A 57,671-nucleotide genomic window follows, 5' to 3' on the forward strand; every position below is an offset into this window, starting at 1 on the left:
CAATTATTGGTGTGAAAGAATGGGCAGAAAAAAATCCTGATATTGTTTCTAATATTTTGAAATCGGCCCTTACAGCTTCAAACCAAATGAAAAATTATGAAGACTGGAAAGTGAGAGCTTCTCAGGCAGTTGCAGATACTTACAAATTAGAAACTGCAGATTATTGGTATAAAATGTTTAAAGGCCAGCAAGGAACAAAAGGCGGATTGACTTATAATATGGGAGGTTCAAAAGTATTTAATTATGCTGATGCAATGCAATATTATGGTTTGTCTGATGGTGTAAACAGATATAAATCTGTGTACAATCAAGTTGCCGGATATTTAACAGAATTGAATCCTTTTGGATTTAACGAAAATGTTGGAGCGGTTGTTCCTTATGAACAAGCGGTAAACTTATTCTTCCTGAAAAACATTAATGACATTGAGTCAACATCTGCAGATAAAGCAGATTATAGTAATCAAGCAACAGAAGTTGTGGCTTCTGGAGAATGGAAAATTAATTTCAATACCGGAAGTGCAGAAATTTCTAACAGTTCAAGCAAAGAAGTAGAAAAAATCTACAACCTTCTTGTTCAGGCAGAAAACACAAAATTAACGGTTGTGGGACACACCGATAATATCGGAAATCCAGATTCTAATTTAGCTTTATCAAAAAGCAGAGCAGAAGCGGTTGTAAATTATTTGAAACAAAAAGGAATTCCTGCAAACCGTTTTCAAATGGTTGACGGAAAAGGACAAAATGATCCGATCGGTGATAATAATACTGCTGCAGGAAAAGCGCTTAACAGACGTGTAGTTATTACTTTCTTAAAATAATAATTTAATATAAAAGGCTGTCTTACGGGACAGCCTTTACTATAAATATGATAAAATTTTTAACGCCCTTTGAAAAAATATCAAAGACCAATAAAACCCTAATTTTAACAGGGTGGCTAGTACTTTTGATAATTATTTGGTTTGCCGCCACTTCTGGCGAAAAACATTTGTTTCCTTCTCCAGCTCAGGTTTTAACGGGTTTTCAGGAATTATATAGAGAAGGATTGGTAGAACATATTTTCAATTCTTTAAAATTGTGTTTTATCTCTATTTTTTTAGCAACATTCATTTCATTAATATTAGCTTATTCATGGCCTATTCCGTTATTAAAATCAATTTCAGAATTTGTTACTAAATTTCGTTTTTTACCTTTTACCGGACTTTCGTTTTATATCACAATGGTGATTCACGAAGCTCGAATGATGCAGGTTTGGATTTTAGTAATTTTCCTGACTACGTTTTTAACAACCTCATTAATTGCTGTAATCAAAGATATTCCACAAGAAGAATTTGATCACGCCAAAATGCTAAAATGTACAAGATGGGAAGTGCTTTGGCAGGTTATTATTTTAGGACGAATAGATTATGTAATAGATGTAATCAGACAAAATCTTGCCATTACCTGGATGATGCTTGTTACGGTAGAATCTATAGTTGTAGCTTCTGGAGGTTTAGGATTTTTAATCAAAAACTCTGATAAATTCATGAATACCGGACGTATTATTGCGCTTCAAATCATCATATTATTAATAGGACTTGGTTTAGACGCAGGAATCAATTACTTAAGAAAAGCCATATTTAGATATTCAAAAATATAATCATGACACACGAATTTAAAGAAACGCTTTTATACGTAGAAAATCTTAGCGTGGCGTATGATGATACCGTTATCATTAAAGATATTAATGTAATAGAAAAAGATGTTATACGTCCGAATGTAGAATGTACAGGTCAGGTTATTGCTTTTTTAGGAAGATCGGGCAGAGGAAAATCTACGTTTTTTAAGGCATTGACAGGATTAGTTCCTTCAAACACGGGAAAAGTATTAATTAGAGATTTTGAAAACAGCGAACCCAATGCAGCCAAACCAGTTAAGGAAGGCGATATAGGTTTAGTAGATCAGAAATACACTTTATTTAGACATAAAACCGTTACCGAAGCTTTAAAATTTTCGTTGAGAAAAACCAAGCTTTCAGAATCTGAAAAAGAAACTAAAATAAAACAATACCTAAAAGAATGGGGTTTAGAGAATTGTAAAGACAAATATCCTAACGAACTTTCTGGCGGACAAAGACAAAGAACCGCGATTATTGAACAGTTGTTTTCGTCTGACCAGTTTATTGTTTTAGATGAACCATTCTCAGGATTAGACGTTGGAAACATTCAGGAAGTAAAAAAAGCATTTGATTTACTGGGAAAATCTTCGGAAGTAAATACCGTTATTTTCTCCACTCACGATATTGAATTGGCGTTGGAATTAGCCCAAACCATTTACGTTATCGGTTACCCGACAATCGACGGAAAATTACAAAGCTACGGAACCATCGTTGCCAAATACGATTTAAGAGAAATGGGATTGGCGTGGAAAGATTATTGCGGAGAACACTTAGAATTATCAAAAGAAATTATACATCAGATGATGATTTCTTAAACAATTTATATGTCAAAAAAGAATCCAATATCGATTTTAGAAGAATCATTTCTGTCTCTAAAAAAATATTTAGAAACAGATAAAAATCAAAATGAAGCCGTTTTTACGGCTTCGTTTATTAATGATTTAAACAGAGAAACCCTTAGTATTCTTGAAATCTGTAATGTGTTAAATCAAGATTCAGATTTTATTCAGAAAATAAACAATCGCGTTTCTCCTTCTTCGGGATTATTGCTAAAAGCAGAACATTTTTTTCTTTCGGATATTATCGAAATTTTCGAGAAACTCCCCGAAACTAAAAACGAAAAAGCACAATTTGTTCTCGCCTATTATTACGACGCTTTGCGAAATAAACATTTTGCAGACGCCAATTCTGTGAGTGAATTAAATCAGCTGGTTTTTTCGAATGATTTTAAAAATCTGTTGGTAAAAATTAAACAGGAAAATAAAATAACATTTGCAAACGAACAGCAAAATCAATATTTACTGCCAGAGATTTTATCTGAAACCAAGCATGCAAAACTAGAAGAAATTACAACTAAATATCAAAATTTTATTCAATTTGCTTTTAATAAAAAGTTTGAAAGCAATGTTGCTCTGAATGATTTTTTGGGTTTGAAAAAATCAAAAAGTACAGACAAAAACACAGCAGATTTACCAGAAGAAGATACGCTGGAAAAAGTGCTGGAAGAACTAAATCTTTTAATAGGTTTAAAAGAAGTAAAACAAGATGTTGCCGAACTAATTAATTTATTAGAAATACAAAAAAAGAGATCGAAACAAGGATTAAAAAATGTTGAGATCACTTTGCATACCGTTTTTCTAGGCCCTCCGGGAACAGGAAAAACATCGGTCGCAAGATTGCTGAGCCGAATTTTTAAGCATTTAGGATTTTTATCCAAAGGCCAAATGTTTGAAACCGACAGAGAAGGTTTAGTTGCGGGTTACGTCGGGCAAACAGCGACAAAAGTAAATAGTGCTGTAGAATCTAGTCTTGGCGGGGTTTTGTTTATTGATGAAGCTTACGCATTAACACAAAATCTTACCGGAAACGATTATGGGACAGAAGCCGTAAACACCTTAATAAAAAGAATGGAAGATCACCGCGATGATCTTGCCGTTGTTGTTGCCGGCTATACAGAACCGATGCAGATTTTTATAGAATCTAATCCGGGATTAAGATCTCGTTTTAATAGATTCTTTCATTTTAAACATTTTACTCCCGACGAATTATTTCAAATTTTTGAATCGTTTTGTAAAAAATCAGATTTTATAGTTTCAGAAGAAGCAAAAGAAAAGCTTACAGATACTTTTGAATTATTGTTTTCTGAGAAAGACGAAAGTTTTGGAAACGCCAGAGTTGTGAGAAATTTATTTGAGAAATGTGTTCAAAATCAGGCAAACAGAATTGTAAAACTCAAAAAACTAAATCAAAAAATCCTAAAAACATTTACCGAAGAAGATATTCCGGAACCGAAAGAAACGCAGAAAAATGTAAAATTTAGTGTCGCCGAAGAGAAATAATATTTTTTGCTCAGTTAAAAGGCATACTTTTCATCGGAATTCTTAATTGTTTTTTTGATTAATTTTGAACTCTATTTAAAGATGCTATGAAATTTACAATCAAAGAACTTACCACTATCAAAGAAATGCTTGCCCAGATTGAAACGATTCGATTTCTTTATCTAAACATTTCCGAAGAAAAATATGAAGCGTATCTTTCTCAAATGGTTCCTCATAATTATACACAGATCGGAGTGTTTGATGAACAACAATGTTTAGGAATTACCGGTTGCTGGTCTGCAACTAAATTATGGACAGGTAAATATCTTGAAATTGATAATTTTGTGGTACATCCAGATTATCGCTCAAAAGGTATTGGAAAGTTATTAACTGATTATATAGAACAAAAAGCAAATTCTTTAGAATGCAGCAGTATTGTTCTGGATGCTTTTACAGGAAATTTTGGTGCGCATCGATTTTACTACAATCAGGGCTATGCTCCAAAAGGATTTCATTTCGTGAAAATCTTAGACGAAAAAAAAATGACCGTATAAAACAGGCATAACTTTTCTTTATTGCACCAACAAAAGCATCATTAAACAAAAGAAATGGTTATTTTTGTCTTACAAACATTATTAGAATTGTATTTTGGGATTATATAAAAGTCTATTCAAGCAAACGGCAATTTACGGACTGGCGACAGTTTTACCGCGAATGCTGAGTTTTTTATTAGTGAGATTATATACAGGAATTTTACCTACAGCAGAGTATGGTGAAGTTTCAATTGTATTGTCCTGGATGGTTTTCTTTAATGTTGTCCTTTCGTACGGAATGGAAACTGCATTTTTTAGATTTTACAGCGCCGAAGAAGATAAGAAAAATGTAATTGCAACTTCTACAATTTCAATATTTTGGACTTCAATTATTTTTCTTTTTGTTGCTTTAATTTTTAGAAATACTCTTGCTAATTTAGCAGAAGTAGATGTTCAGTATGTAACTTATACGGTTTGGATTTTAGTTTTGGACGCATTGGTTTTGATTCCGTTTTCTAAATTAAGAGCTAATCAGAGGCCGATGGTTTACGCAGCAATTAAAATCGGAAATGTGGTTATAAATCTTTTGCTGAATATTTTCTTTTTGATGTATTTGCCAAAATTAGCCGCTTCAAACCCCAATTCTGTCTGGGATAATTTATATGTCGAAAACTTTCAGATAGCTTATATTTTCATAGCAAATCTTTTGGCAAGTTTGGCAACTTTTATTGTACTCTCTCCCAATTATCTTTCGCTTGGACGAAAATTTGATCCCGTACTCTGGAGAAAAATGATGAAATATGGATTGCCTATTTTAGTTGCAGGTCTGGCTTTTGCGGTTAACGAACATTTCGATAAAATTCTTCTGGGCTATTTATTACCAGAAAATTTAGCAAAATCTGAAGTAGGGGCTTATTCTGCCTGTTATAAACTTGGATTATTTATGGTGCTTTTTGCAACCGCGTTCAGGCTAGGAATTGAACCTTTCTTTTTTAGTCACGCCAAAAACGAAAATGCTCCTCAGACTTATGCCGTGATTACCAAATACTTTGTAATTCTTGGTTCCTTAATTTTACTGGGAGTTATTGTTTTTGCAGATGTCTTAAAATATTTATTATTAGACAATAAGTCGTATTGGGAAGCCATGAAGGTTGTACCCCTTATTATTCTGGCAAATTTCTTTTTGGGTATTTATAATAACCTCTCGGTTTGGTACAAACTTACCGACAGAACCCAAATTGGCGCCTATATTTCTATTGTAGGAGCCATTGTAACTTTAGTTTTAAATTATTTTTTAATTCCGAAATATAGTTATTACGGTTCGGCAATTGCAACAATTTCAGCCTACGGAAGTATGATGCTGATTTCTTATATTTTAGGAAATAAATATTATCCAATTCCTTATGATATGAACAAAATTGGAGCTTATCTTGGAGTTTCAATTCTGTTTTCTGTAATCTCATTTTACGGATTCAGGGAAAATTATCTAGTTGGAATTCCTTTATTATTAGCTTTTATGTACATGGTTTATCATTATGAAAAAGCTACGATTAAAGGAATAATGAAAAGAAAATAAGTGCTTTACAAATTTATACTTACAAATGAAAATTCAAATTATCAATAAATCGCAACACGATTTACCCAATTACGAAACTATCGCATCTGCAGGAATGGATTTGCGTGCCAATATTACAGAGCCAATTACGTTAAAACCTTTAGAAAGAACAATTGTAAAAACAGGACTTTTTATAGAATTACCAATTGGTTACGAAGCTCAGGTAAGACCAAGAAGTGGTCTGGCAGCTAAAAAGGGCGTTACGGTTTTAAATTCACCAGGTACTATTGATGCCGATTACAGAGGTGAAATTGGTGTAATTTTAGTAAATTTATCTAATGATGAATTTATAATCGAAAATGGTGAAAGAATCGCGCAGTTAATTATCGCCAGACACGAAAGAGCAGAATGGATCGAAGTGGAGACACTTTCTGAAACATCAAGAGGCGAAGGAGGCTTTGGAAGCACCGGAGTAAAATAAATTCGGGAGAATTCATACATAGTTAAAAAAAGAAAGACCAAACCCAATGAAGATTTTCTAAATCTTCCAATAAAATTAAATAAGATGAAGATAATAGTGCCCATGGCAGGCCGCGGATCAAGACTTAGACCACATACATTAACCGTTCCTAAACCATTAATTCCCGTTGCCGGAAAATCTATAGTACACCGCTTAGTTGAAGATATTGCAAAAATATTAAAAGAACCAATAGAAGAAGTAGCTTTTATTTTAGGAGACGAAGCTTTTTTTGGAGATGATGTGGTAAAAAGTTTAGAAGAATTGGCAAAAGGACTTGGGGCAAAAGCGTCAATTTATCGTCAGGATCAGCCTTTGGGAACCGGGCACGCGATAATGTGTGCAAAAGAATCTCTTTCAGGGCCAGCTGTAATTGCTTATGCAGATACTTTAATTAGAGCCGATTTTGAATTGGATCCTTCAGCAGATGCTGTGATTTGGGTAAAACAAGTTGATCAGCCGGAAGCTTTTGGTGTTGTGAAACTAAATCAGAACAATGAAATTATCGAATTGGTTGAAAAACCAAAAGAGTTTGTAAGTGATTTAGCCGTTATCGGGATTTACTATTTCAAAGAAGTTGGCGTTTTAAGAAATGAACTTCAAAGTGTATTGGATAATAATATTCAGAACGGCGGTGAATATCAGATCAATGACGGAATTAAAGCTATGATGGCAAACGGAAAAGTTTTTAAAACCGGAAGTGTAGACGAATGGATGGATTGCGGAAATAAAGATGTTACCGTTGAAACCAATACAAGAATGTTAGGCTTTTTGCATAATGACGGCGAACATTTGGTAGATTATGATGTAACGCTGGAAAATGCAACCATTATTCCGCCATGTTATATTGGAGAAAATGTTGTGATCAAAAATGCAACAGTAGGCCCAAATGTTTCTTTAGGAAAAGGATGTTATGTAACAGACAGTACAATCAAAAATAGTTTGGTACAGACGTATTCTCAAATTAAAAATGCTAACTTAGATAACGCAATGATAGGAAATCATGTTAGTTATGATGGTAAGTTTACCAGTATCAGCATTGGTGATTATGCAGTTTTAGAATAAAAACTAAAAAAGTTTCGTTTTTGTTTAGAGGGATTAAAACAATGAAAAAGAAAGTCTTAACTATATTATTTTTCGCTTTGTTTGGAAGTACGTTTTCGGTTTTTGCACAGACAGAACCCGAAGATATTGCTATGGCGACAGATGAATATCAGGACTCTTTTTATGAATCATTAAAACAAAAAGGAATTGAAAATTACGATAAAGCCATTGTATCACTGGAAAAATGCATTAAGCTGAAACCCAATGATGCAGTTGCTTATTTCGAATTAGGAAAAAATTACCTGTCGCTGAAAGAATATCAAAACGCACAAAATGCTTTCGAAAAAGCCACACAATTGGATCCTAAAAATAAATGGTTTTGGCTGGGGATTTATGATGTAAGTTACGAAACCAAAAATTATCCGCTGGCAATAGAGACTATTCAAAAAATTATTGTTTTTGACGAAGAGTACAAAGACGATTTGATTTCATTATACATGATTACCAATCAATACGATAAAGCATTGACGGCGATTAATGAAATGAATGATAAGTTCGGAAAATCTTCTGATCGTGAAATTTATAAAGCTCAGATATTATCACAGGGAAAATATCAAAATGCAGAAATAGATAATCTTGTTCAGCAGATTAAAAAAGATCCAAAAGAAGAATCCAATTATCTGAATCTTATTCTTTTATATTCAAAAAACAATGAAAATGAAAAATCGCTGGAAGTAGCCAAACAATTAGCGAAGGAAATTCCAAATTCAGAATGGGCTCAGGTAAGTTTATTCAAAACCTATTTGGATGCCAATCAGGCCGATAAAGCCATAAAATCGATGAATGTAATTTTGGCCAGTTCCAAAATTGATTCAAAAATAAAACACCGAACTTTAAATGAGTTCTTAATCTTTGTGAATAAAAATCCCCAATATTCAACAGATTTAGAAAAAGCAATTTCTTATTTTGATAATGATCCAAATGTTGATGTTGCAAAAGAAATTGGAAAATTTTATCACAGTAAAGGACAATTTGAAAACGCAATTAAGTATTACGAAAAAGATTTAAAGGCAAATTCAGAAACAGAACGTGAAACGAATTTATTGTTATTGGATGCTTATTCAAAGGCCAATCAGTTTGAACCATTGACCAAAAGAGCGATGACAATGATCGAGGTATATCCGAGTCAGCCACAGTTTTATTATTATGCCGGTTTAGGAAACAATCAGTTAAAGCAATTTAAAAATGCAAAAACCGTTTTAGAAATGGGGCTTGATTATGTAGTTGATGACGCTAAACTTGAAGCAGATTTTAATATTCAGTTAGGAGAAGCATTTAATGGATTAGGAGACGCCAGAAAAAAAGAGGAATACTTTTTGAAGGCAAATGAATTATTGAAAAAGAAAAAATAAAAGAGAATCAGATGAAAAAATATATAGCAATACTTATTCTGTCCCTTGCAGTGATTTCATGTAAATCAAAGGCAGTGGCAGTGCAGGGAAATACAAGCCAGAACGTTACGACAAAAGAGGATAAAAAAGTAATAGAAAAACATTACGATAATAAATTAGACTTTTCGACTCTTTACATAAAAGCGAGTGCAAAATATGTAGACGAAAAACAAAGCCAGAATGTTACTGCAGAAATTAGAATTGAAAAAGACAAACAAATTTTAATAAGCGTTCGTTTCTTAGGGATCACAATGGCAAAAGCTTTAATAACTCCTTCTGCTGTAAGTTACTACGAAAAAATAAACAGCACATATTACGAAGGTGATTTTACCAGTCTGAGTAAATGGCTGGGAACAGATTTAGATTATTCTAAAGTTCAAAATTTATTGATTGGTGAAGCTTTTGATGATTTACGAAAAGGAAAATATACACAGACAATTGTAGATAACCTTTTTAGACTTGACGAACAAAAAGAAGCTAATTTGAAAAAAACTTTTTTCCTGGATGGAGAAAAATATCTTATTCAGAAAGAAGAGATTTCGCAGCCATCAGAAAACAGAACTTTACAAATTGCCTATTCAGACAGTAAAGTTTTTAATCAGGGAACCATTCCGACAAGTATCGAAATCAATGCCGTACAGCCAAAAGGAAAAACAAGTATTAGTCTGAATTACAATACTATTACCTTTAACGAAGAACTTTCTTTTCCGTACAGCGTTCCAAGCGGATATAAACGAGTTTTAATTAAGTAAATTTGCAAAAAGAAAACATAAACATGCCAAAATTTCTCCTAAGCCTAATTTTAATGTGTGCGACTACTTTTGTATTTGCACAAGATTCACAGCAAGAAAAACTGGAGCAGCGTAAAGCTCAGATTCAGCAGGAAATTAGAGACAATGAAAAAATGCTTCAGTCTGTTCGTAAAAAGGAAAAATCTGCTGTAAATGAATATTTGATTCAGGCGAACAAAATCAAATTGAAAGAGAAATTAATTAATACTACGGCAAAACAGGAAAAGCTGATTAGTAACGATATGTATATCAATCAGGTTAAGGTTAATAAACTTAAAAAAGAGCTTGAAATTTTAAAAGCAGATTATGCTGTAATGATTTTAAAATCCTACAAAAGCCGATCTCAGCAAAGTCGAGCTATGTTTATTTTATCTTCTGATAGTTTTTTACAAGCATATAAAAGAGCACAATATTTAAAACAATATACGAATTTCAGAAAAAATCAAGGTTTAGAAATTCAGTCTAAAACAGCTCAATTAGTAGATTTTAATGCAAAGTTGGATGGTCAGCGACAAGTAAAAAAGAAGATTATAGCCGAAAATCAAAAAGAAAAAGTTACGCTTGAAGTTGAGAAAAAAGAACAACAAAAATTAGTTAATTCCCTCAAAAAGGATAAAAGTAAAATTGCGGCTGATATTAAATCAAAGCAAAAAGAGTCAAAAGTAATTGATGGAAAAATTAAAGATCTTATTCGAGAACAAATCAGGAAAGCAAATGAAGAGAGACGAAGAAAAATAGAGGAAGAAAGAAGAAGAATAATAGAAGAGAACAAGAAAAAGGGTATTGAGACTAAAGATAGTGATCTACCAGATACGCCACCTCCTGCCTCTTCAGACAAAATTACACTAACACCAGAAGGTAAAATTTTAGCTGCCGATTTTAAAGCGAACAGAGGAAAGTTACCTTGGCCGGTTGAAAAAGGATTTATATCTCTGGGTTATGGAGATAACCCTCACCCCTTGCACCCGTCCATTACGGTACACAATTCAGGAGTTGAGATTACTACAGAAAATGGTGCAACAGCTCGTGCAGTTTTTGAGGGAACGGTTTCCAAAGTTATTGCATTATCTCCGGTAAACAGAGCAGTCTTTATTCAGCATGGGGATTATTTTACCGTATACCAAAATCTTAGTTCTGTATCGGTTGAACAAGGCGATAAAGTAAAAGTTAAACAAAGTCTTGGAAAAGTGAGAACAAGCGGTGATACAGGAAGAACAATTATTAAATTCCTGATTCTTCAAAATACAACATATAACAATCCGGAAGGATGGCTGCAAAACAGATAATTTAAAGGGAGCAATTTTTGCTCCCTTTTTTTTGGAAATCAATAACGTTTTTTGCAAAATTAAATCTGACAAATAAAAATTACTTCTTTCCTGAAACTGAAAGTATACAGATTAAATTTAAAAAGTAGTATTTTTGCACTATGGAAACAAATAGACAGAAAAAAATTGGCGGAGTAATTCAGAAAGATCTGGTTGATATTTTGCAGGGTGAAGTGAGAAAAAATGGAATTACCAACTTGGTAATTTCAGTATCCAAAGTTAGCGTAACAACAGATTTATCTGTAGCCACAGTGTATTTAAGTATTTTTCCTCAGGAAAAAGCACAAGAAACTTTAGAAGGAATTAAATCTAATTCAACATTAATAAAACATGATTTATCGCAGCGCGTTCGTTTGCAATTGCGCCGTGTTCCAAATTTAGTTTTCTTTATAGATGATTCGTTGGATTATATTGAGAAAATAGACAACGCATTATCAAACAGAGAAAATCCAATCGAAAATCGTGATCTTTTAGAAAAAAGAAGAAAGTCATAAATTGAATTTCCCATTATACATAGCCAAACGTTATATTTTTAGCAGAAGTAAAAACAATGCTATTAATATTATCAACCGCATTGCCAGCATGGGAATCATTGTTGGTACAATGGCTTTGTTTGTGGTTTTATCTGTTTTCAGCGGGCTGAAAGTCTTCAGTCTTTCGTTTACAAATGAAATTGATCCGGATTTAAAATTGACAACCACATACGGCAAGTCATTTTTACTTACTCCTGATCACGAATCTCAACTAAAAAAAATCGATGGCGTCGCTTCTTACACCAAAATTATAGAAGAACGCGTTTTGTTTTTGTTTAAAGACAAACAGCAGGTAACTTATTTGAAGGGTGTTGACAGTATATATCCTGTTGTAAATGATATTAAGAAGAAGCTATTCAACGGCCAGTGGCTTAAGCCCGATAGTTATCAGGTAGTTATTGGTTACGGATTATCTCAAAATTTCTCAATGGGAATTCTTGATTTCGAAAATCCACTTCAGATTTTTGCGCCCAAACCAGGAAAAGGAGCAATCGAAAATCCCGAAGAAGCTTTTAATAAAACAGATGTTTTACCAGTAGGAATTTATTCAATCAGCGAAGATTTAGACTCCAAATATGTATTTGCAGATTTAGGTTTGGTACAGGAATTATTAGTGTATAAACCCAATCAGATTTCTGGAATCGAATTTAAATTAAAAGAAAATGCTGATGAGAATGCTGTTAAAAAACAGCTTAATGCTATTTTCAAAAATACGGTTACATTAAAAAACAGGGCACAATTGAATGAGTCTTTATACAAAATGCTCAATACCGAAAATATAGCCGTGTATTTGATTTTTACTTTAGTCATTATTGTAGCGCTTTTTAATTTAATTGGCGCATTGATTATGATGATTTTAGAGAAAAAAGGAAATCTTAAAACCCTCTTCAACTTAGGAACAGATATTGGCCATCTTCGCAAAATATTTCTTCTTCAGGGAACATTACTTAGTCTTTTCGGCGGTGTCACCGGACTTGTTTTGGGAATAATCCTTGTGCTTTTACAGCAGCAGTTTGAACTTATTATGATCACGCCAACTTTGGCATATCCTGTTGTTTTTACAATAGAAAATGTATTAATTGTAATGGCGACAATTATCTCTCTTGGATTTATTGCGTCCTTAATTGCAAGTAGTCGGGTAACTAAAAAATTACTGGATTAATTTCTTGTTAAAAAAAATTATTATATTTACCGCCTTATAAATCTATAGTCTATGATTGTTTCTGCCTAATCCTATTTTATTTTTTTAGAATAATTAGGATACTTTACGTTTACTTTTTTTTTAGTTCAGGTTAAAATATCTGGACCAATTTTTTTATTTATCCTAATATATCATGACAGAAACAACTATAAAAGACAATTTATTTTCGAAAATTTATACTACACTAAAACAAGCTTTAAAAGGGGATGAATCTTTTGATTATACCTCAGGAAGCATAAAACGAGCCGTAATTTTATTGGCCATTCCGATGGTTTTAGAAATGATGATGGAATCGGTTTTTGCTTTAGTCGATCTATATTTCGTCGGACATTTGGAGCACAGCAGTTTTGCAATTCAGACAGTAGGCTTAACCGAATCAGTTTTAACGGTAATTTATTCGCTCGCCATCGGAATGAGTATGGCGGCCACAGCAGTTGTTGCACGGCGAATAGGCGAAAAAGATCCGGTCGCTGCTGCAAAAGCCGGGATGCAGGCTATCATTATAGCAATAGCAGTAAATAGTGTAATGAGCATTTTAGGAATTTTCTATGCTAAAGATATTTTAATCCTGATGGGTTCTTCTGTAGAATCTGCCGAACACGGTTACCGATTTACGCAAATAATGATTGGAAGCAGCCTTTGTATTATGCTTTTATTTCTGATTAACGGAATTTTTCGTGGTGCCGGAAATGCCGCTATTGCCATGAAAAGTCTTTGGATTGCTAATATGTGCAATATTATTTTGTGTCCGGTTTTAATAAATGGTTTAGGACCGATTCCTGCTTTTGGATTAGTAGGTGCCGCTTTGGCTACAACGATTGGAAGGACCATTGGAGTTTTGTATCAGGTTTATCACCTGTTTTTTGGAAACGGAATTCTCAAAATCAATATTGCTTATTTTGCTCCTGATTTTAAACAAATTCGTGCTTTAATAAAAATTGCAGCTCCCGGAATTTTGCAATTTGTAATTGCTTCCTGTAGTTGGATATTCTTAGCGCAATTGGTAGCTACAACCGGTGGAGATCATGGTTCTGCAGGCTATCAGACTGCTTTGAGAATTATGATGTTTTTCATTCTTCCGGCCTGGGGTTTAAGTAATGCAGCCGCAACTTTGGTCGGTCAGAATTTAGGAGCGAAACAAATCGAACGTGCCGAGAAGTCTGTTTATACAACTGCACGTTACAATGTTATTTTTATGGCTTCAATTATGATTATTACGCTGGTTTTTGGCCAATATATTATTTCATTTTTTACCAATGATGAACAAGTAAAAACCATTGCGATTGAAGCATTACAAATTATGAGTATAGGCTTTATTTTCTACGGAATCGGAATGGTTTTAATCAATACCTTCAATGGTGCTGGTGATACCTGGACACCAACCGGAATAAATTTCTTCGGTTTTTGGTTGTTCCAGATTCCGCTGGCGTATGTTTTGGCCAAACATTTTAATATGGGTCCTACCGGAGTTTTTATTGCTATTCCGGTTGCGGAAACTGCCATTACTCTGGCTGGAATCTTTTTTTATAAAAGAGGGAAGTGGAAGAGAGTACAAGTTTAATATAAAAAAAAGACCTTCAATTTTGAAGGTCTTTTTTGTTGTTATAAATGTCTGATTTAAACAAATTCATATCCGGCGTAAACTTCTTCAATCTCCTTCATAATGGCAAAAAGATTTTCAGGCTCATCCGTTGTAACTAATTTTTGTTTGAATTCTTTAAATGAATGAATTCCTTTGAAATAATTGGTATAATGTCGACGCATCTCGACAATTCCAAGGCGTTCTCCTTTCCAGTCCATCGACCATTGCAAATGATTTCGTGCAGCTTCAACACGATCAATAACTGTTGGAGCAGGTAAATGTTCACCTGTTTTAAAAAAATGTTTGATTTCATTAAAAATCCACGGATAACCAATGGCAGCACGGCCAATCATAATTCCGTCAATTCCGTATTCATTTTTATATTTTAAAGCTTTTTCAGGATTATCAATATCTCCATTTCCAAAAATTGGCATTGTAATTCTCGGATTATTTTTTACGCGTGCAATATGCGACCAGTCAGAATGACCTTTATACATTTGAGCACGGGTTCTTGCGTGAATTGTTAAAGCCTGAACACCAATATCCTGAAGTCTTTCGGCCACTTCATCAATATTTATAGAATTTTCGTCCCAACCTAAACGTGTTTTTACTGTTACAGGAAGATCGGTGCTTCTGATAACCGCCTTAGTTAAACGAACCATCAAATCCACATCTTTCAAAACTCCGGCTCCGGCTCCTTTGCAAACCACTTTTTTTACCGGACAGCCAAAGTTAATATCAACTAAATCTGGTTTTACAGTAGAAACAATTTTTGAGGAAAGTGCCATTGCCTCCTCGTCACCACCAAAAATCTGAATTCCAACAGGGCGTTCGTAATCAAAAATATCCAGTTTCATTCGGCTTTTTATGGCATCGCGAATTAGTCCTTCTGAAGAAATAAACTCAGAGTACATCATGTCGGCTCCGTGCGTTTTGCATAACCTGCGAAACGGCGGATCACTTACATCTTCCATCGGAGCCAGTAATAAAGGAAATTCGGGAAGTTCTATATTGCCAATCTTAACCATATTGTATATTTTTTGCAAAATTACAACATTTAGTTCAATTTGTACCAAATTGAGGTTTAAAGGTTCAGAGTGGCAAAGGTTCAAAGGTTTTTTATCAGACAATTAGGAATACTTTGTTCCTTTGTTCCTTTGAACCTTTGTCCCCATACTAAGACCGATAGTCAAAAAACCGAATTGGTTTTCGACTCATCGGATTAAAAACCAAAGGATTCAGAATTTCTTTTGAAGCAAATTCTATTTTTGGAGTAACTCTCAATTTGGCCCTGAAATGGTCTTTTATTTCCTGAAGAAATTCCGGTGTCTGGTTTTTTGCCGCAATTTTAATCAGGATTTCATCGGTACCTAAATCGTTTGTCGAAATCTCAATCAAATGATTTTCGATAGTATCAAAACTACTCAAAACATCATTCATCGCCGGAGGATAAAGCGTTGTTCCTTTGTATTTGATCATTTGTTTTTTACGGCCAACAACCGGACCCACGCGAAAAGTATTTCGTCCACAGGCACAAGGTTCATCATGGAGCTGTACCATATCGCCCGTTTTAAAACGTAACAAAGGCATCGCTTCAATGCCCAAAGTTGTAAAAGTCAATTCGCCGGTTTCCCCATTTTTCACAGGTATGTTGTTTTCATCCAGGACTTCGACAATAATCAATTCAGGATGATGGTGCCCGCCTTTTCCGTGCTGACATTCTGTAAAAGCAGTGCTCATTTCTGTAGAAGCGTAAGTCGAAAACAACTTAATATTCCACTTATCTGTAATTTTTTTCGATAAAATATTCATCGAAAAATCTTGTTCCCTTAATGATTCTCCGATGCAAATTGCTCCTTTAATACTCGAATTATTATAATCGATTCCGTGAACTTCGGCATATTCTATTAATTTTAAAAGGAAGGAAGGAACCGTAATTAAATACGACGGGTTGTATTTTAAAATAGAATCCCATTGCATTTCGGGAATTCCGGCGCCCACGCGAATAACACCAACTTTCAATTTTCTTAAACCTAAAAAGTAAGCCAGACCTGCCATAAATTTTCGGTCAATTGTGGTCATTAACTGTACCACATCGCCTTCTGCAATTCCGGCACAGGCAAAAGAAATGGCTTCATTATACGCCAGTCGGTCCAGATCAGAATCGGTTAAACCAAACGTTACCGGATCGCCCAAAGTTCCGGATGTCGAGGCATAATCGATAATTTTATGCTGCGGAACACACAAAAAATCATCATTGTACTGCTGTAAATCTTCTTTTGTGGTAACAGGCAAATGTTGTAAATCTGCAAGCGTTTTTATTTTTGAAATATCGATATTTTGTCCCGCAAAAAGTCTTTTATAAAAAGGAGAATTTTTACCAATGTATTCTAAAAGTTCACTTAGCTTCTGCTCTTGAAAAATTTTAATTTGTTCTAAAGATTCTTTTTCTATATCTGGAATCATTGTAATTTTCTTTTGACTTTTTTTAAATATTTTTCAATTGATGCTTTTTCAGGAGCGGTGGTAATCTCTTTGGTTAATGCTTTTTCGAAATTCGCTTTCGCGGAAGCATACTCTTTCTGCTGATAAAAGTACAATCCTGTTTTGTAATACACAACCCAATAATTGGGGTTTAGTGATTCATAATAGTGCAGATAATCGTTTGAGAGAATTTCTTTTTTTTCTAAAGCAAGGTCAATTTTATGATTTTCAATTTTAAATTTCTGAAAATCCGAAAAGGATTTTGAATTTAAAAAATCATCTTTAGCAATATTTAATTCTTCAATCTCAAAGGATTTTGGTTGATTATCAGGTCTTTCCTTAAAAACAGTTTTCAAATCGTAACATACAAATTCACCCAGCTGATACGGATTTGCCGAAACCCAGGCCAGTTTTTCTTTGGGTTTAAAAATAATTCCATGATGTGCTAAAAGCTGATTCAGTGCTTTTTCATTTCCTAAACCTAAAGCAATATTTTGCAGACCTTCCTTATTTCTTAAAATTTCAGATGCAATTTTTGGATTCATTTTAGGATTTTGATTCAAAAGTTCCTGCATTCTCTCCAAACGATATTCAGAATGGCTGTTGGCAATTTGTTCCTTATTTCTTTTATCATTTTGAAAAGCTTCGCCCTGAAAATGATTTGAACAAATTAATTCATTGCTGTTTGCCACTTCAAATACATCCATTTTTTCCGGAGAAACTTCAATTAAAACGGCTTTATTGTCATTTGCACTTCCTACCATAATCGACTCAGAAACAAATACTTTCCTTTTTTTTGCAATTGCAACAGCTTCTTCAATAGTGTTGGCATGTTGTAAAATCTCGCGTGTTAAAATCGAAATCGGAGTTTTCGCGCTAAGCGGAATTTTGGATTTCGATGCATTAATCGTAACCGTTAATCCTTCAAGGTTCATTCCCGAAACAGCGCCGATCATTCCGGGCCAGGTCACCATCATAAAAGGATTTCCATTTTCCGGTTTTATAAAGGCAACGATTTTATTTTCCGCGAAAGCATCATTTACATAAAAATCAAAATTACGTGCCAGAATTAAACTTCCATCTTCTGATTTGTCGTTCCACGCTGCAAAAGAAGAGCAGCCAACCAATGCCAGATCCTGCAAAGCGTGTCCGATATCATGTGCGCCATGCAGATACAGACTGCGTTGGTATTGTGTTGCGATATTGTCAAATTCATGTGAGGTATATCGTGAAACTCCATAAATTTCGCTTTGATATTCGTTTGGAACATTCAGATACAATTTACGATTGTACCAATTTAAAAAATGGCGCAGTAATTTTTGTTGAAATTTAGACGGAACAATATCGGTTATTTTAGAGAAAAAAATGCGTTGCTGCTTTTGCAAAAGAGAATCGGTTAAAGCTCCGGTTGCAAGACCAATTTGCAAAGGATCACCCTGCACATAGAGTTCCCAAAGACCTTGTTTATTTTTTAAAAATGAATTTTTTCCAGAAATAAAACTACTGTCCGAGAGTTTCTTAACCACTGGTTTTTCAGCATTAAAATTGGTGAGATCAGGAATATGATGTTTTGATTTTGAAGTGCCGCAAGAACTCAGTAACAGAAGAAAACCGATGCAGAAGATATATAAAATTCGGATTTTCATGATTGCTTATTCAGAGGCTTTTTTAATTTTTTCCAGCAAGTATTCTTTTCCTACAATTTCAGAACAGGTTAAGACCGCTCCAATTGTAACTCCCAGAACACCATGCATACTAATACTTTGGCCTGTAAGATAAAGATTTTCTAACTTAGTTTTAGTCGGAATTAAAGTTTTCATCGGATTATTGGAATCTTTAACATAACCGTACATATTTCCGCTGTCGCCGCCAATGTAATCGCGATACGAAAGTGGAGTAGAAGTGTGAACCGATTTTATGCAGTCTTTAATTCCGGGAAATTTTTTTTCGATCTCTTCTAAAAAGATTTTGGCTTTTTTAGTCTTAAAATCCTCATAGCTTTCCCCTCTGTCATTTTCGTCAAAAGTAGTGTTATAAGTATCTTTCCAGGATTTGACATCTTCATATTTCATGTACGTTAAAAACGTCATTCCGTCTGCCCATTCCTCCTCCTTTTTTGACGGACTCATAGAGGCCATAAAAGTTTTCGGCCATGAGTTTTCGTCATAATCATAAGCGCTCCAAACATCGTTACTGCTTTTAAAATGGTAGTAATTATGATTGATGTATTTAAAGGATTTGGGTTTGAAAACAATATAAAGACTAAAAGCAGAAAGTACACCTTCTAAATTTTGAATCCTGTTGAAAAATGGTTTTCTGAAGTTTTCCTGTCCGGCTATTTTCAAAGTTGTTTTGGGTTCAATATTCGAAACAAAGAGCTTTCCAGAAACTTCGGTTCTGTCTTTCATTCGCGCAAGATTCACTTTATGATTTTCTACTTCAAGCTTAACGACTTCTTTGTGTTTGAAAAATTCTCCGCCGTATTTTTTGAGTTGTTTTAAAAGTTGCTTTGTAATCTGACTTCCGCCATTTACGCAACGCCAGGAACTTTCTATATAAGAGTTGACAATTAAGGCATGAACGTAAAATGGCGATTTATCTGCGATGCCGGCATAAAGAAAATTAGAGCCAGCCAAAACGCTTTTCAGTTTTTCATTTTGCGTAAAAGCATCTATTGTTTCTTTCGCGTTAAGCGTTAAAATCTCATCATCGTATTTTCCCTGGGATTCTAAATTGTAAAGTGGAAAATTTTGACACACTTCCTGAATTTTTTTACAATACTTTTCGAGATTTTCTTTCTCCCCCGGAAAATAGGGAATCAGTTGTTTTACAAAATTTTCAAAACCCTGCGCATGCGGATATTCTGTTTGATCGTCTTCAAAAGAAATAATATCAAAACCATTTTCATCTAATTTTCTCAGCTTTAAATGATCCATTATTCCAATATAATTGAAATATTTGTGCAGATTCTGGCCTTCACCTAAACCTCCGATGTAATGAATTCCGGTATCAAAAATAGTTTTATCGCGAACAAAAGTCTGCAGATTCCCGCCGTACTGATTGTTTTTTTCGAGTACACAAACGCTGTAGCCTTCTTTTGCCAGAATCACGGCAGAAACTAATCCACCTAAGCCGCTGCCAATAATGACTACATCATACTCTTTTTTCATTACTTTTTCTTTAAAATGATTAACGAATTTTCTTCAGAAATAATTTCAAAATTCAAATTAGCGAAATAATTTATTAAATTAGAAGAATTTACTAAAATGACAGAAGAAACGTTTGCAACTATTCTTTCAATTTCATCTTTAAAACTTTCATCAGAAATTATCAGCATATCATAATGCTGCTGTAATGCAGATTCTATTTGGCTCAGATAAACAATTTTTCTCTTTTTTAGAAAATAATTTGTTTTGGCAATAGATAATTTTTCTTTATCATTTATAAAAGAAAATATTTTTCGCTGCGGCTCCTGCAGAGCCAGAAGAACATCCAGCTGTCCGTAATCATTTCCAAAATGCAATATTTTAGCTTTTGGATCAATGCATTTATTTAGATTATAATAGGTTTCGAGATTTTGTCTCAAATCTTTTTTCACACTGTTTCCGACTTCAATTTCTTTGTAATCGTAACTGGAAATTACCATGTTTTTAAAATAATCCGGACCTTCAAGTTCCTGACGGGTTTTGCGATATTCATTTTTAAACCATGCACTAATTTGTTTGGTTCTTTCGGTGTAATTATTTCCATAGGAAAGATCATTTACCGTAATTCTTTTTAAGATTGAAACTGTAAGCGAGCTGTGATGAATGACGAAATCGCCTTTCGGAATTGCTTCAGAAGCACCATGAATTATCACAGGAATTATATCGAGATTAAATTCTTCGGCAAGGAAAAAAGCACCTTTATGAAATCTTTTTACCACATTATTTTCTGAGCGGGTTCCTTCCGGAAAAACCATTAAAGAATAACCCTCATCGACTTTTTTGCGCAAATGCTCAACACCACCTTCAATACCTTCAGAAACAGGGTAAAATCCTGCCTTTCTAACAATTCCGCCAAAAATAGGAGAATTATAAACCCAGTCGCTTACCAGAAAAATAATTTTTGGACTCAGCATTCCGATGACCAGAATATCGATAAACGAAGAATGATTTGCAATGATGACAGCAGGTTTTTTGAAATCCTCATTAAAATTATTAATGATTTTTTTTCTAATAAACGGATTGGTGTACAATACCGATTTCATTAGTTTTGAAACCACATATCTGAAACCTTTCATTTTTGTTTTTCCGTCAAGCGGAATAATGGGCATAATCGTAAAACTGAAAATTGACATTACAATTCCGCTCAAACCGTAATAGAAAAACGAAATGACGCCATGAATAAAAGTTCGCAATTGAAAAGGCGGATTTCCTTTTTTTGATCTGTTGGAGATAAATATCTTAAATAGACTTGGATAAAATATAAAGGTAATAATGAGCGCTGCAAAAACTCCAATTAAAGAAACCGACGAAATGGAAGTAAGGGCGGGATGTTGCGCAAAAATCATGGCGCCGATTCCGAGAATTGTCGTGATTACCGCCAAAATTATGGAGGTTCTGTAAATGGCAATTTCATTTTTTCCGTCGGTATATTCTTTTTGGAGTGCGCTGGTCATGAAAATACTAAAATCGACACCGTGACCAAAAATCAACGTGCAGACAATCATGCTGAAAATATTCATCTGAATACCAAAAATGCCCATGATTCCTGCGGTTACAATTCCCGTAAGGGCAATTGGAATGCAGCTTACAATTACCAATTCGATTCTGCGGAAAAAGAAAAACAAAATTAAAATCACCGCTACGAAAGAATAATTAACAAGAGAATTAAAATCGGTTTTCAGGGTACTGAAAAACGTCTCGTTCATTTGCTGACGATCGATTGCAATGATGTTTTCTTTTGCGGAAGCTGATTTTACAAAAGCATCGCGCTGTTGCGGAGCCACCTTTACTAAAGTGGAAATCGTATAAAAACCATTTTTTTCGGTTACAAATTCCTGTAATTGTAAAGCCTGAATCTTTAAATAGTCTTGTGCCGAAATGGGTTTAAAATCAAAATCTAAATGTTCAAAAAAGGCCTGGTAAGTTGTAGGTTTAAATCCAAGTTTTTCTCCTTCAGAAATTAACTGAGATTGCAAAAGCTGTTTTTTTTGCGGAGTCCAGAAGGAATTCCATTTTTCTATTTTTTGCTGCTGCTGTTTTTGCGAAAGCATAATGCCGCCAACAGAACTGAAATTCAGGATTTTGTTTTGTTGTTTTGCTGCAGATAAATCTGAGAAAAGCTGGCTGTTGTGCTGCAAAACTTCTTCCATACTTTTTCCGTAAGAAGCCACATAAATAGTTTTGGACGTTAAACTGGTACTTTCTTCCAGTTGTTTTTCGGCGGCTTTTATTTCTTTTGGAACAAAATTTAATTGAGATAAATCATTATTAAATCCAACGTCATTATAAGTAAAGCAACAAATAATAGTTATAATGACGCAAAAAGCAATTAAGAATTTATTATTGTGAAAAGAAAAATGCGCCATTTTATCGATTACATTTTTCTTATGTTCCGCGGGATTTTCTTTTGGTTGGTATAAATGAGGAATAATTAAGAGCGAGAAAATCGCCGATGCCATAACGATAACGGCGGCAAAAATTCCGAGGTCATTAAGCGCATCAGATTTTACAAAAAGCAGACATAAAAACGCAACTGCCGTTGTAGAACTGCTCATAATTACGGGCATTGTAATGTCTTTGTATAATGTTTTTACATCGCTGTTGTGCTTGTAATGCGTTAATATATGAATGGAATAATCGATTGTGATTCCCAGTAAAATAGATCCAATTCCGAGTGAAATTGCCGAGATCTGTTCTCTCACAAAATATAAAAATGCCACGGCAAATAATCCTCCAAAAACGGTTGGAAGAAAAATAATAAGCGGAATTAATACTTTTCTGTAAAATAAAATCAGAATCAACATCAGCGTAAACATCGCTATGGAGGTCGTCAGAATAATATCGCTTTTAATCTGATTGGCATTTGCAACAGCAATTAATGCCGAACCAAAATAACTAACAGAGGTTTTTCCTTTAAATTTCTGATTTAAATTTTCCTGAATTGATTTTAGTTTTTCTGCAAAAAGGGTATTTTTTTCTGTTTCACTTGACGGAATATTTGATGTAATAAAAAGCAGCAATTTCTTTTTGTCTTTGGTCATTACGAAACCATTATCGAGGATAAAATCGTCACCAATATTTAATTGCTGTAATTTTTTTAAGGCAATAAACGAAATCCCAAACGGATCCTGAAGTATAAAATCTTTAGTTACAAATCCGGAAGGGGAAATTATCGATTTGTAATTGCCCTGCACGGTCGCTTCAATACTGTCTTTTTGAATTTTCTGCTGTATGTTTTGATAATCTTTATCAGTAAGAAAAAGCGGCAGATTATGGTAGACAAAATCAATGGTTTGCTGAATATTTTCTTCATCGATTTTTCCCTGGATTCCTGTTATATAAGGTTTGCAGGATTGTGAAACGCTGTCTGAAAATACGGTTGCCATTGCTTTTAAATCTTCGGCAGAACCATTTTTTTCCAGTTTGAAAATTACGGTTGTTTTGTCGGCAAAATTCAGTTGCTTTAGCACTTTTGCCGTCACATCGGTTTTATCGTTGGTTGGAATAAGTTTGGTAATGTCTTCTTCAAATTTTAATCTTGAAGCAAAAAAGCCAAACACCAAAAGCATCAGTACAGCCAAAAGAACCGATAGAGATTTTCTTCGATTTACAAACAAATGAATGGCGTAGAAATATTGATGCATAATTTTCGATTAAATTTTTTCAGCCACAAATTCACGAATTTATTTTTAATTAAATATTATTAATTCGTGAATTCGTGGCGAATCGACACAGAATTTTATTCTTTACGTATTTTGGAAAAAGCCGTTAAAAGCAAATAACTTACGAAGCCGACAACTAATGCAGAAACGGTTGCTAAAATAAGACTTCCAACGATATATTGGGCGGCATTTTTCTGAATATCATCAAATGTCATGGAACTGTCTAAAATTAACGGGGCATCAGAAGAAACAAAATAACTTCCCATTTTTAAAGAACCATAAATTATAAACGGAATAAAAGGAGGAAAACTAACATTTGAAGACAGGTAAGCAATAACTTTATTCAGCCTGAACAAAGCAGCAAATGCAAAAAGTAAGATGGTTTGAAATCCCCAAAATGGCGACATACCGATAAAAATTCCCAAAGCAATAGCAGCCGACTTTTTGAAATTAGAATCTTTGCTTTCTAAAATATCTTCAAGAAAGAATTTTTTAAAACCTTTTTTTTTTGCTCTTCTAAAAAAATCCCGGGGCTTTATATACAATAAAGCATTGGTAACCAAAACGGTATTTAAAATACTAATTCGGGTAAAATCCTGAAAAGGACGAAAATGAGAAACACGTTCGGCGGGATCATATAAAACCTGAACGGGAACATTTTTAACAACAATGCCTTTCCAGGCAGAACGCACGATTACTTCGATTTCAAATTCAAATTTGTTAGTAAAGAAAACCTTCGGAATTAATCGCAAAGGATATAATCTGAAACCGGATTGTGTATCGTCCAGTTTAATTCCGGTCTCGAATTTAAACCAGAAATTGGAAAATTTGTTCCCGAAACTGCTTTTTCTCGGAACATTTTCCTGAGTCATGTTACGGCTTCCAATTAAAAGAGAATGTGGTTCCTTGTAGATTTCTTCCAAAAAAACTAAAATATCCTCGGCAAAATGCTGACCGTCAGAATCTATTGTAATGGCGTATTCAAAGTTTTTTTCAATTGCTTTTCTAAAACCATTTCGCAGCGCTCTTCCTTTTCCTCTGTTTTTAGGATGATGGATCTGAGTAAGCTGCGAATATTGTTTTAAAATATCGGTGGTTTCATCTGTAGAACCGTCGTTGACAATAATAATGTCTGATGTGTAATTTAAAATAGAATCCAGCACTCTTTTCAAAGTTTTCTGGTTATTGTAGGTTGGAACAATAACGCAAAACGAAATTGAAGTAAGTAATTCTTCCTTTGATAAAGTAGGTTTCATTATAATTTTTCTTCGGCTTATTTTACAAACTGTTTCTCTTTTTCGGAGAAACTTTTAGATTGTAAAACAAAGTCTTTTAGATAATCTTTCAAAGCACCACTTTGCGCTTTGTAATAAGCGGTAATAAATTTTTTATCTTCTTTAATATTTTTTTTATAACCTGTTATACCTGGTACATCTTCCTGAATACTTAGTCTGATCATTCGCATTTCAATATTGCCCGGATCACTTTTTATCGTTGCTTCCAGAAGTTTTGCACCTTCTTTAAAACGTTCGATCTTCTGGCCTATTTTCTTTTCAAATTTGGAATCTACTAAAATGGAGGCTGCTTTATAAGCCACCAGAATTTTTTCTTCATTGTTGCCAATTCCGGCCAGTTTGTCTGTAAATTCTTTTGCGTTTGTTTCTGATTTCGCAACATCAGGATACATTTTTCGGATAGTGGCCAGATCTGGATTTCCGATAAAATTTATCCATAAAAGTAAGGATACGAGTAATTTCATAATGATAATTTTTTATACACATTGCTTAATTTCAAAGCTGTGGTTTCGTTAAAATAGGTGGTGTTTTTCACCTTTACCAAACCGTCTTCTGTGGTTGTAATGTCAAGTTCTAAAAGAAGTTCCGGATTAACTTCGGGGTTAATTAATGCCATGAATTTTACATTAGACAAAGTCTCAATCATTAATGAACTTTCGGTAATAGATTCTGTCAGTTCTTTAATAATCTGTATCATGCAAACGCCCGGCATAATCGGATTTCCAGGAAAATGTCCATTAAAAACCTCATGATCGGCATTAACTAATATACGAATTTTATATTTAGAATCCTCCGTTTTATCGTTGGAAAGTACTTTGTAAAAGTCTTTTAGAAGCATATTTTTAATTTTTTATTTCACATCAAAAGAATATGAAACACCTATTTGAAAATTAATATTGGTATTATAATCACCAAATAAATAGTGATCATTAGAATCGTTATGATAGTAATCGCTGTCGAGAATATCTAAAAAACCTTTTTTAAATCGGGCTTCAAAAGCAAGGCCGGAAGGCATTCGGTAACTCATACCCACATTAAACGCAAAGTCATTATTGGTCTTTCTGATTACTAAATTATCCTGTAAAGCCACATCTAAACTTGGTCCGAATAAAACCTGAAATCCCTGGCCAAATGTAAATTTGCTCATCATAGAAAGAGATAAATAATTCAGTTTTAAATCCTGATAAACAACATTGTTCGTTTCTGTAACCGGATCGTAATAATTTCGGGCCACATTATTAGATCCTTGTTTTACGTACGTAATTTCAGGCTGAAGTGCATAGCGTCTGGTTAAATTAATCTCGCCAAAACCACCAATATAAAATTCAGGTCTGTAATCGGCATGCATTTCTGAAATAGTAGATAATGACAAACCGCCTCTTAAACCCGGTTTAAAATTTACCTGTGCCTGAAGATTTGCAAGCGTAAAAAAGCAAACCAAAAAGAATGCTGATTTTGAACGCATTATTTTACGTTAAAAGTGTAACTGATTCCGATTTGAAAAACCTGATTTAAGATTACATCATCGTAATAATAATCATTGTCATAACCGTCGTATCCGTAAATGTCAACCAATCCTTGTTTGATTCTGGCTTCAAAAGTCAAACCGTTTGGTAAAGTATAACCAACACCTCCAACTATTGCTAAGTCAAATCCTTCAGGATCAGAATTAATGTAGTTATCGCCCACTTTTACATCCAGAGAAGGTCCTGCCAAAACATGAAATCCTTTACCCTGAAAATTAAATTTAGCGACTGCTCCAAACGTTAAATAGTTTAATTCATAATCTATGCGACGGGAACTGCCATTGTCAAAATATTCTCTTCCTTCGTCACCTTGTCTGGAATACGTTACCTCTGGCTGTAATGAGAAAAATTTGTTGAATTTAATATCAACCAATCCTCCAACATAAAAGTCGGTTTTACTGCTATTATCTTCAATATTAGTTAAAGTCGAAACGTTTAAACCGCCTCTAAGTCCGGGACTAACTCGTACCTGAGCCTGTGTGTTGATTGCGGCAAATAAAACAAATGCAATTAAGGTTAGTTTTTTCATCTTTGATTAGTTTAATTTATTTTTGGTTTAATTTTATTCTGATTTAAAGTAATTCAGCTCAATTTTTAACTTGATGTTTTGATGGACAATCTGAATCTTCTCGGCAAAAATATTATTTTCTGAGTTGAAAAACAGCGTAAATTTTTCTTTTGTTTTGGATGAATGAACGATCTTCTCTAATTTCTGATCTTTTTTAGAAATGAAAATATAATTATCACGTTTGCCGTCTTTCGATTTATAAATTTCTGAAGCTTCATTTTCATATTGTCCCTGAATCTGATATTCCTTTTTCAAAAGCAGTCTGAAATCTTCTTTTAAAGTATTAATCAATATTTTTCGGTCTAATTCTGAAACAATAGAATTGACTTTAAAATCGTTTTCAGAGATTTCGAAATCCATTAATTTGTTACCAAATTCGGTTGTAAAAACAATTCGGTGTTTGGTGTCGCTTATTTTTTTGGCAATAAAAATTCCCGATAATTCATTACCATAAACGCTAATATTGGTCTTATAAACGTAATCTGTTTTTGAATCTGAAAAATACGGAACCGTATAAGACGTTTTGTCTAATTTTTTAGGCGTATAATTTTTAGTGACCGGTCCGCAGGAAATTACGAACAAAGCCACAAAACAATTAATTAGTAAAAACTGAATCGTCGATTTTTGCATTGATCACTTTGTTTTTAAGTACAATTCGGGTAAAATCTTCAGAAGACTCCAAAAGTTTTACCTGAACCACAGTTGCTTCTTCCTTGTCAAAAGTCAGTTCAATTTGTTTGATGTATTTTTTGAGAGCAGCATCTTTAGGAACAAATTTTGCCAGATTCTGACCTTTTAATTTGAAATACGAAATTGTAAATTCTTTGTCATCAAACATATTTCCGCTTACGCTTCCTACGATTAATTTATTAATTCTTGCAAAGATTTTGCTGTTTCCAATATCAACGGCACTTTTCTTTCCTTCGTCGTTAATCAGGATTTTTCCATTTTTAAATGTAATGCTGTAATTGTATGGTTTTTTATATTGCCACTGCAAAAGTGCCGGTTCTTTAAAAATCATTTTTCCTGATGTCTCTATATCTTTCGACAAAAAATCTAAATGTTTATACTGAACAAAATCTGTACTCAGGGTTTTGATTTTTTTGGCCACCACATTTACATCTTCTTTAAAAGCTGCGATTTCTACAGCAGACATTTTTTGTTCCTGAGCGAATAAACTGCCTGAGATAAATAAAATTAAGAGTGCTATTTTAGTTTTCATTTTTTTAGAATTATGCTTTAAAATGTTTTGCCACAGATTATTTTATTCAATAAAGTATATAAAAAATCCAATTTTATCCGCGTTTTCGCGAAACCGAATCCGTATCAACTTTCATAAGCTTTAAGATTCAAAAGTTCTTCGATCGAAACGACCTGATATTTATTTTGCTGTAAAAATTGCAAAAACTGTTCCAGGACCAAAACAGAGTGAGATCCTGTATCGTGCAAAAGTACAATTCCGCCGGGAGAAACACGATTTAGAATGCGATTCAAAATTAATTCCTGATTTTTTGTTCCGCCGTCAAGCGAACGAATATTCCAGCCGATCACTTTATGTCCGGTTTTTTCTAAAGCCCGTCTTATCGAAGGCGTTGTAACTCCGTAAGGTGGACGGAAAAAGTTTATTTTTTTGAAAGTAAGTTTTTCCAGAAGAGCATCTGTTTGCTGAATTTCTGCTGTTATTTTTCCGGCATTATAAAAATCAAAAAATTTAGAATGAGAGTAGGAATGGTTTCCAACCAAATGACCATCTTCGATAACTTTTTGAATAATTTCAGGGTGCTTTTCAATATTTTTTCCAATACAGAAAAAAGTTGCTTTTGCATTGTATTTTTTCAGAAGTTCCAAAATTTCCAGGGTAAATGGAGTTGGACCATCATCAAAAGTAAGAGCAATTTTTTTTTCTGTTTCTAAAGGATTATGACAGAAAGCTTTTACGTGATAATTGGAAGAAATCCTTGCAGAACCAAAAGCATTTATTCCGATCCAGATTAAAACAATTCCGATAAACCATACGATATTAATTGCTGTATAAAAGTTTAGAAGAAACATTACAAGCAACAATACGATAAAGAAAATCGAAATGTTTTTGTGCGTTATCATTTTGAAAGTAACGTAAAACTATGATTTTTTCCGTTTAACTGATTGTATAGTAGAATCGTATGATAAGCTGGTTTTGTAACCGAATTTATTTTTACAATTTCAGGAATATCTTGTGTCTTTAAAATTTTAGCCGCCATCCAAAGCGCAAATGCCGATGCAGTATCATATTCGCCCGAAAGGTGTTTGTAATATAATTGCGGAGTTTCTGCGAAAGCATTTTCACCTAAAACCCTGTAATAATTCTCGAAAGAAATATTTCCGTCATAACCCAAAACAATAGCATCAACATCTGAAATGGATAAATGATTGGTTTTTAAAAATGAAATTACAGCATTCTGGACTTCATTTTCATACAGTGTATTTACTATTTCAACATCCAAAAGCTGAGCGTAAGTGGTATCTTTTTTTTCATTTTCTAAAACAAAAAAACTGGCACCTTCTCCGTAAACAGCACCGCTTGTACCAGAAGTTAAGACATCATAGGGAGCAGCATTATCTTTTTTAATTCGTCCGTTTAGTTTGAAAAGGGCAGTGGTATATTCTCCGTTTTCATCCACGCCGCCCACTAAAATAGAATTGGCTTCGTCTTCTTCAATTTGCATTTTAGCATCAATCAAAGCCGATTCAAAAGAAACTGCGCCATTCACGTAAGTAAAATTGTACCCTTTACATTGCTGTAAAAGAGCAATCTGCGCGCCAACCGTATTGTGAGTCGATTGTATAAAAGAAGTCGGAGTTAAAAATTCTTCGTTATTATCTAAAATGCTTTTCAGGAATTTTTCAGAATCTTCAATGCATCCTAAACCGGTTCCGGTTATAATGGCATCAACGTTTTCTACATTGGCATCTTTCATCGCCAAGGCTGAAGCTACAATTCCGTTTTTTACACCTTTTGCCATTCTTCGGCTTGCGGCAGGGGAAATATATTCTTTATACGCCGGCGGAATGATTGCCAGCACATTTTCGTCATGATTGACAATGGCTTCTTCCAAAAAAACGGTATCAAATGTTTTTTGAGTCGAAATACAGCCTACTCCATTTATATATGTTTTTTTTGCCATTAGCTTTTTGAAAATATAAGGGTTGAACAATTTCCTCCAAATCCAAAAGAGTTAGAGAGCACATGTTCGATGGTTTTATTTTTTAAGGCAGTCTGCGGTTTCAAATCAAATTCTTCCATCGGAACTTCAAAATTCAGATTTGGATAAACCACATTATTCTGAATCGCCAAAACGCTGTAAACGGCTTCAATTGCAGCTGCTGCCGCTAAAGTATGGCCTGTAAAAGGTTTTGTCGAACTAAAATCAGGAACTTTTTCGTCTCCGTAAATTCGCTTTATAGCACGACCTTCAGACAAATCATTATTGGGAGTTGCTGTGCCGTGTACATTGATATAGTCAATATCCGAAGGATTCAAACCAGAAACTTCAAATGCTTTTTTCATTGCCAGATAAGCGCCGTCACCATTTTCTGAGGAAGCGGTCTGGTGAAAAGCGTCATTGGCATTTCCGTAACCGGAAACTCTCGCCAGCACTTTTTTATTTTGTTTTGCTACAATTTCATCTGATTCTAAAACCAGATAGGCAGCTGCTTCTCCAAGATTTAAACCTTTTCTTTCGTTGTCAAACGGTTTGTTATAATCGTCGGATAAAATCATTAAAGTTTTAAATCCGTTGATGGTGAATTTGGCCAATGCATCAGCTCCGCCCACAATTACACGATCCAGTTTTCCGGTTTTAATTAATCTTGCACCAAGCATAATTGAGTTTGCCGCAGATGAACAAGCCGTACTAATGGTAGTTACCAATCCTTTGAGACCTAATTCTTCGGCAATTTTATCAGCAACATCGCCACCGTCATGACAGGTAATGTATTTTACCAATTCCGGTTTTTCGAAATAATCGTAATAATGTTTTTCAGTCATGTCCATTCCGCCCACACTTGTAGCTGAAATCAATCCGGTTCTGAATTCATTAATGGCAGAAATACCGGCATTTTCAACAGCTTGTTTTGCTGCCAAAGTACCAATCATTGCTGTTCTGGAGAAATTATTGGTTTCGTCCAGATGCAATTCTGCTATAAGTTCCTCATTTGTTTTTTTTATTTCGCCCACTTTAATCGCATTTGCATGAATGGTCGAAATATTTTGAATTTGAGCAACGCCGATTTTATTTTCGATTAACGAGATATAGTTTTCCTCAACCGTATTTCCGATTGCAGAAACAATTCCCATTCCCGTTATGGCAACACCTTTTGTCATTTTAGATTTCTGATTTTAGATTAAACTTTGCGTCTTCGCGTCTTTGCGAGCAAATTTCACAGTTAAGAAAAAAAACTTGTGATTTAATCTCGCAAAGTCGCTGAGTCGCCAAGTTTTCTAAACCTTTTTTAGTTTAGCAATTCTTTGACAAAGCTTAAGTAAATTACTTAGTTCTGTTAGCATCAATATACGCCGCCATAGTTTCGATTGACTGAAAAATAGACTTTCCTTCTTTCGGGTCAACTAATTTAATTCCGTAGTCTTTATCTAAAATTACGATTAATTCTAAAGCATCAATCGAGTCTAAACCTAAACCGTCTCCAAACAAAGCATCGTTGTCTGCGATATCTTCTACAGCAATATCTTCCAGGTTAAGAGTCGTTATAATTTTATTTTTTAATTCTAATTTTAATGCTTCCATGCTTATTTTTTATATAATGTATTGATAGTTTCGTTTTTAAATTTCGAATTTTCTTCGGTTCCGATGATGCAAAGAAAAGCTTTATAATTGTCATTAAAAAGTTCTGTCCAGCCGCACAAAACTTTTTCTGCTTTATTTGTGTTTAACAATATTCTCGAATAGTTAAACATAAATTCGGTATTGAAAGCATCAAATATAAAGAAAGTATTCTCACTTTTCAGCTGATGACGGATACTTATTTCACCCAGGCAGATATTTGGCAGTGTATAGACAAAAACCGCCGGACTCGGAAAATAGTTTTCTTTATCAGAAATAGATTCCTGATGTTTTACATCCGTATCTAAACTCGAAGATTTATTGGCCAAAACCAAAGCGATGTTGTTTTCTGAATTTTCCTTCACAATCGGATTCAAAAGCAGTTCTGCACCCAAAAAAGCCAGTTTGCTCAAAGGATCCATTTTGAAAAATTTAGGATACTGAATTTCAAAATGACGCAAAGCTTGTTTGGAGAAATCACCAAAATCGGTTGGTTCAATTTTGAATACAGATTCGCCGTTGAAAACAATTTCGTTGTTTTCGATTTGGATATAGGATTGTATGTAGGTTTTTTGAGTCATTTTTTCTTTCCTAATTTTTTCACTTCTTTATCAAAATCAGAAATTATTTTTTGAGTTTTATTAAACTCATCATATTCATTTATAGCTTTTTTATCTGCCTGAAGTTTTGAAATTTTGCCTTTTCCTTCTAAAATTTTATATTCGTTAAAAGAAAGAAATTTATTAACACTTGTTGCTAGTTGTTCCATCGTGAAAGTATTTTCTCTTTCAATTAAACTTTCGATGTAGTCAAAATACCCTGTAACAGTTCTTTCTAATTGAGTAATTTCTTTTTCATGTAAATAATTTTTAGCAACAATTACATCAGATTTTATAATTCTTCCGTCGGGAGCGTTTTTCCAAGAAGTCAATCCCATATTGTCTTTTGCTTTATCAGCATTATTGAAAATTATTTCTGCGGCAGTATTTCCTGTTATAGCAAAATGAAATTTATTTTGAACTAGAGCATAAAAGTTCTTCGTTATCTCTGAATTTTTATCATAATCAATACTGCATTCAGCGAAAATATCGCTTACCTGCTGATAGATTCTGCGCTCGCTTGCACGAATAGAGCGAACTCTGCGTAATAACTCTTTGAAATAATCTTTACCAAAAGCAGTTTGTCCCTGTTTCAGACGCTCATCATCTAAAACAAATCCTTTAATAATAAATTCTTTTAAGGTTTGAGTTGCCCAAATTCTAAATTGAGTTGCTTTTGTAGAATTTACACGATAACCAACCGAAATTATGGCATCGAGATTATAAAATTTTTGATTTCTGGAAACCTGTCGAGTACCTTCGAATTGAACTTGTAAGATTTCCTTACAAGTTGAATTTTCTTGCAATTCTTCAGACTCAAAAATATTTTTTAAATGTAATGTAATATTTTGTGGTGTTGTGTCAAACAGCTCACTCATAGCTTTTTGTGTAAGCCATAAGTTTTCATCCTTTACAATAACATCAACCCTAACTTTGCCATTAGGATTATCATAAATAAGAAATTTAGTTTCGTTATTTTCCATCTTTTTACCTCACTTTCTCAAAAACCACAGCCGTATTACAACCTCCAAAACCGGAAGCTGTTTTCAAAAAGAAATCAATATTGGCTTCTTTGTTTTTCTCAATTACATTAATATTTTCGCTGACACCGATTTCATCAAAACCTTTCGATTCAAAAAGTGTATTGCTGTTTACAGATTCAATTGCAATTACCGTTTCCAATAATCCCGAAGCGCCAAGTGTATGACCGTAAAAACCTTTTAAACTATTTAGCGGAACTTTTTGAAGATCTAATCTTCCAAAGGCAATCGCTTCCATTTCGTCATTAAACGGAGTTGCAGTTCCGTGTGCGGAAATATAGTCGATTTTTTGAGCTTCAATCTGGGCTTCTTTTAAGGCATTTTGAATACTTAAAAACAACCCTTCACCAGTTCTTGAAGGACCAGAAATATGATTGGCATCGTTGATCGAACTGTCTCCAAGTACTTTTATTTTTGCGTTTTTGGCTTCCGCCGAAAGTAAAACAGCTGCCGTTGCTTCGCCCAAACTTACTCCGGTTCTGTTTTTAGAATACGGTTTACATGGCAAATCGCTCATCGCCTGAAAAGCATTAAAACCAGACAAAACAAATTCTGATACTTCGTCGCCGGCGACCACAAAAACATGATCATACAATTCAGACTGAATCATTCTTTTGGCAACTGAAACGGCTAAAATTCCCGAAACGCAGGCATTTGAAACCACAATTGGATGGGTTTGAAATTCGAAGAAATTAGCAACGTTTTTTGCTAAAACATCTAAATGAGCATTGTTAAAACTTTCTTCTGAATCGTCTTTTAAAGCCGTAACATTTCCTTTTGTAGTAGAGAGTATAAATCCGGTTTTTGAGTTTAAGGCAACTCCTGAATTTTTGACAATCGGCTCCAGAGCTAAAATCATCATTTTTTCTAAACGGGAATATTTGGTTTCAGAACTAATTTCCGCGAAAGCGTTATTTATTTTTTCATCATTTATAATCGAAGAATAAAATGCATTCGGCATTAAAGAAATATCATTGTGAAGCTGAATTCCCGAGTCGCCGCGAAGAATTGCTTCGATGTTGGCTGCTACATCAAAACCTAATGGCGTGATACAATTTGTTTCTGTTATGTATATTTCTCTTAACATCTATGATTTTATTCTGATTTTTCTATTCCCACTAAATTGATGAATTTAAAGTGTTTTAGTTGTATTCTTTAACATCATCTATCAGAAAAGATTTTCCTGACTTTATGACTTTAATATCTCTTTTGTAATCTGCCTTAGCGTCGGTATCACTTATTACAACTTCAAAAATATAACTATCCTTGTTTTCTGATAATAAATTACATTTCGTAACCTCAATTTTTCCCCAATCCTGTGCTGATATTAAAAAACCACCTATACCGGCATATTTTGTGTCATATTTATTCTTCCACTTATTTTCAAATTCTTCCTGTGTCATTGAAATATCGGTATCCATTTCGACGTTTGTGGCCTCACTTTTATATTCCTCATACGTTTTGGTTGTAATACCGGACATCTCGGAAATATCGTTTTTAAAATAAGTCAGAATGGTTTCTACTAACCATTTTTTTGCCATTTCAGATTCACTGTTTCCCTGATTTATTTCTTTTTTCTTTATTTTAGTATTTGATTTTTCAGGAAGTTGCTCTTTTTTTGCTGCTTCCTTTTGACAGGAAACCGAACATAAAACAACTAAAAGAAGAATTAAGGTTTTATTCATAATTGGTTTGAGTTTTTAATTATTTTTAGAAATATAGAATGAGAATTATATATTATTTTAAAAGACCTACTTTTCTTTTCCATTCCTCATAAAAAGGCGGATTTGTCAGCATTAAATTTCCTTCTTTATCCAAAAAAACCTGAACTGTTTCTCCGGTACAGGCTACTTCTCCTTTGTCATCCAAAATCTTAAAACGGTAAATCATCTTTGCCGCCGGTGTGTCAACGACTGTGGTTTCTATGGTTACAACATCGCCGTAACGCAGAGACAATTTATGCTCGCAGGTCGATTTTACAATTGGAGTAGTGTAGCCGGTTGCGGCAATGTCCAGATAGGTTAATCCGTGCTGGCGTCCAAAAGCTTCTCTTCCATCTTCAAAATAGGTAATATAATTTCCGTGCCAAACGATTCCAAGCGGATCTGTTTCGTTAAAACGAATCCTGATTTCATGTGTAACGGTTAAGTCGGTAGCCTCGTTAAACTGCTCTTTTCTTTTTATCATAAAATAATGCGATGGAAGTTGTAATAATGAAAAACAAAAATAATAAACTCATTTTTGGAATAATTTCGAAGAAGGAAACGTTGCGCAATAAAACATCGTAAAAACCTTCGAGCCCCCAATTCATAGGAGAAGATCTGGCTATAATTTGCATGATTTTTGGCATTGCAAAAACCGGGACCCAGACACCGCCAATGGCAGCTAAAATAAGCACACTTGTTGCGCCAAAAGGAGCAGACTGTTCCTGAGTGCTGGCAACGGTTCCCAGTAAAATTCCGAAGCCGATCGCGGCAAATCCTGAAAATAAAGCCACGATACTGGTCATAATCAAATGCCCTTCGATGTTTAAAGAAGGAAGTCCGATGTGCGGGAATAAAAATACGGCAACCGCAACCATCATATAAAACTGAATCATACAAATGATGGAGTATGTAATTGTTTTTCCTATAATGACAACCAGATTTGAAACCGGATTGGTTCTTAAGCGAACAAAAGTTCCCTGCGTTTTTTCTTTTACGATATTGATAGATAACGGAATAACAATAAAAAAGATCGCAAAAAGCGTCCAGGCCGGAACATTATGTTGTACCGAGTTTGGAAGAACTTCTTTATTATTAATTTTGGGAATAATTTCTTTGAAGGTGATAAAACTTTTTTGCTCAAAATTGGTTGTTCCTTCGCCAAGCTGATTTTGAAAAGTGGTGTAAATCGATTTGGTTTCAATCTGAGAAATCATTTTATCGATTGAATTCATCACGGCATTTTTAAAACTCATCTGAACCGCCGGATCAAAATACAATTTTACTTCTTTTTCTTTAATAACTCTTTGCTGTTCATTGGTCGCAGTGCTGTCTGTTAAACCCAAACTGCTGACAATTTTTTCGACGTTCTGATCGACTTTCGCCTGTAAATCTGAACTTAAATTTTGCGGAATTATAATGGCCAGTTGAAATTTTCCTTTGTAAACATTTTCTTTGGCGATTTGTTCTGTAACCGTTTTATTGTCAATTTGTGTCACAACCGTGAATAAATTGCTTTTTTCTAAATTTTCAAAAACCGTTTTCGAAACAGAACCTTTGTCGTTGTCCACCAAAAGAATCTGAATTTTAGAATCAGTCACTGCCTTAAAAGTGCTGTCCTGAATTAAAGTTACGGTGATCACCAAAACCAAAGGCATGACAAACAGTATAATCAGTCCGCCTAGATCTCTTTTCAGTAAAAGAAATTCTTTTACTACCGACATCCAAATCTTATACATCATCTCGCAACGCTTTTCCGGTTAATGAAATAAATACATCTTCGAGATTTCGGGCATCTTTTACAGATTCAATCAATGCAGACGGCGTAGCCTGAGCATAAATCTGACCCTGATCTAAGATGGCAATATCGGTGCAAAAATCTTCGGCTTCAGCCAAATGATGCGAAGTATAAATAATAGTGGTTCCGCTTTGGTTTAGGGCTTTCAGATAATCAATAATGGCGGTTTTAGAATGTACATCAACACCAACGGTTGGTTCATCCAAAAATAAAACTTTAGGTTTATGCAGAATTCCGGCAATCAGATTGACACGGCGTTTCATTCCGCCAGAAAAAGTGGAAACCGGTTTATCGGCAAACTTTAACAGACCCAAAAGATCTAGTGCTTCTATAACTTTGTCTTTTAAATCGGCACCTTTTAAACCGTTCATGCTTCCAAAATACTGCAGATTTTCTCTGGCAGTTAATGTGGGATATAAGGCATATTCCTGAGGAACTACACCGATTATTTTTTTTATTTTTCTGGAATGATTCGCATAACTCAAACCATCGATTGTAAAACTTCCCGATGTGGGTTTTACCAGTCCGCAAAGCATGGAAATCAAAGTGGTTTTTCCGGCCCCGTTTGGACCTAATAATCCAAAAATCTGTCCTTCGTTTATTTGTAATGAAACATTGTTCAAAGAATACATTTCTGCATTTTTGTACTGTTTCGAAAGGGATTCTATTTGAATGATGCAATTGTTCATTTATTACTTAGGCAAGATGTTTTTGAATATTTTGCATGGCTATAGTAATAAATTTAGGATTTGTAAATAGTGTTTTTTTTCTATCGCTCCATTTTTCTAAATAGAGGACAATTTCATTTACAGATTTAGTATTTTTTTCAATGATAATGAAGTCAATAGTAGAAAGTAATTCTAGCCCAAAATCAGCATAAAAACCAGATAAAAAAGCTTTTGTTTTTTTTACAATGTCATTATATCTTTTATTCTCATTGTTCTCCAGATATTCATTTACATCTTTCTCCGCATCTAGCATTATTCCCAATTCATCAAACGGTTTTTTATCTTTAGAACTGTAGCCTGAAATATAACTTCCATTTAGATAATACAATACATGTTTTACTTTTCCAGAATAAGGACCATAAAAATTTGGCTGAAACTCCAATTTAAATTCTTCTTTAGCTCCAAACCTTTGCAAAAAATAAGCAATTTTTTCAGATGTAAATTCGGAAACAAATTCACCATTCTTTACTAAGTCATATAAAACAGATAAAAGCATTGCTCGTGCAGGAGTTAATTTTACTCTTTCTTTTTTTAATACTTCCAAAACTGTCGAATTTGGCTGATAGATAAAAATTTTAGAATCAATACCTTCTAAATATTTCTCCATTAGAATTTTCACTTTGTTCCAATCTAATCCACCATTTCCCGCTCCAAGAGGAGGTATAGCAATTGATTTAATCTTTTTTTCTTTCACTATTTTAACAAGATCTTTCAAGCCCGCTTCTATATACTCATACTCAGAAGGTTTTCTCCAATCTGCTTTAGTTGGAAAATTTATTATTATTTTTTTTCCTCCTAATAAAGAAATTTCTTCGGTAACAAACATTTTCCCAATTTGAACTTCTTTTAATTTACAAGCATTCTTATATAATTTATAGTTATTGGGATATTGATTTTTAAACTGTAATGCAATGCCTTTACCCATCACACCTACGGTATTTACTGTATTTACTAAAGCTTCTGCTTCGCTTTCTAATAAATTGTCGTTTCTATATTGTATCATGTTTAAAAATAATAATGTTTGAGAACTTTTATTTTTCTTTGTTCTATTCCTAAAGCTAGTAATCTATTTTGAGCTTCTTCATTAAAAACGATGAATCCCAAAATGGCATGAACAGGAATGTCACAACTAACTAAAAATTCTGCTTGTTTTCTTCTCTTCTTGTCCAAATCATTCAGATCTTTAAAATTAGGGTCTTTGGTAATTGAAAGATCTACTAAATTTTCGATATCGTTTATATTTTGAGAAGAATATTGAGAACTTATAGTTTCAATTGCGTGCCCATCTGTAAAAATAAAATCAAGATTAGAGTCTATCATTTTTTGAACTGAAGATACGCAATATATAATATTTTCGGATTCAACTTTCGTAACATTATATCCCTTTTGAATTACATATAACATTGGAGTAAGAATACAAAAGTAAAAAGGAATATACTCTCCAAGTTTTTTACCATTATCTAATAAAAACTCGTTACGTGTTTTTATTAAACTAGCATCTCCGATAGGAGTATAATTCAAATTAGCATTTAAAGAATGAACATGAGTAATTCCATATTTAAGAATATGTGAGATATTCTCAATATGAGTCATTCTATACAAATAAGTTTTACTCAAATCGAACATTATGCAAATATAACTTTTGTTATTAATCCGGAGATTTTAAAATGAAACAAAACTCTAGCTAATCGCTTTTTTTAGTTTCTTAAAAAAGATTTCTTCTCTGTTGGCGATGTCCAGAAGTTCATCTGCAATGGTATTGTAAGCATCTTCTTTGGCACTTCTGTTTTTATAAATTCTGGATGCTTCAACAGCAAAATCACGCCATGAATCTCCGATTTTAGTCATTTCTTTAGAAAGTTCTTTGAGTTCTTCGTTTCCTAAAATAACCGAAGCTTCCTGTAAAAATGCGGCATAAATAAAACGGAATCCACCGCCGCCAGTTCCAATTTCTTCCTGCATTCGAACCATTTGCGCGAGGTAATGATTGGCTTTTCTGACACCGTGTTTCGCAGGCCATTTTCTGATTCGTGCCGAAACAAATTTGATTCCGCGAACACCAACAATTGGCATTGGCGCAAGCATATCGCGACACGTATTTTTGATTCCTTTTATAATAGCGCTTTTTAAATCTACATCTTTTGGAATCTGAATCGGATAATACATTTGTCCGCGTGGGGCGAAAGCACCTTTTGCAAAACGAACTTTGTCCAATTCGTCATGCGTCAAAGTAGTCACGGTTTCCATAACCGGATCACTGACCAAATAATCGGTTTCGGTTTTTCCGTAAACGACTAAATTGTGGGCGTTAAAATGGAAACGATATTCATCAGGAAAATAACTCAAATGGTAAACACCAACTTGTAATCCCGTCGGAATATTGTTTTTTAAATTTTCGTCTAATGCTTTATTTGCATTCGAAGCAGAAGAAAATTTTTCTCTTTTTATTTTTAAATTTAAGCGTTTCGCAACTTTATTAAAAATCTGTCCCGGCAAAGTTCTGTAACTGATTGCCGGCGCGTGATTGACTTTTATAAAAGGAAGATAGACAAAAAACAAACCGGAACCGATACCAAAGACCATTGGCTCACTGATATTTAGTCCGCTGTTTTTAAGAAGATTCGACGCTACTCCGTTTTCGCAGTGCGCAGATTGATGATGTGTAAAAGTTAACTCCATTATTTGATGCTGTTTTTTAATTCTTCAACAGAAATATCAAAAGTATCAGCGTATTTTTTTAAAGTATTATCATTTAGTTTGGCAAAAACATTCGGTTTAAAATGTCTTTTTACGCGCCATTTCCACAAACCGACATAACTGGAGAGAATCGTTAGATCCATTTTATTCAATTCCATAAAATAAACAATGGGACTTGCTTCGCCATTTAAAACCTGTTGTCTGGCATCGGCAATTCGCTCGTTTATTTCATCAATAGAATTAGAAAGTGCAATGGCTTTTGGTTCCCAGCCTGTACTTAAGGTGGTGGTATATTCGCCGTTTTCATCTGTTGCATACAGAAGTTCTTTAACGTTATTCTTAGTTAAATTGCTTTGATCCTGTGGTACATTTTCTTTTTCCATGAAGCGTTATATTAAGACTACACCAATAAGCGTACTAAAACGAAATTGGTATTATTTCAATTATAATTAAAAGTACAAGATTTGTTAAAGCTAAAGTCTTGTGTTTTTTGACAAAAAAATAAATCATTTCTAATAGTAGAAACGCACAATAAATCTGAGTTAAAAAGAAAGCTAAAACATCGGGACCAATCTTTGGGTCAAGATGTCTGCTATATTCATTAGGATCGTATGTGAGCCAACTATATACAAAAACACTAATTAATAATAGTATTAAAATTCCTATTCTAATTAATAAATGATAAACAGGTTTTATTTTGTACACATTTAAATATTTAATTATTCTGCTACAGAAATTGTCTTCTGAATATACAAATTAATTTCGCATTCCAGAAGCATTTTGTCATCGAGCAAACTTTCGCAGGCCATTGTGCATAATGTATAATCTCCTCCGTCAAATTTGGAAACCAAATTTGCCCGGGTTATTATAGTATCATAAGCTTTTGGCAGCTGGTGAATTTTTAAGTTTTTTATCGCGCTGATAAAACCAATTAAATTTACGTTTTCATTTTCTGCTCCGTTTTCATCAAAAAAATATTTCTTGCCAACAATGGAAGAACAGGTCTGAGCGGTATTTTCTATTAAACCGGCTTCAATAAAAACATCATTTTTAACAAAAATATTGTCTTCTTTTATCAAAAAAACAGTTTCTACAAAGTTGGTGTCGATATTCAAAATTAAATCCACCATAAGCATTGGAGCACGGTGGGGTAAATAATTTTGTATGTCAACAGCAGAAGTTGTTTTCATTATTAATTTATTTTGCCAATACGGTCTTCATTTGCCCGCGGGCAATTTCCTCATTATTCAAGGTAGTCACAATATCTACCAAAGTTATTCCGGCAAATTCCTGTAATATGGTTACTTCCGACTGAATAGAATCATGTAACTCCGGAAGTTTTAAAATCTTAATTTCTTTAATAGAGCCAATATATCCGGTAGGAGCAGTTTCGTTTTTTAAAAAAAACTGATATCCGGTATGCAACGCCACCGACTGCGCCATATGTTCTATTAAACCGGCTTCCAGAAAAGTATTTTCTGAAACGAAAATATTATCACTTTTAATTTTTAAACCTGAAACCAAATTTGTTTCGGTATAAGAATGCATCGTATCTACCATTACAAAAGGGAACTTTTGCGGCAATAAATTTTCTACAGTTTCTTTTTCTAAAAGTGCCATTTTATTAGCAAACAGTTAAATACGCATAAGCGAAAGAAAATCTTCCGCTTTCCGGCACAGATAAGAGAATGTGATCTCCTTTTTTCAGTTTTCCGGAATTCATAAGTTCTTCAACAGCTAAATAAATAGAAGCAGAACCTACATTTCCAACATTAGAAAGATTCATGAACCATTTTTCGTCAGCCATTCCGATTCCTTTTTCTGTTAAACCTTTCTTTAATCCTTCAACAAAGAAATTTGAAGAAACATGAGGAATAAAATAAGTAATATCCTCAGAAGTTACTTTGTTTTTATGCATGGCATCTCTCATACTTTCTGCACCTTTAGACAAAATAAATTCGTCTAATAATTTGACATCCTGTTTGATAGAAAAAACCGATTCGTTTAGCCATTCTTCCGGTGCATAGTCGCTCCAGGATTTTATCTCTCCATTTTCCATTTTATCTCCACCGGCATACATGCACGTTTCCAATTCGTAAGCATACGAAAAGGCTTCCATCCATTCGATTTTTAAGGAAATAGGTCCTTTTGGCTTATTTTCTAATAAAAAAGCGCCTGCTCCGTCTGATAACATCCAGCGTAGGAAATCTTTTTTGAAAGCTATAATAGGCTGTTCTTCCAGAACTTTTAAATTGTCTGCCTCATGATTGTATTTTTGGGCATTTAGCCAGGTCGAAACTTTTTCTGATCCTGTACAAATGGCATTATTTGAATTTCCTGATCGTACAGAAAGAAATCCGAATTTTAGTGAATTCATTCCGGCGCAGCAAACGCCAGTTGAAGAATTTAGTTCAACCGATTTATTTTTTAACAAGCCATGGACCATAGCTGCATGTGAAGGCAGAAAAATATCTGGTGTTGAAGTTCCGCAGGAAAGAACTTCCAGATCTTGGGGCGTAAAATTATCATCAAATAATTGTTCTACCGCATTTTTGGTCAGTTCGGCATTCGAGTGTGTACTTTTTCCTGTTTTATCAACAGCATAATATCGGCTTGTAATTTTATTGTTGCGCAAAATAATACGTCTTGCTTTAGAAGCAGTATCGTTAATAAGACCTAAAAAGCCTTCCATTTCGTCGTTAGAAACAGCTTCGTTTGGCAAATATTTTGCAGCTTTTGTAATATATACTTCAAACATAATTTAAATTCCTCTTCTAAACTCCCTGATAATATTGAGTTTCCTTTTTTATTTTTTTAAACTTAAGCGGATAGGTAATAAGGTGCAATATATACACTATTGGCGAAATTAACCATATCGCAAGGAATAAATAAACATTAAATACTTTAAGCAGCTTTTTTCGGTTTTTTTGATTTTTATAAATAAGGTTTGACCATTTATTGAAAATTTTATTGGCCGTTTTGTCAACTGTTACTAAATAGGAACTTATTTTCACCGCTCCTGCTTTTACTAATTTTGGCTGTAATTCTGCATAATTATTCTGTTGCAGCGATTCGAACATAATTTCTCCGAACTTATCTGACTCCTGAATGTCTTTGTCTGAAACTCCGGGAAGCGGGAAAATGCCCAGATATTTTTTCTTTACTCCCGAGAACATCCATTCTACAATGGTAATAACGCTGATTAAATTTCCAACACGATCTACCAATGCTACGTTTCCAACTAAATTGGCATTGGCTTTTCTTAGCAGGATCTTAATTTTTTCCTGCGCCATAATCCACATATTTCTCGAACCGCTTATGGTAATTACAGGGGTATTGCTCAACAGTTTTTTTCCTTCATCACTTTTCAAAAATGAATTAATTGGAATGGAAGGTGACAGATACCAAACCTGATAATGAAATAATATTAAATCGAATTTTGTATTTAAAACTTCTTCTGAAACCGGTTTTAATGCAGTCGGAATCTGTAAAAAAGATTCTGGAAAAGCATCAAAAAAAGAATCTTTATCCCATGGAAAGGGAAACGGTTTTTCTAATTGTATTTCGTGAAATGCTACATTTATTTCATCTGAATTTAGAAATGGCTTTGCAATATTTCTTGCAATAGATTCAAGTTGGCCAGACTGCGTATAATATATTACGAGTACATTTTTCATTTGGGTTTTTGGCTATGTTGGTCAGCAAAAATAAGTAAATTTTATTTAAGTGAATTTTCTTGTGGTGTGTAATTTTGTTTGCCACGAATACACGAATTTGCACGAATTTTTTGCCGCAAAGGCACAAAGACCGAAAGTTGTTTTTGAAAATGAAAATCTGTGTTAATTCGTTTAATCTGTGGCTAAAAATCTTTGTGACTTAGAGCCTTTGTAGCTTTGAACCTTTAAAAAGAACTCCAAAAATCAAAATAGTTGAACCATTGCAGTGGATATTTCTGCAAAATGGTTTCTACGCTTTTTACATATTCTTTCAAAAGTCCTTTTTCGTCGCGGTGCTTTACTTCTGCTTCTCTGGCGTACAAATGATAATGAAGATTGGGTTCTTTCATTACGTAAACAAAAACAACAGGAACCCGTAATCGCGAAGCAATTAAAAAAGGTCCGGCAGGAAATTTTGCTTCTTTGCCCAATAGATTTTCAGTCAAGAATTTGCTTCCTTCAAAATAACGATCTCCGGTGAAACAAACCAGTTCGTTATTTGCCAAAGCAGCATTGATCTCAAAAATATGAGACAAATCTTCTTTGATGATAATAAATTTTACAGTTGCTTTTTGAGTAACACTTTCCAGATAATTCTTGATTGCAGAATGTTCTAAGTCTGTAGTAACCAGATTGATTTGGAAATTGAGATCGATATCTCCGAGAAAATGTTCAGCGATTTCAAAATTTCCGACATGCGCACTGATCAATACTCCGCCTTTCTTGTCGGCAAGTAATTGTTTTAAAGTTTCGATCCCGTCAAACTCGTAAGTGAATTTGTTTCGCATTCCTGCTGAAATTGAAATTTTATCAATAATAGTCTGTCCAAAAGTATAGTAACTTTTGAAAACCATTTTTTTAGATTTGAATCGGGAATATTTCAGCCTTTCTTTAAAATAATAAGAAATGGCTTTGTTGCTTTTCTTTAGAAACAAAAAATAATAAGAAGCCACAAAATAAAGTAAGACATAAGCCGATTTAACACCCGCTTTCTGAATCAAAAAAACAAATATTTTATAACCTAAAACAGTTCCTTTTGATTTGCCATCCCATTGACTCATTACACTGTTTTGGCTTTTAATTTGGTTTCGATAAGGTCATAGAAATTTTGAAAAGTAGCAATTCCGACAAAATCAGCTTCAACCAGTTTTACACCAAAATTAGATTCGATTGAAACTACTAAGTCTACATAATCTAAACTGTCAAGTCCAAGTGTATCTTTTAAATTAGCATCTGGTTCAATATCATCATTATCTACTTCAAATTCATCTACCAAAAAACCATTAATTCTCGCTATTATATCTTCTTTATTCATTGTCCAATTTAAACTTTTTAACCACCAACGCAGAGTTGGTTCCTCCGAACCCGAAAGAATTGGACAAAAATATGTCAAATTTTTTGTTTAACGTAGTTTTAACTAAATTTAATTTTGAAGCATCTTCGTCAGGGTTGTCTAAATTGATGTTTGGCGCGATAAAATCGTGCTGCATCATTAATATAGAATAAATGATTTCGCTGGCTCCGGCCATCCAACATTCATGTCCTGTCATTGACTTTGTAGAACTAACAGGTGGGTTTTTTTCGCCAAAAACTTCGAAAATTGCTTTTGCTTCATTTGCATCTCCAACCGGAGTTGAGGTTGCATGCGCATTGATATATTCTATGTCTGATGCCTTTAATTTTGCTTCTTCAAGCGCTCTTTTCATGGCTGTTGCCGGGCCTTCAACGTTTGGAGTTGAAATATGTCCTCCGTTTGAAGAGAATCCGTAACCGCCGATTTCAGCGATGATATTGGCTCCACGCGCTATTGCAGATTCGTAACTTTCCAAAATTAAAGTAGCGCCGCCGCCACTCGGAATTAATCCGTCGCGGTCTGCATCAAATGGTCTTGAAGCTTTTTGAGGATCGCTTTCTCTGTTAGAAAAAACGCCTAATCCGTCAAAACTGCTCATTGCATATTTATTAATTTCCTGTGCGCCGCCGGTAATTACAATATCCTGAAAACCACTTTTTATTAAGAAATAAGCCAGACCAATAGAATGTGAACCGCTTGCACAGGCTGCACTAACGGTAAGATTGATTCCGCGAAGTTTAAAAATCGTCGAAAGATTCATCGTTACGGTAGAATTCATGGATTTAAAAATCGCACCCGAACCGATTAAAGCGGTATCTTTTTTCTCACGAACAATATCAGTTGCGTCGATAATTGCTTTAGAAACGCTGTCATTTCCGTACATAATCCCGACTTCTCTCTCATCAAAAAAAGCATCATCAATTCCGGCATTTTTCAACGCTTCAATTGTCGCCATATATGCATATTCGGTTTCCTCTCCGATGCTCATGCGCTGTCTGCGTGTCAAAAGATTTTTTAAATCTGCTTTCGGAACCATTCCTGTTAAGGCCGATTGAAAACCAAATTCTTTGCGTTCAGCATCAAACTGAATACCGGATTTTCCTTCGTACAAAGAATTTTTCACTTCATCTAAAGATGTTCCGATACAGGAATAAATTCCCATTCCAGTAATTACAACTCTTCTATTCATGGTCTTTTTTTATAGTGGCAAAGTTCAAAGTTTCAGAGGTACAAAGTAACTAGTTTTTTAATAAAACTGTGCGACTTTATGTCTTTGCAGCAATTTGGCATTAATTTTTAAGAATATATTCCGCCATTTATATTGATAATTTCTCCTGTAATATAGCTTGCCTTTTTAGAAATCAAAAAGCTTACCAAATCGGCTACTTCCTCGGCTTCACCAAAACGATTTACCGGAATAAGTTTTAATAATTCTTTTTCGTCCAGTTCGCTTGTCATATCGGTTTTAATAAAACCGGGAGCAACGGCATTTACTGTAATATTTCGTTTGGCTACTTCCTGCGCCAGGGCTTTGGTTGCTGCAACAATCGCTCCTTTTGCAGCCGAATAATTGGTTTGTCCGGCAGTTCCCTTAACTCCGGATACCGACACAATATTTACAATTCGTCCGTATTTATTGCGAAGCATTTTTTGTATAAAAAACTGTGTGACATTAAAAAAACCGTTTACGCTGGTATTCATAACGCCGTTCCAGTCCTGTGGTGTCATCCACATAAAGAGACCGTCTTTGGTAATTCCTGCATTATTTACAATGGCTTCAACAATAGCGTCAGGATTTGCTTCCTGCCATTGATTTAGAACATTCTGTACTTCTTCAAAATTAGAAACATCAAAGCCTAAAATTTCTCCGGTTGCACCTAATTTTTGTATTTCCTGTAATGTCTCTTCAGCAGCTGTTTTATTCGAATGGTAATTAATCAGAATATGATAACTGGATTCAAAGGCTAATTTTTTACAAATCGCACTTCCAATTCCTCTAGAACTGCCTGTTACTAATACACACTTCATTTATATAGGTTTATTTTTGTGGAAATATATTGTTATTTTTTCTTGGCAGCTGGTTTTTTTACCTGCTTCGCGGCCGGCTTTTTTGCTGTTGGTTTTGCTTCTTCTTTTGGTTTTTCTGCAACTGGTTCAGGCATTTGCTTTTTTTCTGATTTCGAAAAAAGTTCTGCATTCTCAAACCACTGATTTGCTAAAACTGTGCCATCTGGTCTGAGGAAACCCCATCTACCTTCATTTTTAACACGGGCAATACCATCAATAAATCCTTTGTCCTGTTGTGTAAACATGGCAATAATGGCATTTGTTGTGATTCCGTATTGTGTCGGAATGACCAATTTTCCGGATTCGTTAATGAAACCCCAGTTGTTTTCTTTTACAGGAGCAAGTCCGTTGGAGCTAAAAACTTCCGCATCATTGTAAGTAGGTTCTATTACAAATTTTCCTTCCGGATTAATGAATCCCCATTTTTTTCCAACTAAAACCGGAGCTAAGTTTTTCGAAAATGCTTTTCCTTTATCATAAATAGGAAGAATAGCCCAGTTTCCTTTTAGATCGATGTAGCCAATTTTTCCGTTCTTTTTGGCAAATGTAAGATCCTGATTTTCAAAATCCCAGATTTTTTCAGCTCCGTCAACCGGAATAAATTTGGCACCGCTTACCAGTCCAAAAGCTTTTTCTTTTTTTGCCCAGGTCGTGTTTTTGAAATAATTTCCGATTTCGTCATAAAAAGGTTCAACCAATTCTTTTCCGTCGGTATTTATAATTCCCCACTTTTTGTTTAGTTCGACTCTCGCAAAACCATTTTCAAAAGGTTTAATCTGATCGTATTTTGGTTCCAGAATTACCGTCATTCTGTTATTGATCAGTCCAACTTTATTATTTTGTCTGATAAAAGCAACACCATTGTTAAAATCGAATAATTTTTCGGTCGCAGGAGCTTTCTGAATTTCACCTTTTGTATTGATATAAACCCAGTCTTTGTCTTTTTGCACAACTGCAATTCCGTTGTTAAAGTCTTTTGCGTCTTTAAAATCTGCCGGAATTACCCAGGTTCCTTTTGTATCAATAAATCCCCATTTCCCACCATTTTCTACAGCTGCCAAACCTTCAGAAAAACTTCTGGCAGATTTGTATTGCGGCTCAATTTTAAAAGATCCGTCTTTTGTGATGTATCCGATTTTCGAATTTTTCTTAACTAATGCCAGTTCCTGACTATTAATTACTTGAATACATAACAGCAGCAAAAAAATAAATGTTTTTTTCATGATTTTTCAAATTCAATGTTTAATGATTAAAATATAAAATTCTTTTGGGGCATGAAATTTTCTAAAACCAGCCAATTCAATGGCAAATATTTAACTGTTGATCAAATAATCTTTTACTTTTTGTACAAAAGGATACATGACCATATCTTCTTTAAAAGTTGGAATTATAGTACGAACTTCATCGTACCATTTTCGGGTAACAGATGAAATTTTTCCTTTTTGTTCTAAATAATCGATCGCCTGAACGATTGTAATTAATTCGATAGCCAAAACCTCAAATGAATTTTCGATCACTTTTGATGTAATAACAGCCGAATTTGTTCCCATACTCACAATGTCCTGATTGTCATTGTTGTTCGGAATACTGTGCACATACATAGGATTGGATAACATTTGACTTTCAGCAGTTGTAGAAGTCGCCACAAACTGAACACCCTGCATTCCGAAATTAAATCCTAATGTTCCTAAGTTTACAAAAGGAGGAAGCAATTCGTTAATTTTTGAATTTAGTAAGTAATTCAATTGGCGTTCTGCAAGCATTGTTAATTTGGTAATAACAATTTTCAGTTTATCCATTTCCAGTGAAATATAATCTCCATGGAAATTTCCTCCGTGATAAACGTGTTTGTTTTTTACGTCGATAATCGGATTGTCGTTTGCCGAATTAAATTCGTCTTCCAGAATAGAAGCGACATTGTTTATAGTTTCTAAAACCGGTCCCAAAATCTGAGGAACGCATCTTAAAGAATAATATTCCTGAACTTTTTCTTTGAAGATTTCTTCGGTATTTTCGCCAGAATATAAATGATCTTCTCTTTTACGGATCAACGTACTGTCAGAAAGATTTTGTCGCATTTTTTCTGCGATTTCCTGCTGTCCTTTATGACGTTTGGTCTGGTTTAATTCTTCAGAAAAGTGATCGTCATAAGCCTGAACCAATTCGTTGATTGCACAGGAAGCTTTTACAGACCAGTCTAGTAATTTTTTAGCATAAAAAGTATTTACGACTCCAATTCCTGTCATTACAGAAGTTCCGTTGATTAACGCAAGGCCCTCTCTTATTTCAACCTGAATTGGTTTTAAACCTTCAATTTCAAAAACTTCAGCAGTTGGACGTCTTTCACCTTTATAAAAAACTTCGCCTTCTCCAATTAAAACTAAAGCCAAATGAGATAATTGTACCAGGTCACCGCTTGCGCCCACGCCGCCGTGTTCAAAAATTAAAGGTGTGATATCTCTGTTAATCAATTCTGCCATTAAATGAATTACAGAAGGATGAACACCGGAGTTTCCTAAAGAAAGCGTATTCATTCGGGCTAAAATCGCTGCTTTTGCACATTCTGCGTTTAGCGGTTTTCCTGTTCCGGAAGAATGGCTTCTGATTAAATTATATTGTAACTGAATCTGATCAGACTCTTTAATTCTGTATTGAGCCATTGGGCCAAAGCCGGTATTTACCCCGTAAATTACTTTGTTTCCTGAGAATTCTTTAAGGAAGTTAAAACTTTCGTTTACCCTGTCTAGCACCACTTCACTGATCGAAACTTTGTTTTTTCCGAAGATAATGGCTTCAAATTCTGCTAAACTTAAAAATTCATTTATTGTATTCATTAAATCGATTTTGGTTGTGCTAATTTAATTTTATTTATCAAAATAAATGTAGTTATTTTGATGTAGGCAAATGTAGTTTAATTAATGATAATAATTCTAATATGACAAAGGAGTTTGTTGATGTTTTAGTGATAGGTGCAGGGCCCTCTGGTTGCGTTTCGGCGTCCTATCTGTATAAAAACAACGTGAAGGTTAAGGTGGTAGAAAAAACTAAGTTTCCAAGACTTGTGGTAGGCGAAAGTCTTATTCCCCGGGTTATGGATCATTTTGCTGAGGCAGAATTATTTGATGCGCTTGATGCAATGAATTTTGAAAAAAAGTTAGGAGCTCGTTTTATCAGAGGTGAAGAAATTTGCAATTTTGATTTCAGCGTTAAATTTGGAGAAGGCTGGGATTGGACCTGGCAGGTTCCAAGAGCAGATTTTGATAATACAATGGCGCAGGAAGTCATTAGAAAAGGAATAGATTTAGAATTTGAATCTGAAGTTCTGGAAGTTTCCTTTGAAGGAAAAAATTCAAAAACAATTGTAAAAGACAAAGACGGAAATCTAAAAGAGATTCATGCTAAATTCATTATCGATTCCAGCGGATACGGTCGTGTTTTACCAAGACTTTTAGATCTGGATTCACCTTCGGGATTAGATCCGCATTCGTCTATTTTTACGCATGTTAAGGATATAAACAGACCGGAAGGAGAAGAAGGAACACAGATTTCTTTTGATATTCTGGAAACCGAAGTTTGGCTTTGGGTAATTCCGTTTTCGAATGGAAATACAAGTTTGGGAGTTGTAGGCCCCACCGATTTTATCAACTCACTTTCTACTAATAAAGACAATGCTGAGGCTTTGAAAAATGCCATTCAGAAATCGGATTATTATATCAAAAGATTTGCCGGTACCGAATTCTTGTTTGAACCCGTGAAACTGGAAAATTATTCAAGAGCCGTAAAAAGAATGTACGGCGACGGATTTGCTTTAACCGGAAATAGTTCAGAGTTTCTTGATCCTGTTTTTTCTTCTGGAGTTGCCTTTGCAACAGAATCGGGAATGCTGGCTGCAAAATTATACTTAAAAGAATCGCAAGGAATTGAAGTAAACTGGGAAACTGAATTTACCGAATATATGAAACGCGGTATTGCTGTTTTTACCACTTACGTGAAAGAATGGTACACCGGAAACCTGCAGACATTATTTTTCCACCAGCCTGAAAATCCGGATGTAAAAGAAAAAATCTGCGCAGTTCTGGCAGGTTATGTCTGGAATGAAGAAAATCCGTTTGTAAAAAAGCACGATCACGTAATCGCTAATATGGCATATTTGCTGAATATGCAGAAAGAGAAAATAGAAAATCCTGATAGTTAATATCAGGATTTTTTTTGTTTTTTATTTGTAGGCTTTTTTTACGATAAGTTTAGACATTGATTTTGCGGTTTTGGCAAATCCCTCTCCAATTCTCGATTCATTGCTAAAGTTGCTTCCCCATTGATCTCCCGGTGCTTCTTCACTCGTAATTTCCAGTAAAACTTTTGATTTATTTGCAGTTTCGACAAACTTCAGGTTAGTGGTTACTTTTGCAGGTTGTTTCATAATTCCCGCATCCCATCCCGGATAAATCCACACCGTCTTTACAATTAATGTGTAAGGAGTTTTTATATTTTCCTGAAAATTTAAATCTTTATGTTCTTTGGTTAAAACGATATTTGCAATTTCCAGAAACTTCGGAGTCCAGATCTGGTCTTTTGCACCAATCCATTTTTTCTCCCAGATGTTTCCATTCCCTTTTGCTTTTTGATCAAGATCGGCTTTATGCTCGGCAACATATTGTGCTTCAGGTTTGTTTTCCTTCATCATGGTAAAATTGCTGTAATCAAATACAACATTTACTTCTTTTTGGTCTTTTAAGAAATCAAAATTTCCCTGAATGACCTCCATGTCTTGTGCAAATAATGCTCCTGAGAAAAAGAAGCAGGCAATAATTAATTTTTTCATTGGTTAATTTTTATAATTGATTTGGGGCTAAAATAAGAAAAATGATTATTCCGCATAAATTAAATTTTGGATATTGCTTCTAAAACAAAAAACGAGGAACCATTTCTGATATCCTCGTTTTTTACAAAAAAAATAGAATTAAAAATTACAATCTCCATTACTGGAAGTTGTGTTGTTTTCGTGCATTACAATTGAAATATCTTCTCCATCAAAATCCATTTTTGTCCCGGTTTTGCCCAAGGTAAAGCTTGCTGGAATTGCCACATTAAAGTTTCCCATTCCTGTACTTTTTCGTTTTCTGCATCGGCTTTGTCCTTTTTCTCAAACGAAAAATTTTCATCCGCTTCTATAATCATAACCAAACGGTTTCCAGTACAGTAAATGTCCAAAACTTCAATTCCGGAGTCCTGAATGCTTTTCTTAATTTCAGGCCAGATATTTTCATGCAGTTGTTTATATTCTGCAATCAGGTTTGGATCTTCTTTTAAGTCTAAAGCCAGACAAAATTTTTGTGCTGCCATAATTTTATTGTTTTATGAATAAGCTACAGCAGTTTGTTTACTTGTGCCTAGACCTTCGATTCCTAATTCGATTACGTCGCCCGCTTTAATGTAAATCGGATCTGGTTTAATTCCCAATCCAACTCCCGGAGGCGTTCCTGTACTGATCACATCACCAGGAAGCAAAGTCATAAACTGACTTAAATAATGCACTAAAAATGGAATCTTGAAAATCAGGTTTGATGTGTTACTGTTTTGGAATGTTTTTCCGTTTACTGTTAACCACATTTTTAGATTGTTTACATCTCCTGCCTCGTCCGGAGTAACCATTGTTGGCCCAAGAGGCGCAAAAGTGTCACTTCCTTTTCCTTTTGCCCATTGTCCACCACGCTCAATTTGGAATTCTCGTTCGCTGTAATCATTCAAGAGACAATATCCCGCGATATAGTTGGGCGCATCTTCTTCAGAAACGTAGCTTGCTTTTTTACCTACTACAAAAGCCAATTCTACTTCCCAGTCTGTTTTTTTACTATTTTTTGGAATAATCAGATTATCGTTTGGCCCGCACAATGAAGTTGTAGATTTAAAAAAGATAATTGGCTCAGCAGGAATTGGAGCGCCGGTTTCTTCGCAGTGATCTACATAATTTAATCCGATGCAGATAATTTTTGAAGGTCTTGCAACCGGAGAACCTAAACGAACTGAATCGTTTACTTCTGGTAAAGAAGGGTTATTTTTTAAAGCTTCTTCTAATTTCTTTAATCCGTCGTTTTCAAAAAACGCTTCGTTATAATCTGTTGTTACGATAGACGAAACGTCAAATCTTTTATCATTTAAAAGAATTCCCGGTTTTTCTTTTCCTTCTTCTCCAAATCTAATAAGTTTCATATTCTTTTATTTTTAGTTTTTTCTGCCACGAATTCACGAATTATTTAAATCTTTATAAAATCGGTGGCCTTATTTTTTTTCGCCACGAATTCACGAATTTTTATTTTAATTATTCGTGAAATCTGCGTAAAAAAAATCAGTTAGAATTTCACCAATTATAATTTGTAAAAATTCGTGAATTCGTGGCTATTTTTTTAGTTATTCAATTTAATAAATCCGCCATCAATTGGGTAATCAGAACCTGTGATGAAAGACGATTCGTCGCTGCATAAAAATAATGCCAAAGTCGCAATTTCTTCCGGTTTTCCCATACGGCCGATTGGCTGTGACTGGGAAAGTTTTTCGAAGATTTCTTCTTCTTTCCCCGGATAATTTTTAGAAATAAATCCATCAACAAATGGCGTGTGAACTCTCGCCGGCGAAATAGAATTACATCTAATTTTATCATTCAGATAATCTTTGGCAACCGACAAAGTCATTGCCATAACCGCGCCTTTTGCTGTAGAATAAGCAAAACGATCCGGAATACCCACCCAGCATGCAATAGAAGCCAAATTCAGGATTACTCCGCCGCCTGAACTTTTTAAAGCAGGAATAGAAGCGTGAAGACAGTTGTAAACCCCTTTTACGTTTACATTCATAATTCTGTCAAAATCAGATTCAGAAGTGGTGTCTACTTTTCCAACATGGGCAATTCCGGCATTGTTTACCAGAATGTGGATATTCCCAATTTTTTCGAAAGTTGACTTCACTTGTTCGTGATTCGAAACGTCGCAGGCGTGAGCAAAAACAGTTCCGCCGTTTGATTTTATTTCTTCAATAGTTTCTTTTGCAGATTCTTCAGTCAGTTCTAAAATGTGAACTTCAGCGCCTTGTTTAGCAAAAAGTACAGAAATCGCTCTTCCGATTCCGCTTCCGCCGCCGGTTATCACCGCTTTTTTATTTTGTAATGAAAACATAGTATATGTGTTAGTAAGTTATTTTAATTTGGAAAATGTTATAAAGATACGCCACGTTTCCACGGAATAAAATCGTCCTGATTTAATTGTACTGCTTTCGGAATAATTTCGCCGCTCGCCGCTTTGATACAATATTCTAAAATTTCCTCGCCCATTTCTTCAATAGATTTTTCACCGCTGATGATTGGTCCGCAGTCAATATCGATAATGTCTTTCATTCTTGTTGCAAGAACAGAATTCGTTGCTACTTTAATTACCGGACAAACCGGATTTCCGGTTGGCGTTCCTAATCCAGTTGTAAACAAAATTAAAGTAGCTCCGGAAGCCGCTTTTCCTGTCGTTGCTTCCACATCATTTCCTGGTGTACAAACCAAACTTAATCCTGGTTTTGTTACCAATTCGGTATAATCTAAAACATCAATTACGGGAGAAGTACCGCCTTTTTTTGCTGCACCCGCACTTTTGATTGCATCTGTAATTAAACCGTCCTTGATATTTCCCGGAGAAGGATTCATGTGGAAACCTGAACCTACTTTATGAGCCAGTTCGTCGTAAGATTCCATTAAGTCGATAAACTTTCTTGCTTTATCTTCGGTCACACATCTGTCGATCAAATTTTGCTCGGCGCCACATAATTCCGGAAACTCGGCCAAAAGAATTTTTCCGCCTAAAGCGACAACTAAATCAGAAGTATAACCTACAGCAGGATTTGCGGAAACACCGCTGAAACCATCGCTTCCGCCGCATTTAACGCCAATGCATAAATCGCTTAAAGGTGCGTCGGTTCTTTCGTATTTATTGATTTCGATTAAACCTTCAAAAGTTTTTTTGATGGCATTTGTAATCAGAACTTCTTCGCTTTCCGTTTGTTGTTGTTCAAAAATAAACAACGGTTTGTCAAATTCCGGATTTTGTCTTTTTACATCATTTACAAAATCCTGAACTTGCAAATGCTGGCATCCTAAACTTAATAAAGTAATCCCGCCCACATTTGGATGATTGGCATAAGAAGCTAGTAGAGCACTCAAAGTAGAAGCGTCCTGACGTGTTCCCCCGCAGCCGCCCTGGTGATTTAAGAATTTAATTCCGTCTACATTTTCAAAAACACGTTTGTTTTTTGGCGTCGGATTCAATTCAATATTGATATCGTTAATATCATTTCCATTCAGATAACCTTCTAATAATTCAGACGTAAACTGATTGTATTTGTCGGTTACTGCATAGCCCAATTGCTTGTGTAAAGCTTCTTTGATAACGTCAAGATTTCTGTTTTCACAAAAAACAGTCGGAACAAAAAGCCAGTAATTGGCCGTTCCTACGCGTCCGTCTTTTCTTTTATAGCCTTTAAAAGTTCTGTTTTCAAATTTAGAAACATCAGGCGCATTCCATTCGTAAGAAGCATTTCTGTAGGCATACGGATCTGCCGCATGTTTAAGATTTTCAGTTGTCATCAGGCTACCTTTCGCTACATCAAACTGTACTTTTCCAACCAAAACACCGTACATATTTACCTCTTCTCCCTGCTTCATATCCTGCATGTAGAATTTATGTTTGGCTTTGATGAGGTCTTTTAAAACGTAGTTTTCGTTTTCAAAATGAATGGTTTCTCCCTTTTGAAGATCGGTAAGGGCAACCAAAACATTATCGTCCGGATGTAGTTTTACAACCAGTTTTTTTGTGTTATTCTCAGACATTGGTGTTGTTTTTTTTCTTTTTTGTTTCGTTACTTTTTTAATTTGAAAATCAATTTAAACCCTTGATTCTCTATAAAATTTGGGCAGTAAACGAAAAATAAAAGTAGTTTTTTTAAGTATTGACTATTAGCCTAATATTATCATTGTCTAATCTTTTATTATCTTTGTGATATGAAGTTGGAGCAAACCAAAATAACACCTTATCTCAACACTAAAGTTTCGGTACTCAATCGTATAGAACCTTTTTTCCAATCGCCTTTTCATTCGCATCCCGAATTAGAATTGGTGTATGTGAAAGAGAGTTTCGGAAAACGTATTATCGGAAATTCGGTTATGCCATTTGAGCCTGGTGATATGGTTTTTCTAGGTTCGGATATTCCGCATGTATGGCTGAATGACGAAAAGTATTACGAGGGAATTGCAGATTTAAAAGCCAACTCGATTGTGGTTTATTTCAACAAAGATATTTTCGGATCTGCATTTTATGAATTGCAGGAAACACAGAAAATAAACGAGCTTTTTGTTCAGGCAGGGAAAGGGATTTCGATTATCGGAAAAACGAATAAACAAATTGCCAAAAAACTGGAAAAATTAGTTGCCAAAAAAGATTTTGAAGTTATTGTCGGACTTTTTGAAATATTATCGATTTTGTCTGATAGCCAGGATAAGATTTATATTAACGACGAAATTTATTCGTTAATGCAAAAGAATTCCAAAACAGATCGCATTTCGGAGGTTTTTCAATATGTGAATAAAAATTACAAACGAAATATCGCTTTAAGCGAAATTGCCGCCGTCGCGAATATGACACCGACGTCTTTCTGCAGAATGTTTAAAATCAAAACCAAGAAAAATTTCATGGATTACCTGCATGAAATCCGAATTTCTAATGCCTGTAAATTGCTGTTGGAAACAGATAAAAGTATGTCTGAGATTGCGTATGAATGCGGATACAGAACGGCATCCAATTTTAATAAACTTTTTAAAAAGTGCAAGGGAATAACGCCAACGGAGTTTAAGAGCAATGCTTTGGTTTGAAAA

58 protein-coding genes (1 of these 58 cut by a window edge) are annotated in these 57,671 nt (G+C 34.4%); 16 read left to right on the forward strand and 42 right to left on the reverse strand.

Annotated elements, in window-relative coordinates; genetic code table 11:
* The 14 genes from ABEB31_RS10150 to ABEB31_RS10215 all read left to right on the forward strand — a co-directional run.
* On the forward strand, positions 1–818 hold the 3' end of the coding sequence (locus tag ABEB31_RS10150; RefSeq protein WP_347051498.1) for an OmpA family protein. It extends 997 nt beyond the left edge of the window; only the last 818 of its 1,815 coding nucleotides appear in the window; the start codon falls outside the window, past its left edge; its stop codon occupies positions 816–818.
* A 47-nt stretch (positions 819–865) separates the two neighbouring features.
* A complete protein-coding gene (locus ABEB31_RS10155) occupies positions 866–1,636 on the forward strand; it encodes an ABC transporter permease (protein WP_347051500.1) in 771 nt (256 codons plus the stop codon).
* A 2-nt stretch (positions 1,637–1,638) separates the two neighbouring features.
* Positions 1,639–2,469 (forward strand): ATP-binding cassette domain-containing protein, encoded by an 831-nt coding sequence (locus ABEB31_RS10160; protein WP_347051502.1) that lies wholly within the window; start codon positions 1,639–1,641, stop codon positions 2,467–2,469.
* A gap of 9 nt (positions 2,470–2,478) precedes the next feature.
* Positions 2,479–3,993, forward strand: a complete 1,515-nt coding sequence (locus ABEB31_RS10165; RefSeq protein ID WP_347051504.1) for an AAA family ATPase — start codon at positions 2,479–2,481, stop codon at positions 3,991–3,993.
* 86 nt (positions 3,994–4,079) lie between these two features.
* Positions 4,080–4,526: a GNAT family N-acetyltransferase gene (locus ABEB31_RS10170; RefSeq protein WP_347051505.1), complete on the forward strand. Its 447-nt coding sequence runs from the start codon at positions 4,080–4,082 to the stop codon at positions 4,524–4,526.
* 94 nt (positions 4,527–4,620) lie between these two features.
* Complete coding sequence (locus tag ABEB31_RS10175; RefSeq protein ID WP_347051507.1) at positions 4,621–6,081, forward strand: lipopolysaccharide biosynthesis protein; 1,461 nt, start codon at positions 4,621–4,623, stop codon at positions 6,079–6,081.
* A gap of 25 nt (positions 6,082–6,106) precedes the next feature.
* A complete protein-coding gene (dut, locus tag ABEB31_RS10180) occupies positions 6,107–6,541 on the forward strand; it encodes a dUTP diphosphatase (RefSeq protein ID WP_347051509.1) in 435 nt (144 codons plus the stop codon).
* 84 nt (positions 6,542–6,625) lie between these two features.
* Entirely contained in the window at positions 6,626–7,642 is a 1,017-nt protein-coding gene (locus ABEB31_RS10185; protein ID WP_347051511.1) for a sugar phosphate nucleotidyltransferase, read from the forward strand.
* Positions 7,643–7,683: 41 nt separating this feature from the next.
* Positions 7,684–9,033, forward strand: coding sequence for a tetratricopeptide repeat protein (locus tag ABEB31_RS10190; protein WP_347051513.1), 1,350 nt, complete (start codon positions 7,684–7,686; stop codon positions 9,031–9,033).
* An 11-nt stretch (positions 9,034–9,044) separates the two neighbouring features.
* Complete coding sequence (gene lolB1, locus ABEB31_RS10195; RefSeq protein WP_347051515.1) at positions 9,045–9,824, forward strand: lipoprotein insertase outer membrane protein LolB1; 780 nt, start codon at positions 9,045–9,047, stop codon at positions 9,822–9,824.
* Positions 9,825–9,847: 23 nt separating this feature from the next.
* Complete coding sequence (locus ABEB31_RS10200) at positions 9,848–11,149, forward strand: murein hydrolase activator EnvC family protein (RefSeq protein WP_347051517.1); 1,302 nt, start codon at positions 9,848–9,850, stop codon at positions 11,147–11,149.
* Positions 11,150–11,289: 140 nt separating this feature from the next.
* Positions 11,290–11,682 carry a 30S ribosome-binding factor RbfA gene (rbfA, locus tag ABEB31_RS10205; RefSeq protein ID WP_347051519.1) on the forward strand — a complete coding sequence of 131 codons (393 nt, stop codon included), beginning with the start codon at positions 11,290–11,292 and terminating at the stop codon, positions 11,680–11,682.
* A 1-nt stretch (position 11,683) separates the two neighbouring features.
* On the forward strand, positions 11,684–12,883 hold the full coding sequence (locus ABEB31_RS10210; RefSeq protein ID WP_347051521.1) for an ABC transporter permease: 1,200 nt from the start codon (positions 11,684–11,686) through the stop codon (positions 12,881–12,883).
* A gap of 172 nt (positions 12,884–13,055) precedes the next feature.
* On the forward strand, positions 13,056–14,483 hold the full coding sequence (locus ABEB31_RS10215) for an MATE family efflux transporter (protein ID WP_347051523.1): 1,428 nt from the start codon (positions 13,056–13,058) through the stop codon (positions 14,481–14,483).
* A 56-nt stretch (positions 14,484–14,539) separates the two neighbouring features.
* Here the strand turns inward: ABEB31_RS10215 and dusB are convergent, their stop codons facing one another.
* The 37 genes from dusB to flxA all read right to left on the reverse strand — a co-directional run bounded on the left by dusB (position 14,540) and on the right by flxA (position 50,601).
* Entirely contained in the window at positions 14,540–15,532 is a 993-nt protein-coding gene (gene dusB / locus ABEB31_RS10220; protein WP_347051673.1) for a tRNA dihydrouridine synthase DusB, read from the reverse strand.
* Between the two features lie 148 nt (positions 15,533–15,680).
* A complete protein-coding gene (gene flxY / locus ABEB31_RS10225) occupies positions 15,681–16,970 on the reverse strand; it encodes a flexirubin biosynthesis putative acyl-CoA ligase FlxY (protein ID WP_347051525.1) in 1,290 nt (429 codons plus the stop codon).
* Positions 16,967–18,634: a C45 family autoproteolytic acyltransferase/hydrolase gene (locus ABEB31_RS10230; RefSeq protein ID WP_347051526.1), complete on the reverse strand. Its 1,668-nt coding sequence runs from the start codon at positions 18,632–18,634 to the stop codon at positions 16,967–16,969. Before ABEB31_RS10230 ends, flxY begins: the two co-directional genes overlap by 4 nt.
* A 6-nt stretch (positions 18,635–18,640) precedes the next feature.
* Entirely contained in the window at positions 18,641–20,158 is a 1,518-nt protein-coding gene (locus tag ABEB31_RS10235; RefSeq protein WP_347051528.1) for a phytoene desaturase family protein, read from the reverse strand.
* The gene (locus ABEB31_RS10240; RefSeq protein WP_347051530.1) at positions 20,158–23,838 is read right to left on the reverse strand and encodes an MMPL family transporter; all 3,681 of its coding nucleotides are present in this window, start codon (positions 23,836–23,838) and stop codon (positions 20,158–20,160) included. The genes ABEB31_RS10235 and ABEB31_RS10240 overlap by 1 nt, the downstream gene beginning before the upstream one ends.
* A 95-nt stretch (positions 23,839–23,933) precedes the next feature.
* Positions 23,934–25,112 (reverse strand): DUF2062 domain-containing protein, encoded by a 1,179-nt coding sequence (locus ABEB31_RS10245; RefSeq protein WP_347051532.1) that lies wholly within the window; start codon positions 25,110–25,112, stop codon positions 23,934–23,936.
* A 17-nt stretch (positions 25,113–25,129) separates the two neighbouring features.
* Positions 25,130–25,615 (reverse strand): hypothetical protein, encoded by a 486-nt coding sequence (locus ABEB31_RS10250; RefSeq protein WP_347051534.1) that lies wholly within the window; start codon positions 25,613–25,615, stop codon positions 25,130–25,132.
* On the reverse strand, positions 25,612–25,989 hold the full coding sequence (locus ABEB31_RS10255) for an ApeI family dehydratase (RefSeq protein ID WP_347051536.1): 378 nt from the start codon (positions 25,987–25,989) through the stop codon (positions 25,612–25,614). Before ABEB31_RS10255 ends, ABEB31_RS10250 begins: the two co-directional genes overlap by 4 nt.
* A gap of 12 nt (positions 25,990–26,001) precedes the next feature.
* Positions 26,002–26,616 carry an outer membrane beta-barrel protein gene (locus tag ABEB31_RS10260; RefSeq protein ID WP_347051538.1) on the reverse strand — a complete coding sequence of 205 codons (615 nt, stop codon included), beginning with the start codon at positions 26,614–26,616 and terminating at the stop codon, positions 26,002–26,004.
* On the reverse strand, positions 26,616–27,206 hold the full coding sequence (locus tag ABEB31_RS10265; protein WP_347051540.1) for a porin family protein: 591 nt from the start codon (positions 27,204–27,206) through the stop codon (positions 26,616–26,618). The genes ABEB31_RS10260 and ABEB31_RS10265 overlap by 1 nt, the downstream gene beginning before the upstream one ends.
* Before the next feature lie 33 nt (positions 27,207–27,239).
* A complete protein-coding gene (gene lolB2 / locus ABEB31_RS10270) occupies positions 27,240–27,875 on the reverse strand; it encodes a flexirubin biosynthesis protein LolB2 (protein ID WP_347051542.1) in 636 nt (211 codons plus the stop codon).
* Positions 27,841–28,467 (reverse strand): flexirubin biosynthesis/transport protein LolA2, encoded by a 627-nt coding sequence (gene lolA2, locus ABEB31_RS10275; RefSeq protein ID WP_347051544.1) that lies wholly within the window; start codon positions 28,465–28,467, stop codon positions 27,841–27,843. The genes lolB2 and lolA2 overlap by 35 nt, the downstream gene beginning before the upstream one ends.
* Positions 28,468–28,571: 104 nt before the next feature.
* Complete coding sequence (locus tag ABEB31_RS10280; RefSeq protein ID WP_347051546.1) at positions 28,572–29,348, reverse strand: polysaccharide deacetylase family protein; 777 nt, start codon at positions 29,346–29,348, stop codon at positions 28,572–28,574.
* Positions 29,345–30,409, reverse strand: coding sequence for a beta-ketoacyl synthase N-terminal-like domain-containing protein (locus ABEB31_RS10285; protein WP_347051548.1), 1,065 nt, complete (start codon positions 30,407–30,409; stop codon positions 29,345–29,347). The genes ABEB31_RS10280 and ABEB31_RS10285 overlap by 4 nt, the downstream gene beginning before the upstream one ends.
* On the reverse strand, positions 30,409–31,608 hold the full coding sequence (locus ABEB31_RS10290) for a beta-ketoacyl-[acyl-carrier-protein] synthase family protein (RefSeq protein ID WP_347051549.1): 1,200 nt from the start codon (positions 31,606–31,608) through the stop codon (positions 30,409–30,411). Before ABEB31_RS10290 ends, ABEB31_RS10285 begins: the two co-directional genes overlap by 1 nt.
* A 163-nt stretch (positions 31,609–31,771) precedes the next feature.
* A complete protein-coding gene (locus ABEB31_RS10295; protein WP_347051550.1) occupies positions 31,772–32,029 on the reverse strand; it encodes a phosphopantetheine-binding protein in 258 nt (85 codons plus the stop codon).
* 2 nt (positions 32,030–32,031) lie between these two features.
* Positions 32,032–32,646, reverse strand: a complete 615-nt coding sequence (locus tag ABEB31_RS10300; protein ID WP_347051551.1) for a 3-oxoacyl-ACP synthase — start codon at positions 32,644–32,646, stop codon at positions 32,032–32,034.
* Entirely contained in the window at positions 32,643–33,647 is a 1,005-nt protein-coding gene (locus ABEB31_RS10305) for a virulence RhuM family protein (protein WP_347051552.1), read from the reverse strand. Before ABEB31_RS10305 ends, ABEB31_RS10300 begins: the two co-directional genes overlap by 4 nt.
* 4 nt (positions 33,648–33,651) lie before the next feature.
* Positions 33,652–34,791: a beta-ketoacyl synthase N-terminal-like domain-containing protein gene (locus tag ABEB31_RS10310; RefSeq protein WP_347051554.1), complete on the reverse strand. Its 1,140-nt coding sequence runs from the start codon at positions 34,789–34,791 to the stop codon at positions 33,652–33,654.
* A gap of 55 nt (positions 34,792–34,846) precedes the next feature.
* The gene (locus tag ABEB31_RS10315; protein WP_347051555.1) at positions 34,847–35,389 is read right to left on the reverse strand and encodes a hypothetical protein; all 543 of its coding nucleotides are present in this window, start codon (positions 35,387–35,389) and stop codon (positions 34,847–34,849) included.
* A 52-nt stretch (positions 35,390–35,441) separates the two neighbouring features.
* Positions 35,442–35,891, reverse strand: coding sequence for an acyl-CoA thioesterase (locus tag ABEB31_RS10320; protein ID WP_347051557.1), 450 nt, complete (start codon positions 35,889–35,891; stop codon positions 35,442–35,444).
* Positions 35,866–37,149 (reverse strand): ABC transporter permease, encoded by a 1,284-nt coding sequence (locus ABEB31_RS10325; RefSeq protein ID WP_347051558.1) that lies wholly within the window; start codon positions 37,147–37,149, stop codon positions 35,866–35,868. Before ABEB31_RS10325 ends, ABEB31_RS10320 begins: the two co-directional genes overlap by 26 nt.
* Positions 37,139–37,837, reverse strand: coding sequence for an ABC transporter ATP-binding protein (locus ABEB31_RS10330; protein WP_347051559.1), 699 nt, complete (start codon positions 37,835–37,837; stop codon positions 37,139–37,141). Before ABEB31_RS10330 ends, ABEB31_RS10325 begins: the two co-directional genes overlap by 11 nt.
* 64 nt (positions 37,838–37,901) lie before the next feature.
* Positions 37,902–38,936 carry a type II toxin-antitoxin system antitoxin DNA ADP-ribosyl glycohydrolase DarG gene (gene darG, locus ABEB31_RS10335; protein WP_347051560.1) on the reverse strand — a complete coding sequence of 345 codons (1,035 nt, stop codon included), beginning with the start codon at positions 38,934–38,936 and terminating at the stop codon, positions 37,902–37,904.
* 2 nt (positions 38,937–38,938) lie between these two features.
* Complete coding sequence (gene darT, locus ABEB31_RS10340; protein ID WP_347051561.1) at positions 38,939–39,526, reverse strand: type II toxin-antitoxin system toxin DNA ADP-ribosyl transferase DarT; 588 nt, start codon at positions 39,524–39,526, stop codon at positions 38,939–38,941.
* An 87-nt stretch (positions 39,527–39,613) separates the two neighbouring features.
* Positions 39,614–40,612 (reverse strand): BtrH-related acyltransferase DarH, encoded by a 999-nt coding sequence (gene darH, locus ABEB31_RS10345; RefSeq protein ID WP_347051562.1) that lies wholly within the window; start codon positions 40,610–40,612, stop codon positions 39,614–39,616.
* Entirely contained in the window at positions 40,612–41,013 is a 402-nt protein-coding gene (DarG, locus tag ABEB31_RS10350) for a flexirubin biosynthesis protein DarG (RefSeq protein WP_347051563.1), read from the reverse strand. The genes darH and DarG overlap by 1 nt, the downstream gene beginning before the upstream one ends.
* 336 nt (positions 41,014–41,349) lie before the next feature.
* Complete coding sequence (locus ABEB31_RS10355) at positions 41,350–41,820, reverse strand: hotdog family protein (protein WP_347051564.1); 471 nt, start codon at positions 41,818–41,820, stop codon at positions 41,350–41,352.
* Positions 41,821–41,827: 7 nt separating this feature from the next.
* Positions 41,828–42,250 (reverse strand): hotdog family protein, encoded by a 423-nt coding sequence (locus tag ABEB31_RS10360; RefSeq protein ID WP_347051565.1) that lies wholly within the window; start codon positions 42,248–42,250, stop codon positions 41,828–41,830.
* Positions 42,251–42,254: 4 nt separating this feature from the next.
* Positions 42,255–43,388 carry a dialkylresorcinol biosynthesis protein DarB gene (darB, locus tag ABEB31_RS10365; protein ID WP_347051566.1) on the reverse strand — a complete coding sequence of 378 codons (1,134 nt, stop codon included), beginning with the start codon at positions 43,386–43,388 and terminating at the stop codon, positions 42,255–42,257.
* A 16-nt stretch (positions 43,389–43,404) separates the two neighbouring features.
* Positions 43,405–44,307, reverse strand: a complete 903-nt coding sequence (locus ABEB31_RS10370) for an NADPH-dependent FMN reductase family protein (protein ID WP_347051567.1) — start codon at positions 44,305–44,307, stop codon at positions 43,405–43,407.
* Positions 44,308–44,531: 224 nt separating this feature from the next.
* Positions 44,532–45,407: a lysophospholipid acyltransferase family protein gene (locus ABEB31_RS10375; RefSeq protein ID WP_347051568.1), complete on the reverse strand. Its 876-nt coding sequence runs from the start codon at positions 45,405–45,407 to the stop codon at positions 44,532–44,534.
* Positions 45,407–45,661, reverse strand: coding sequence for an acyl carrier protein (locus tag ABEB31_RS10380; RefSeq protein WP_347051569.1), 255 nt, complete (start codon positions 45,659–45,661; stop codon positions 45,407–45,409). The genes ABEB31_RS10375 and ABEB31_RS10380 overlap by 1 nt, the downstream gene beginning before the upstream one ends.
* Positions 45,654–46,889 carry a beta-ketoacyl-[acyl-carrier-protein] synthase family protein gene (locus ABEB31_RS10385; RefSeq protein WP_347051570.1) on the reverse strand — a complete coding sequence of 412 codons (1,236 nt, stop codon included), beginning with the start codon at positions 46,887–46,889 and terminating at the stop codon, positions 45,654–45,656. Before ABEB31_RS10385 ends, ABEB31_RS10380 begins: the two co-directional genes overlap by 8 nt.
* Before the next feature lie 107 nt (positions 46,890–46,996).
* Positions 46,997–47,728, reverse strand: coding sequence for a flexirubin biosynthesis SDR family reductase FlxB (flxB, locus tag ABEB31_RS10390; protein ID WP_347051571.1), 732 nt, complete (start codon positions 47,726–47,728; stop codon positions 46,997–46,999).
* Positions 47,729–47,760: 32 nt separating this feature from the next.
* Positions 47,761–48,990 (reverse strand): WG repeat-containing protein, encoded by a 1,230-nt coding sequence (locus tag ABEB31_RS10395; protein WP_347051572.1) that lies wholly within the window; start codon positions 48,988–48,990, stop codon positions 47,761–47,763.
* 90 nt (positions 48,991–49,080) lie between these two features.
* Entirely contained in the window at positions 49,081–50,601 is a 1,521-nt protein-coding gene (flxA, locus tag ABEB31_RS10400; RefSeq protein ID WP_347051573.1) for a flexirubin biosynthesis tyrosine ammonia-lyase FlxA, read from the reverse strand.
* 101 nt (positions 50,602–50,702) lie between these two features.
* On the opposite strand from flxA, the gene ABEB31_RS10405 reads away from it, so the two are divergent.
* Positions 50,703–51,962, forward strand: coding sequence for an NAD(P)/FAD-dependent oxidoreductase (locus tag ABEB31_RS10405; protein WP_347051574.1), 1,260 nt, complete (start codon positions 50,703–50,705; stop codon positions 51,960–51,962).
* Between the two features lie 21 nt (positions 51,963–51,983).
* On the opposite strand, the gene ABEB31_RS10410 is transcribed toward ABEB31_RS10405, so the two are convergent.
* The 5 genes from ABEB31_RS10410 to ABEB31_RS10430 all read right to left on the reverse strand — a co-directional run bounded on the left by ABEB31_RS10410 (position 51,984) and on the right by ABEB31_RS10430 (position 56,630).
* Positions 51,984–52,589: a hypothetical protein gene (locus ABEB31_RS10410; RefSeq protein ID WP_347051575.1), complete on the reverse strand. Its 606-nt coding sequence runs from the start codon at positions 52,587–52,589 to the stop codon at positions 51,984–51,986.
* Between the two features lie 185 nt (positions 52,590–52,774).
* Positions 52,775–53,110 carry an L-rhamnose mutarotase gene (locus tag ABEB31_RS10415; RefSeq protein ID WP_347051576.1) on the reverse strand — a complete coding sequence of 112 codons (336 nt, stop codon included), beginning with the start codon at positions 53,108–53,110 and terminating at the stop codon, positions 52,775–52,777.
* 12 nt (positions 53,111–53,122) lie between these two features.
* Entirely contained in the window at positions 53,123–53,977 is an 855-nt protein-coding gene (locus tag ABEB31_RS10420; protein WP_347051577.1) for a fumarylacetoacetate hydrolase family protein, read from the reverse strand.
* 194 nt (positions 53,978–54,171) lie between these two features.
* Positions 54,172–54,936, reverse strand: a complete 765-nt coding sequence (locus ABEB31_RS10425) for an SDR family NAD(P)-dependent oxidoreductase (RefSeq protein ID WP_347051578.1) — start codon at positions 54,934–54,936, stop codon at positions 54,172–54,174.
* 38 nt (positions 54,937–54,974) lie between these two features.
* Positions 54,975–56,630, reverse strand: coding sequence for a UxaA family hydrolase (locus ABEB31_RS10430; RefSeq protein WP_347051579.1), 1,656 nt, complete (start codon positions 56,628–56,630; stop codon positions 54,975–54,977).
* Positions 56,631–56,801: 171 nt separating this feature from the next.
* On the opposite strand from ABEB31_RS10430, the gene ABEB31_RS10435 reads away from it, so the two are divergent.
* Positions 56,802–57,668: an AraC family transcriptional regulator gene (locus ABEB31_RS10435; RefSeq protein ID WP_347051580.1), complete on the forward strand. Its 867-nt coding sequence runs from the start codon at positions 56,802–56,804 to the stop codon at positions 57,666–57,668.
* Positions 57,669–57,671: the final 3 nt, after the last annotated feature.

It is taken from the genome of Flavobacterium olei (assembly GCF_039749035.1).
Taxonomy (GTDB): domain Bacteria; phylum Bacteroidota; class Bacteroidia; order Flavobacteriales; family Flavobacteriaceae; genus Flavobacterium; species Flavobacterium olei.

Bases quoted from the DNA above. Each gene is read 5' to 3' on its own strand.
- ABEB31_RS10155 (WP_347051500.1), top strand. From the start codon at position 866: ATGATAAAATTTTTAACGCCCTTTGAAAAAATATCAAAGACCAATAAA.
- ABEB31_RS10160 (WP_347051502.1), top strand. From the start codon at position 1,639: ATGACACACGAATTTAAAGAAACGCTTTTATACGTAGAAAATCTTAGC.
- ABEB31_RS10165 (WP_347051504.1), top strand. From the start codon at position 2,479: ATGTCAAAAAAGAATCCAATATCGATTTTAGAAGAATCATTTCTGTCT.
- ABEB31_RS10170 (WP_347051505.1), top strand. From the start codon at position 4,080: ATGAAATTTACAATCAAAGAACTTACCACTATCAAAGAAATGCTTGCC.
- dut (WP_347051509.1), top strand. From the start codon at position 6,107: ATGAAAATTCAAATTATCAATAAATCGCAACACGATTTACCCAATTAC.
- ABEB31_RS10185 (WP_347051511.1), top strand. From the start codon at position 6,626: ATGAAGATAATAGTGCCCATGGCAGGCCGCGGATCAAGACTTAGACCA.
- ABEB31_RS10190 (WP_347051513.1), top strand. From the start codon at position 7,684: ATGAAAAAGAAAGTCTTAACTATATTATTTTTCGCTTTGTTTGGAAGT.
- lolB1 (WP_347051515.1), top strand. From the start codon at position 9,045: ATGAAAAAATATATAGCAATACTTATTCTGTCCCTTGCAGTGATTTCA.
- ABEB31_RS10200 (WP_347051517.1), top strand. From the start codon at position 9,848: ATGCCAAAATTTCTCCTAAGCCTAATTTTAATGTGTGCGACTACTTTT.
- rbfA (WP_347051519.1), top strand. From the start codon at position 11,290: ATGGAAACAAATAGACAGAAAAAAATTGGCGGAGTAATTCAGAAAGAT.
- ABEB31_RS10215 (WP_347051523.1), top strand. From the start codon at position 13,056: ATGACAGAAACAACTATAAAAGACAATTTATTTTCGAAAATTTATACT.
- dusB (WP_347051673.1), bottom strand. From the start codon at position 15,532: ATGGTTAAGATTGGCAATATAGAACTTCCCGAATTTCCTTTATTACTG.
- flxY (WP_347051525.1), bottom strand. From the start codon at position 16,970: ATGATTCCAGATATAGAAAAAGAATCTTTAGAACAAATTAAAATTTTT.
- ABEB31_RS10230 (WP_347051526.1), bottom strand. From the start codon at position 18,634: ATGAAAATCCGAATTTTATATATCTTCTGCATCGGTTTTCTTCTGTTA.
- ABEB31_RS10235 (WP_347051528.1), bottom strand. From the start codon at position 20,158: ATGAAAAAAGAGTATGATGTAGTCATTATTGGCAGCGGCTTAGGTGGA.
- ABEB31_RS10240 (WP_347051530.1), bottom strand. From the start codon at position 23,838: ATGCATCAATATTTCTACGCCATTCATTTGTTTGTAAATCGAAGAAAA.
- ABEB31_RS10245 (WP_347051532.1), bottom strand. From the start codon at position 25,112: ATGAAACCTACTTTATCAAAGGAAGAATTACTTACTTCAATTTCGTTT.
- ABEB31_RS10250 (WP_347051534.1), bottom strand. From the start codon at position 25,615: ATGAAATTACTCGTATCCTTACTTTTATGGATAAATTTTATCGGAAAT.
- ABEB31_RS10255 (WP_347051536.1), bottom strand. From the start codon at position 25,989: ATGCTTCTAAAAGACTTTTACAAAGTACTTTCCAACGATAAAACGGAG.
- ABEB31_RS10260 (WP_347051538.1), bottom strand. From the start codon at position 26,616: ATGCGTTCAAAATCAGCATTCTTTTTGGTTTGCTTTTTTACGCTTGCA.
- ABEB31_RS10265 (WP_347051540.1), bottom strand. From the start codon at position 27,206: ATGAAAAAACTAACCTTAATTGCATTTGTTTTATTTGCCGCAATCAAC.
- lolB2 (WP_347051542.1), bottom strand. From the start codon at position 27,875: ATGCAAAAATCGACGATTCAGTTTTTACTAATTAATTGTTTTGTGGCT.
- lolA2 (WP_347051544.1), bottom strand. From the start codon at position 28,467: ATGAAAACTAAAATAGCACTCTTAATTTTATTTATCTCAGGCAGTTTA.
- ABEB31_RS10280 (WP_347051546.1), bottom strand. From the start codon at position 29,348: ATGATAACGCACAAAAACATTTCGATTTTCTTTATCGTATTGTTGCTT.
- ABEB31_RS10285 (WP_347051548.1), bottom strand. From the start codon at position 30,409: ATGGCAAAAAAAACATATATAAATGGAGTAGGCTGTATTTCGACTCAA.
- ABEB31_RS10290 (WP_347051549.1), bottom strand. From the start codon at position 31,608: ATGACAAAAGGTGTTGCCATAACGGGAATGGGAATTGTTTCTGCAATC.
- ABEB31_RS10295 (WP_347051550.1), bottom strand. From the start codon at position 32,029: ATGGAAGCATTAAAATTAGAATTAAAAAATAAAATTATAACGACTCTT.
- ABEB31_RS10300 (WP_347051551.1), bottom strand. From the start codon at position 32,646: ATGACTCAAAAAACCTACATACAATCCTATATCCAAATCGAAAACAAC.
- ABEB31_RS10305 (WP_347051552.1), bottom strand. From the start codon at position 33,647: ATGGAAAATAACGAAACTAAATTTCTTATTTATGATAATCCTAATGGC.
- ABEB31_RS10310 (WP_347051554.1), bottom strand. From the start codon at position 34,791: ATGTTAAGAGAAATATACATAACAGAAACAAATTGTATCACGCCATTA.
- ABEB31_RS10315 (WP_347051555.1), bottom strand. From the start codon at position 35,389: ATGAATAAAACCTTAATTCTTCTTTTAGTTGTTTTATGTTCGGTTTCC.
- ABEB31_RS10320 (WP_347051557.1), bottom strand. From the start codon at position 35,891: ATGATAAAAAGAAAAGAGCAGTTTAACGAGGCTACCGACTTAACCGTT.
- ABEB31_RS10325 (WP_347051558.1), bottom strand. From the start codon at position 37,149: ATGATGTATAAGATTTGGATGTCGGTAGTAAAAGAATTTCTTTTACTG.
- ABEB31_RS10330 (WP_347051559.1), bottom strand. From the start codon at position 37,837: ATGTATTCTTTGAACAATGTTTCATTACAAATAAACGAAGGACAGATT.
- darG (WP_347051560.1), bottom strand. From the start codon at position 38,936: ATGATACAATATAGAAACGACAATTTATTAGAAAGCGAAGCAGAAGCT.
- darT (WP_347051561.1), bottom strand. From the start codon at position 39,526: ATGACTCATATTGAGAATATCTCACATATTCTTAAATATGGAATTACT.
- darH (WP_347051562.1), bottom strand. From the start codon at position 40,612: ATGGAGTTAACTTTTACACATCATCAATCTGCGCACTGCGAAAACGGA.
- DarG (WP_347051563.1), bottom strand. From the start codon at position 41,013: ATGGAAAAAGAAAATGTACCACAGGATCAAAGCAATTTAACTAAGAAT.
- ABEB31_RS10355 (WP_347051564.1), bottom strand. From the start codon at position 41,820: ATGAAAACAACTTCTGCTGTTGACATACAAAATTATTTACCCCACCGT.
- ABEB31_RS10360 (WP_347051565.1), bottom strand. From the start codon at position 42,250: ATGGCACTTTTAGAAAAAGAAACTGTAGAAAATTTATTGCCGCAAAAG.
- darB (WP_347051566.1), bottom strand. From the start codon at position 43,388: ATGTTTGAAGTATATATTACAAAAGCTGCAAAATATTTGCCAAACGAA.
- ABEB31_RS10370 (WP_347051567.1), bottom strand. From the start codon at position 44,307: ATGAAAAATGTACTCGTAATATATTATACGCAGTCTGGCCAACTTGAA.
- ABEB31_RS10375 (WP_347051568.1), bottom strand. From the start codon at position 45,407: ATGAGTCAATGGGATGGCAAATCAAAAGGAACTGTTTTAGGTTATAAA.
- ABEB31_RS10380 (WP_347051569.1), bottom strand. From the start codon at position 45,661: ATGAATAAAGAAGATATAATAGCGAGAATTAATGGTTTTTTGGTAGAT.
- ABEB31_RS10385 (WP_347051570.1), bottom strand. From the start codon at position 46,889: ATGAATAGAAGAGTTGTAATTACTGGAATGGGAATTTATTCCTGTATC.
- flxB (WP_347051571.1), bottom strand. From the start codon at position 47,728: ATGAAGTGTGTATTAGTAACAGGCAGTTCTAGAGGAATTGGAAGTGCG.
- ABEB31_RS10395 (WP_347051572.1), bottom strand. From the start codon at position 48,990: ATGAAAAAAACATTTATTTTTTTGCTGCTGTTATGTATTCAAGTAATT.
- flxA (WP_347051573.1), bottom strand. From the start codon at position 50,601: ATGAATACAATAAATGAATTTTTAAGTTTAGCAGAATTTGAAGCCATT.
- ABEB31_RS10405 (WP_347051574.1), top strand. From the start codon at position 50,703: ATGACAAAGGAGTTTGTTGATGTTTTAGTGATAGGTGCAGGGCCCTCT.
- ABEB31_RS10410 (WP_347051575.1), bottom strand. From the start codon at position 52,589: ATGAAAAAATTAATTATTGCCTGCTTCTTTTTCTCAGGAGCATTATTT.
- ABEB31_RS10415 (WP_347051576.1), bottom strand. From the start codon at position 53,110: ATGGCAGCACAAAAATTTTGTCTGGCTTTAGACTTAAAAGAAGATCCA.
- ABEB31_RS10420 (WP_347051577.1), bottom strand. From the start codon at position 53,977: ATGAAACTTATTAGATTTGGAGAAGAAGGAAAAGAAAAACCGGGAATT.
- ABEB31_RS10425 (WP_347051578.1), bottom strand. From the start codon at position 54,936: ATGTTTTCATTACAAAATAAAAAAGCGGTGATAACCGGCGGCGGAAGC.
- ABEB31_RS10430 (WP_347051579.1), bottom strand. From the start codon at position 56,630: ATGTCTGAGAATAACACAAAAAAACTGGTTGTAAAACTACATCCGGAC.
- ABEB31_RS10435 (WP_347051580.1), top strand. From the start codon at position 56,802: ATGAAGTTGGAGCAAACCAAAATAACACCTTATCTCAACACTAAAGTT.